Genomic DNA, 56,617 nt, shown 5'->3' on the forward strand with positions numbered 1-56,617 from the left:
GGAGAGGAGGACGCGGGTGAAGAGGAACCGCCTGAACAGCTCAGTCTTCTTCGCAGTGATGGCTGCGCTATTTCTGGCACTCTTCGTGGTAAACGCCATCCATGGCACGTGGCTGGGCTTGATCAGTACGGGGGCCTGGCCGTGTTGATGGGGTACCGGGCATGGTCGGACAAGCGCCGCACGAACCAGCAATAGACCCACAACGCAACACCGACCGGTGCTCAACCCAGTGGACTTCCCCCGCGCGGCGGCGCCTGTAGGTTCTCGCTTTTCGTGTCCTATCGCGCTCCCCTGAGCTGCGGCGATGCGATTAGTCTTGTCTCTACGGTTTATCTCAAATTCGCGTCATTTATAGGCGAGCAAGATCGCCCTAAGTTCAAATCTCGAACTGCAGGGGCAATGCCACCGTCGGCATTCACCGGCGTCGGTGGGTACCAGCGCAGTTCGTAGTGCCAATCGATGCCTTCGGCGCCAAGTCGGTTTCCGGTCACGTTGCCGCTCTCGTCTCGTTCGGCGACGCGGACTCGATGCCAATGGGCGATCCGGATATGAGGCGGGAGCCTCCATCCAGCAATGCCCACATCTCCTGTGCGCTCGCCCGCTTGCCGGCGGTACTGTCGCAGCGCTGCGCCGGTCCGCCATCCCAGATTGCCGATTTCGGCGCGGCGGATCTGCTGCGGTCGAGAAATCTGCTCAGCGGGAGGCCAGTCGATTTCGGGATCACCCGCCGCGGAGTACAACAACAGCGACAACGACAACGGGATGAGGACCGGCAACTCCTCGCCATTGGAGTTCCCAGCCTCGTGCGCACCTTGAATCTGCACCCTGACCAGATCGGCCAGCGTCGTCGCTGCTGCAAGGTCGCCGCGGAGCGGGAAAGTCACGCTCTGGACTTGCGGGGTCGGGTCGCCCTCCTCCTTATACACCCACATGCACCGAACACCCTGCGCTGCAGGTATATTCGTGTAACCCGTTAATACGCCGCGGCCGTCGGCGCCTCGAAGCTTCATGTTGCCCACCGCAGGCGTCGGTCCCGAACCTGTCAAGTTCCGGTACTGACTGACCGTGCCGGCCACGACCATTCCGAGGTAGTGACACATGCGGCGCCCGTCGTGCAGTGACAGCGGGGTGGCAAGGCTGTAAGCGACGGCATCGAACGGGAACCGTGTCAACCAGTCCGGGACGAGCTCCACATCGGTCTTCGCGTTGATCAACGCGCCAGCGAACTCGTCGTCGACGCGCAACACCACAGGACTGTCGGACCACTTCTCGAAGATCATCCCGGCCACGTCTTGAGCCCACTGCGTGGCGGGGTTGCGTGCTGGTGGTCGGTTCGCCCACCACTGGAACGCGGCGATCACCGCGGCCGCATCATCAACCTTGATGTGCCGCTTGGTCCGCAGATCGCGACCTTTCTTCTTCACCACACCCCCATCCTCCCGCACGCCGAGCCGGACAACGCGAGAACACGCACATGGTCAACGCCGCACGAGCGAACCCGGCGCCCTCAAAGGTGATCAGCAGGCGGGAGAGAGGTGTGTCGTTTCCCCGTCGACATCGCCAAAGGACTCCTCGCCCTGTTAACCCTCGGGGCCGACGCCATCGTCCTGACAACCGCGCTAGGAGGAATCGGATGCTTCCTACGCCGGCGCAAACCGGCGATCTAATGCACCATCAATAGAGCTCGGCCACACAGCGTTAGCGCTCCGGCGGAGGCAATCGGCCGTGTCGCGCCGATCAAGCGTTTGCGGCATCCCTCCCCTACGGGGGATCATTGTCGACGTCCAACCATGCGCGAGAGGGGTGGGGGTCGTTGCCCACTGCCTACGGCGTCCGGGCCGACGTCGTCTGGCCCAGCGACCTGGCCTTGCCACCCAGGCCGCCAGCTCTCGTGTACCTGGACACGTTCGCCTGCATCAACCTGGCGAAAGTCGCGGTCGGGACCGCACCACCCGGCTACCGCGACCTGTTCGCGGTCTGTCGGCAGGCTCTGGCCGACGGCCGCGCGATGTTCCCGTTGTCGTCGACGCACATCCTGGAGATCTACAACATCGCCAGCGCCGCCCAGCGCCGGGACGTTGTAGCAGTGATGGAGGAGTTGTCCGACTTCAACTTCTTCCTGGGACGCCCCCAGATCATGGAGCTCGAGTTCGAGGCCGCGCTCAACGATCTGCCGACCATGACGGTCACCTCTCAAGGGCACATCCCGCTTGTGGGAACGCACATGCTGCATGCCTTCGGGCAGAAGGGCGGCATCGTCTTCGAGGGAACCACCGCGGAGGAAGCATCGTGGTGGGCTGAGAAGCTCTGTCAGGACATGGGAATACAGACAGGCGCTGATCCGATGGCAAGTCTGAATCGATGGGCGATGCGCCAACTGGTCACCGGACCCGACGACCACGAGGATCCTGCCTTACTCCAAGCCGGGTACAGCTTGGACGGCTGGCGCGACATGCTCAAGAAGCGGGCCGAGCGGGAGAACGACCTCGTCGGCAAGCTGGATGCGGATCCAGCGCTTCGGCAGTCCAAGTTGCGCGACGTGGTCAACGCCAATGAGCTTTACGCCGAGCTCGGACACCTGGTCGACCGCGCACAGAGAGCCACCGGGCTGTCACTGTCCCAGATCCTCGGGATACAGGATCCCCCGACACCCGAATGCCTCGCCAAAGTACGGAATTTCATCGACGGGATGCCCTCAACCCGCGTGGCCGCTTCGGTGAAGGAGCGATACCACAGCGATAGTCGCCATGAATGGACGACGAACGACATGCAGGACATCGATGCGCTGGCGATCGCAGTGCCCTACTGCGACGCGGTATTCATCGACAAGGCCGCGCGCAACCAGGTGGTTACCAGCCGCGAGCTGAACGTCTTCCAGCCTTTCCTTCCTCGCCGCCCGGCAGATTTGGTCGACTGGCTTACCGATCTGCCAACGCCGTAGGCGGCCTGGCTTTGGCGGGCAATCGTGACGTCGGTTGTTGGCGAAATCTGGTGCCGCTCGGGTTGCCGCCACTCTGATTCTGTTGGTCAATATTGACGCCATTGTGAGATGGGCGTGTCGTGGTGGCCGAGGCGGTAAGAGTCGGTTCCGGTCATCGAAGATGTTGCGGCCGAATATGAATCGGCCGACGATGGCTGCGCAGAGTCGTGAGTCGGTAAAGCCGCGATCCTGCCAACGACGTATTACTTGCCGGGTGTGGCGAAGACAAACAACGCCATGAAGGCGAGGTTGATGAAGAAGACAGCTTCGACCAGGCCCACAGTGATGAGGAAGGGCGCGAACATTCGTTGTTGGGCCTCGGGTTGGCGGGCCACGCCGGCGACTAGTTGAGCGCCGGCCATGCCGTCACCGATGCCGGCGCCGATCGCGCCTCCGGCCATCATCAAGCCTCCACCGGCAAGGGCTCCTGCGGTGATGATTGCGTGGACGAGTTCGGGGTCCGCGGCCATCGGTTACTCCTCTACGTGAATTGTTGGATCAGGGAACTAACTGATGAAACAACTTGTGCAGCACCGTCTTCAGCGCTTATCAGCACGCTGATTTGGCGGGCGTTATCCCTCAGCAGCGGATCGTTGACGGCGATGCGCATTGCCTCGGCAAGGCGTTGCGAGGTGAGTTTGCGCTGGTTGATGGTGGCCGCGCAGATCCCGAGTTCGGTGATGCGCCTGGCCCAGAACGGGCCATCACCATAGGCGGGTAAGGCGATGGTGGGCACTCCGGTGCGAATACCTGCCGCGGTGGTTCCCGCCCCGCAGTGGTGCGCCACGGCGGCAACCCGAGGAAACAGCCAGTCGTGTGGGGTGTCGCCGATGGTCAACATATGGTCCTCGGCGACATGTAGATTGGTCCAGCCAGCTTGCACGATGACCCGGACGTCGGCCAGTTGGGCCGCTCGGCGGATCGTGTCCGATAGCTGCTCGGCTCGCGCCGAGGTGGTCATCATGCTGCCGAGCCCGACAAACACCGGCGGTGGACCGGCAGCGAGGAACTCGGCGAGGTCAGCAGGCGGTTCCCAGATGCCGGCGCTCGCCGGCCACCAGTAACCAGTGACTTCCAATCCCGGGCGCCAGTCCGTAGGCCGGGGCGCCACCCTCGGTGAATACCCGTGCAGGACAGGCCATTGCGCAGTGGTGCGTTGTTGACGCAGCCGACGGGCGGAGGTGCGCGACAGCCCGAGCTGGCGGCGGAATTGCGCGACCACGCCGCCGTATAGGGAGTCCAGTAACCAGGCGCCTGCGTTGGCGGCAACCCGATTTCCGCACGACCCGGCCGACCAGGAACCCACAATCGACGGCGGGTACTGCGCGGTCGCTGACAGTGGCTGCAACCGGAGCCCAAGAGAGGGAATAGCTTTCGCTTCGGCGAGCGGGTGTCCAACCATTTCGGCGAACGGTGATAGCAGCAGGATGTCTGCGGGTTCGTCGGCGACGGCCGAGAGGATGTCGTTGCCCAGGGCGCGCATGCCTCTAGGCGAGGCGAATGCTGCCAAACCTTTGACGGGTGATACCTCGGCGCCATCGGCGGCAGGCTGCAAATCGGCCGGCAGCTCGCGAAACCCCAAACCGCAGCCGGAAATCATGTCCGCGAAGGGGGTGTAGGCGGCTATGGCGACCTCGTGTCCGGCCTGCTGTAGCGCCACGCCCACCCCGGTGAGGGGAGCGACATCGCCGCGGCTACCCACGGCGATGATGACAATCCGGCTCATCGGTTCACCGCCACGGCACGACCGAAGATGGCGACCAGGTCTTCACCGTACGCACGGGCGTCGAAGGCGGGATCGCGCAAGATATTCTCCACCGCGGCATTGACCGCGCCCCGGAGGGCGACCGCCATCGACGTGATCGGGAAATCGCCGAATTGTCCATCCTGTTGCCCCGCCGTCAAGATCGTCGTCGGGTCCAAGACAGCCAGTTCCTGTTGTAGCTCAGCCGTCACTTCGAGTTCCTCGAAACGGCGCCCGTCTGCCGGCTGGTAGCTCGTACCGAGCTGCGTGAGGGCCGCCAGGTGCGAACGGTGGGTATCGAAGTACGCGACGCTGCTTGTGATGTAGGCGGCGAGCTTGTTCGCCGCGGTTGACTGCGCATCGACGGCCGGTCCGACGAACGACAGCGCCGTGCGATACATCTCCTCGACGATCGCGTCGACCAAGTTGTCCTTGGTGCCGAAGTGATACAGCACCGCGCTCATCGCCACCCCAACCCGATCAGCGATCTTGCGGATCGACGCCTGAGCCCACCCGATTTCGGCGATCACCTCGATCGCGGCGGCCACAATCTGCGCCCGTCGCGCCGACTGGGTGAAGGTCGCCGGCTTCTGCAGATCTGATCGCATACTCTGATATTAGATCAAGCGATCAGCGCGCGAAAGCGTGCGCCCACGTACGCGGTTCCTCGGCCTTTACGTGCATGCCGCAGAGCGGTGCGCCAACCGGCCGCCATCTCACGGAATTCGCGACGCCCACATTCGCAAATACTCGACCGGGAAAACGGGCGCCGACGTCAGGATTCACGAACAAACGACGCTGAGATCGGCACACAGGGCCAGCGGCCGGCAATCGCGCCAACGCGAGTAGATAACAACCGCTGTGCCTCTTACCTTATGTCCCATATGCCTTTTGGGGACATTTCAGATGAATTGGCACTGCCACGAGGAGAGGAGGAGGAGGAGGAGGAGGAGGAGGCGCCGCCGCCAATAGCGCAGTCCGACAGCGGCTTTCACGTCCATTCAGTCAGCCGCGGTAGAGCACGACTGAGCCGGTCATATAGATCTGGCCAGCCTTTTTGCAGCCAGGCGATGTGTCCGTTGGACAGCTTGGAGGCGTCGATGATCGAGTCGACGCGGATTTGCTGTTCGGGGACTCCGAGTTCGGCGAGCTTGCGGTAGAGCGGGTTGGGCTCGATGTCGCGGCCGGCCAGGTACTCGAAGACATGCGAGCGTTGCCAGTCCCAGATCGGGCCATAGGTAATGGTGCCGTCCGCTCGGCGCACCACTCCGCCGACTTGCGCGCGTACATCTGACTGCGAACTGTGCTGTCGAGCCCGCGTTTCGGCGCCCAGACCGCGCCGGTACAGCATCCGTCGGCCGTGGGACTCCTCAGCGCGCACTCCCCACAGCGATCCGCGGCCGTAGCGGCGGTGCGCCTCGGCCGCGGGCCCGGTGATCATGATGTCGGCGAGCTGTCCGCGCAACCGACGATCGACTGCGTGATGGTCGAAACCACCGCCGGCGATCAGCACCGTCAGCAAATCTGGGTCAGCGGTGATCACGTGGTAGTTCAGCTGCCATTCCTGCGCCAGGTCCTCCAGATAACGCAGCGTCTCAGGGAACTGCAGCCCGCTGTCGAAGAACACCACTGGGATGTGCGGGTCGACCTGCCGAGCGAGGTCGACTACGACGGTGGAATCCTTGCCGCCACTCCAAGATACGAACCCGTCGTTCTCGTCGAGGTGTTCGGCGATGCGGTCGAGCAGATGCTGGTGGCCCTGGGCCCCGCGCCGGCGGGCGGCGATGCCGCGTAACGTGTGCAGGTCTAGTCCGGCCGGCGTCGTGGTCATCGTGCGTCGCTGACGGTGACGGTGCACCTCGGGAACAGCCGAGCGAGGTATTCGCGGACGTAGTCGATGCCCTCTGGGCCTTCGAGAATCGATTCCACGCTGGTGGTGTCGTCCCACCACCACCACTGTCCGTTGCGCTTGAATCCAAACGGCGGCGGCACGTTTGAGTCGATGTGGGTGCGGACGAAGGTGCGGGCCGCGCCGACGACGAACCACCAGTCGTTGCCGCCGAAGGTAATGGTGCCATCAGCGTCGGCGACGTCGGATAGTCTGCGCGGCAGCCTTACTCGGGCCAGGCACGGTTCGATGGCCGGCTTCCGCGGGCGGGTGAGCGAGCGGTAATGACCGTTGCGGCCGGGCTCGTCGGATCCAATGTCGGATCGGTTGGGGTGCACGATCCATTCGGTGGGGGTCATCACCGCTCCCTCAGTTGCAAGACGACGCGTTCGTTGAAGCCTCCGGATCGGGTTGCATAGGCGACGTGTTCGGCGGACGCTACGTCGAACTGCATTCCTCTCGGGAGGATATGGGTGGTGTCTTCCACGCTGTCGGAGCGACCCAAATACATCCCACGGCTCGTCACAACCTCGAACACCACATGCCGGGAGCTGTCGTGGCCCGGCGTCTCATGCAAGTTGTGTCGAGTGAGGGTGAACTGGTCGAACGCGATGCTCGCACCGGGCCGCAGGTTAGCCGGCAGGTCGGAGGGCTTGGTGATGTCGCCACGGTTATCGGGCAGCTTCACCGCAACGTAGACGCGGTGGGTGCGGTCGTTGAGGCGTTCATACGCCTGGATCGCCCTGTCGAGGCGCTGCACCTTCGCCCGATCAGTGTCCGCCAGTTGTTGGACGTCACCCGCCGAGCGGTGCAGCTTCTCGTTGATGCGCCGCCACTCAGTGGGGTCTTCGCTGGTCAGCATGCTCGCGATCGCGGCGTGCTGCGACGCCGGCGCGGCGGCCATCACCTGGTTCTTGACCGCCGAGCGGATCTTGCGCTGGCGACCGCTCAGCCTTTCCCGGAACTCCTCGCGGGGCGGCAGTTCGCCGCGCAGGCGCCCGGACTCGATATGGCTCCTATCTCGAGGCGTGGCGCGATCACGGTCGCGAGCCGCCCGGGTCAGTGAGGTGTCCGCGTCGCGCAGTTCGTCGGTGATCTGGTTGGCCAGGCGCTGGAAGCCACGCTCTGTCATCGCATCCTCGGCCACCTCGCGGGCGGCCTTCACGTCGCGCGCGGAGATCGGGCCACCTTCGACATCGACGACGACGGGTTGTTCCCGGTTCGGTCTGGCGGTCTTGGCACCCACGCGGTCTCAAACTTCCCTAGCTCGACGATCAAGGGCAGTGTATGGGCCAACCTGGACACCAAGCGGGATTGCTGCGCGCGCCAGACCGAAAAGAGGGAGGCGGCCCCGGATGGACTGATAATCAGCCTTCCGGAGCCGCCTCAGGTGAAACCCTCACCCGACCCCTGTGTGCGTTTCGTGTCGCTCACGATACCAACCGATCCGGCCGTATCGTGGCGCCAGCATGCTTTCCGATCCCGCCGCCGCGGCATGGGTTGCCGCCGGTCGACCCGCCGTGGACGCGCCGTCGCCGGTAGATGGCCGCTGCGGGCGCTGCGGCGAAGAGGGGCCGACCGTGCTGAGCTCGCGCATCATTTCTGAGAAGTTCACCGGTTTCGACGCCTGGCCATTCGGATCCCGCCGGCTCTGTGTGCCATGCGCCTGGGCCTACAGCACCCCTCCCACCACACAACTGGCTTTACTGGTCACTGCGACGACCGTGACGGAGTACTCCACCGGTGCCGCATTGGCTGACGCGCTCGCTGGCGGCGCCTTGCCGACCTCTCAAGCCGCGATCCTTCCGACCGCTCGACGCCGCCACATCCTGCCGACCGCCCAATGGGGACATCTCGCCACCGATGGTCTCGTCGTGCCCTGGGATGCCGCTGCGGCGACCCGGCTGACCGACCTGATCTGGCTGCGCACCACCGTGGGCGCAACCTGGACCCAGCTGAGCCATCCGGCGCCTCCCTCGCGGTTACTGCGCGCTCAGCCGTCCAGCCATTGGGGGCGCATCCTGGCTGCCTGGACAGCACTGCAGATATGGCGCACCGTCCCGCCACTGTGGGCAGCAGCTCGCGCCCTCACCACCATGCCGACGCCTCAGCCCTAACCCGCGCGCCGAGCGATCACCACCCGGTGACTGCCGGGCCATTTACGCTTCACCCATGACGGCAGCTCCCACTCCCACCCAGGCGTGGCGTGCCCTGGTTCCCGAACTGCCCCCCTTCGACGAACCCGCCCCGGACGCCGAAACGAAAGAAGCCGCCCGGCCCAGTCCCGCCGACACCGCTGAACGGCTGCTGCTGCTACTGCACTACAGCATCGACTGGGAGAGAAGCTGGCTCGCCGACCCGCGATACCGCAAAACCTACTGGGACGAGCTGCTGCCCGGTCGAGTTCGCCGTGCCGCCTACCGCGCCGACACCCTGGATCGCTGGTGGTCTGATGTGTCCATACAGCTCGAGGTCTGCGCGCCCCGGCAGCGGGATCGACGCCTCGAGCTAGCCATGCTGCTACGCCAACCGTCGCTACCCGTCATCGCCGTGCTACGTGACAGTCTGCCGGCACTGCTGCTGCGAGTGCGCATCATCGCCGAAGCTGTTGCCGAACAACGGAAAGCGGCCCGCGGGTGAGCTTGATCAGCGTTCACTTCGACATCGACGTCTTGGCCCGATCCTCGATCGTGCACCGCGAGGACTACAGCGCCATCGGCACCGACAATTTCGCCTTGTTCCGCCGAGAAAAAATCATCACCCCTACCGGTGAAGTGATACTTGTCCCGATCGTGTCGGGCAGCGGCTTCCGCGGCATCTTGCGCCGCATCGGAGAGTCACTGACCGCCGCCGTGCTCAACTACGAAGACACCGCCCTGCCCATCCCGGCAGCACACCTACTCACCAACGGCGGCCGGCTGGCCAAATCCGCGCGGCCCCTTACTGACGAGCAAGAACGCCGCCTCAAGGCTCTACTGCCCCAGGTCGCGGTATTCGGCGGGGCGGCGTCGGGCCGCATCATGTCGGGGCTACTGGACGTCGGCAAGGTGCTGCCCGAGATCGCCGAACTCTCCCACATCCTGCCCCGCCCACCGCGATCCAAAGCCTTGTCTGCCGTGCTTGGCGTCGCAGAAGAATCGTTTAGCCACCTGTCCGATCACCGCACCACCACCGCCTGGCCTCCCAGCACGGACTCGGATGAAAACAGCAGTCCGCTCGGACGATTCGGGGTGGAGACGCTGCCGGCCGGAACCCGACTTCAGACCTGGGTTCGACTCACCAACGCCACCCCCATCCAAGCAGCATTTCTGCTTTCCGTCCTGGACGAATTCGCCACCCGAGGACACCTCGGCGGCCGCATCGCCGCCGGCCACGGACAGGTCACCGCCACCGTCACCGCGACCACGCTTCGCGGAAATCTGCCCAGCGACAACATCGACTGGGCAGCGGACCTAACCGCTCACCGCGACGAGGCGATCACCACGCTATCGCAACTGAGTTGACACACACACATGATTGCTCTGCAGATCACCGCCACCACACCACACGGTGTCGTGCTGTCCCGCCCCTGGGGCGTGGCCTTGGATGGATTACTCGCCTCAGTACTGTGGCACCGCCGTAAGTGGGCCGCCCGCACAGCGGGCGAAGAGTTCACCTATCAGCACACCAAAGACCCTGAGACACTGGACCTTCCCCTCGCCAAATGCGGCAATCCCACCTCTGACGCCGACTGGCACTGGATGGCCACCTTCGCCGACCTCCACCCCCATCACGTCACCGACCCCGACATGCGCTGGCGCACCTCACGCACGAATCGGGGCCGGCTTCAGCAGCTGACCCCCGTCATTGGAAGCCAAGCAGTTTCCGACGCCCAGGGCCGCTATCAAAAGCGCATCGTCCCTGTCATGGCGCATCCCGCCGCGACCTTGACCTGGCGCGCCGTCGGCGACGCCGACCTCATCCGTGAGCTGCTCACCGACCTCTTTTCGATCGGCAAGCACCGCGGGGTCGGAGAAGGCCTCGTCACACGATGGGAAGTCACCGAAACCCCCGATATCTCACGCTGGGCCGCCGGCCACGAACACGAGCCCGGCGTACTCGGCCGCACAACGCCGGTGCGCTGCCTCACCCACACCCCCGGTGTCCAGACAGGACAGCTGGGTACCGCCGCCGTCCGGCCCCCGTACCTGCACCCTGCGAGCCGCGCCAACGCCTACCAACCAGCCCGCTAGCAGGCTCGCATCACGGCCACGAATGGACATTCTGCGCTTCTACGGCCTGAGACCAATAACACGTTAGCGGCCCGCTTGAACCCGGCGCCGTGGGCAGTGGAAAGCCTTGCTCGACAAGGGCTAACGCCGCACGAAACGCCGCCTGCCACTCGAGATATTTCAGATCTATCCCTTCGTGCACAGCGTCATTTCGCCTGGCCACTAGATCAGTTTTGAAACCCTCCGAAGGGCCCTGCCCCAATTCCCTCAGCAGTACTGCCTTCCCTCCAAGTCCCTGATGGCTTCGGTCGCGGAGGAGCCTTGCTCGCTCCCCCGACTCGGTTCCCACTAGCAGATCGTCAACCAGCTTGGTCGCAGCCAGCTCTGCTGCAGTGGCTGCATCGATGACCGAGCGGCGGTACTGATCGGCGTTTTGCAGAGCGCGCGCGTCCCGCAACAGAGTCCATGCCAGTGGCGGCTCAATGTGTGCGAGCGCCAAGCAATCCTGCAGAATCGTTGCGGTCACACCGAGGACTCGCTCAGGGCCCTGAACAACAGTGCCGCCGGCCCTCAACGGCTTCCTTTCCCCGCTTTCGTCGACCGTCCATATCGACGTCCGCGTATTCGGGTTTAACCAATCGCTGGCCTCGTGGCCGACTTGTGCGAGGCGTTGGTTAGTTGCAATCTCGAGCCATGTCCTGACATTCTCCCACCAGGTATCAATCGTGTTGAGAATCTCCAACGCTAGAAGGTCCTGCCCCCACTCCGAACGTATGGCGGGCTCCACGACCTCCGGCCCAGCCTGAATGCTGAAGGCAAGACGTTTGATGACAACACCTTTGAAGCCCAGCGTATGGTCCTTGTAGTGGATTCCCCATTCTTCATCGGGCGTGGGTAGCGCTGCCGCCCAATCGCGCGGAGGCGCCAAATAATCCGCAAGCCCGGTTTCAGCGTCGGGCGTCCGTGGCAGACGTACAGTCGCGGCGAAGACGCCGTCCTCTGTAACGAACGACGTCGAGTAGCTTGACCTGGCGGCAAGCAAGTCCACTTCGGCTAGAAAAGGCCGGTCCAGGTCGTACCACCATTCCAGATGCACGCCGTGCTCCGATGCGGCCATTTCTTCGTCAGACACTCGACCACGGTACCTACGAAGCCATGCGCGCACTGAGCGTCGAGTTCGTCTTCGTACTGATGATTGGACCCACAGCGAGCGCTTCACGTGGAGATGTACGCGCCCGCGTTGGCAGCCGCGTACAAGACCCGATGGCTTTGGCGGGCAGTCGTGACGTCCGTTGTTCGCGAATTCTGGTGCCGCTCCGGTTGCCGCCGGTTTGACTCTGTTGGTCAATCTTGACAGCAGGCTCGTCAGCACCGCCACGAACGGATTCTGTTCCCTCACCAGCCCATGTCGCGCGACACTTCTGCTTGGGCCGCCGCGACCTCGTCAGCAGTCGCCGCGGTCACATCCGCATCGGCCGCCCATTCGAACCGGGTCAAAAGATCAGCCAGCGCCTGCTTTTGCGCCGGATGCGTGATCGGCACCGTGTTCAGATCAGTATGGGCCAACCAGTCGAACAAGACGATCGCGTCGGCACGCCACAAACGCACGCTGACGGTAGGCAGGTCTTCCTCCATGTCGGTCAATCGTGCCATCCTCACGTCAGGGCAGTGCCTGGCCGATGGCGATCAGAAGGCCATAATCCGTAGCACCCATCACCTTGCCATGATGGCAGGCAGAGAGTAACTCAGCCGAGTTTGGGCTGATCAGGGGCTCCCTTAATGCCTGACCAGTCTCCAGAGTCCTTGCAACCAGAGTTGAAGTCGTCTTGGTCGAGACCTGCCGCATCACTGCTCTCTAGGGCCAGCAGCAGCATCGTGACGCATCCGGCTGGGTAGCGTGAGTTCTTGTCCTGAAGTCCTGCGTTATGCCCCAAGTTGTATGAACGCATGTCCTTGAAACCATGGGTGGAAACACCCCACACCAGGACAACCACGGCGACGACAGCGGCGATGGCGATTACCAAAAGCTTTCTGTCCCTCGTCATCCTGACCTTCCTATCGTCTTCGCGAGGGCCTAACCCCACCCACGGCCCGTTACCAGTCGACTGCTGAAAGGTATTGCGGGCAATAGAACCTGATCGCTGTCTTGACGAACGCGAACGCGCCGGCGCTGCCCGGAGGGACCACCCACCAACTCCCACTGTTGGCCGATTGCCGGGGGGTCAATCCCTGCATCGATATCCCGTTACATACGTCATGCCCCAACCGGACGGTGGTCGTCGGGCTCGACGTGTGCCACTGAACCTCGGCTAGCGCGTTGATGAACTGCACATCATAGGCGGTGAGAGGATCCGCCTTCGCCAGCGGCGCCAGCGCCAGCAACGCGGCAACCGCGGTGACAAGCGGGGTCGACGTCCACCGCACGGCTATCATCGTTCCACCTTCTATCGGGCCACCGGTCGCCTGGCCAGAAAAAGGTACCCCTGGCGACAGGCCTGCGGAGCGAAATCGCCGATCGTTCTTTTGTCGAAGTGGCCAGTTTTCATCGAGCCGGACTGGCTTCCGGCGGTTTGAGGTGGACGCGAGGCCTCCCTCGGAGGACCGCCTGGCAACCAGACGTGTCCGCAGGCGGGAAAGCCACAGTGGAAGGCCCGCATCCCATCGGCCGAGTTTCGGCACGGAAATCGTTGAGAGAGTTCTCCTCCAGCACTTCCAGAAGTCTCAAGCGGTGCAGTGATAGCCGCTGTGAGAATCGGGTTGAGACCGGGGCCGGCCATCACGATGAATTTGCGAGGGAGCCGGGGTCAGGAACGGTGGCAGGTTGAGATGAGGGCTTGCTGTTCGTCGAGCAGCTCGCTGATCGTGCTCAGATATGCGGATTGGTCGCTGTGGATGGCATCGCTTGGGCGCCCGGCTATTTCGTCGTTGTTGATAGCTTGTCGCCGCGCCACTGCCTGCACGGATAGGTCGGCGATCCGGTGAAGGCGGCGAGCAATGTCGGGGGTGGATGCTTGTCGTGCGTAGGTTTGCAGCTGGTTGGACCAATCTCGGTAGCTGGCCAGATCCACGTCGGTCGCTGTCAGCCGCGCTGTGAGCACGCTATTGGTTTTGAAGTTGAAGTTGGCGACCGAGTCGACGGTCCGGCAGTCCGGGTTGGGGCGATCCGATAGGTATGCGATTGTCACAGTGGCGATTCCAGCCACGATAAACAGCGGGATCGACATCCTTAGTCGCCGCGGCGGCGCAGCATAGTCGACGTCCACCGCCGCGTCGTCAGCTTCTGCGCTTGCGCGCAACGACTCCACGTGCGTGGTCAGCTGATCCTTGCGGTACCCGAGCCATGCGTAGTAGGCCGCGAAGTACAGCGCGAACCCGACAAAGAACACTCCGCGCCGAATATCGTTGGCTAGGAAGGACAAAACTCCGGCGAGGATGAGGAAGGCCGGCGTCAGCCATATCAATGCCCTCGACCCGCGCAGGGCCCTACGCGTGTGCGCCAGCCGCAAAGTGCCCACCTTGACGGCAGCCACCAGCACGCGCGGTTCAGAAGGGATCTCTCCGCGGCGCAATGCCCTGTTGATTTGGGGCAGCTGCTGGCGGCTAAGTCCAGTGAGGGCTGCAGAATAAGCCCGGCGGAACGGGCGCTGGACGAAAGCCAGGCACGCGGATATCAGTAGAGCGAACCCCGCCACGGTGAGCGGTCCCCACAACCATCCGGTGACGGCGAAAAAGTTCGGGTACAGCAACGCCGCGACTGCGCCAAGCGTGATCGCGCCGAACGCGGCGTTCGCCAGCCAGCTCACCCACCAAGGCGCAACAACGATTCGAGCCCACACAGGTTCTAAGTGTCCCAGAAGGGAGGCGGCCCTTGGGAAGAACCAGGCCGATCCAGCATTTGCAACTTGCGCGACATGACATCACATCGGCCCGTTCACGCTGGCACACTGGACGATCATCTGTGCGAGCTGTGGGTCAATCCCGTTGCCTTCGAGACGCGAGATCTCCGCCATCGAGGAACTCCCGTTGTTGCGAATGTTCCGGGAGACTTCTTGTCCGATCGTGTTGTAGACAAGCTGCTTTGCCTGAGGTGGTTCCGGGTTCAAGTGCTGTCTACTCAACAGGATGCAGTTCATGTAGCTATTCATGTCCGCCGCCGCAGGGCTTGCGAGGACTCCCGACACGAGCCCACAGAGCATCATCACGAGAGGAAGCGTTTTCTTCATCTGTTCACCTCCTTTCGCGGTCCGTTCTCGAGACCATCTCAACTGACATCCGAACTCTCGACCACACTTTTCGTGAATATCGTGGTGAACATCGTTGGTTGCACCGCTACCGCCGTCGGTTTTCCATCTCGACGCAGCGCCGCTCACCGTAGGCTTTGGCCATGTCTTCACGTCGTTATCCCGGCGCGGTGATTGTCAGCGTTGTCGCCGCTGGCATAGCCGCGACGGGATGTACCAAGAGCGCCGGACCTGCTGCAGGGACCAGCAGCGGCGTGGACGGCACCACCTCATCGAGCCTTGCGGGCATAACGAAGGTTCTCCAGTTCGAGGAAAGTTCACATGAGGGTGCCGCGGCCGGATGATCACTGGGGGTCGCCGGAGGCTTCGCCGCTGCCGTGGTCTTCACCCGCCGGCCGGCGACCGAAGAGCGGCAAACAGGAGTGGATGCTCGTGGGGGCGGCGGCATTTGCGGTAGCTATCGCCGTCTCGGTCATGGTGACCATCGTCGTTGTCAGGCATTCCTCGCCGCCGCGTCCAGGCCTGGCTAGTGCTAGAGACTCCGCACCGATCAGCGTCATCACCGAAGAACCCACCTGCGGGGGGTGGAGTAGCGTTGCCCATCCCTTGGCGGCCAGCGAGAAAGCCTCTGGCTGGCACGACAGAGACAAATCCATCCCGGCATCTGCCTGGAGTGCGCAGTTGAGCGCCCAATATCGGGCCGCCGGCACGGCAATACGTGAGGCCGCCGATAAGACTGGGATGCTGGCCAGGCAAACCCCGCACCGGGTGGTTCGGGAACTCTACGAGCAGCTGATCGCCTACTGGCGCGCTTACGCAGACCGAATCCCGCAGTACACCTCACCTGATGATCTGCTGTTGCGTGTTACCTATTCGGCTGGCAACGCGATTTTTGCCATCTGCGATGCGATTCGCCACGGGGCGGCCGCACTGCGCGGACCGCTGGTCACCGCGGCGGCCCCACCGACGAACGCGTCACCGCACACGGACGATCCGGCCAACCCGCAGCGATTCCTTCGCGCCAGCAACTCGATATGCGCGGACTTCACCTCGGTGTTTGCTCACTTCAATGACGCCGCCGCGGCGTGGCATGACACGGATGAGGACATCCCCGCGAGCCAGTGGAGCCCGCAACAGAGGGCCCTCAATGACGGCATCCGGCCGGCGATGAGCGCCGTCGACGACGAATTAGACCGATTGGGTCGGCGTAGCGGCAATCCGGTGATGGAAGACTTCGCGGTGCTCACCGCGGTGTATGGCCGCGCCTATGTTGAAGCGCTTCCAACATATGTGGTGGCTGACCACTACCTGTACGACGTCACCGCCCAGGGCACCAGCCTCATCTCGACGGGCTGCAAAGCAGTCTAGGGTAACGCACAGTTACTCACATCGGGATGTAAAGGCAAGGCAGGCAAGGTGCTTGGCTTCGTGATCAGTGCAGTGTCGCGGCGTGTCACGCGCCGGCTCCCGGCACCGGTGAAACGGGTATGCGTGGCGGCCATGGCATGGCTGGCCTTGGTCGTGGCTGCGTGCACGCCTCCTGATCGCAGCGCCGAGGTGCGCCACCTTCAGGCCGAGATCGCCAAAATGCCGGGCGTTGATGACGTTAATCCACTATATACCAACGATTTTGAGAACGGCGCCCAGTTGAATCTGGTAGTCGCGATGCCGAAGGCAAGCGAGGAACAGATCGCGGCGGTGGCCTCACGTATCACCCGCATCAAAGGCGGGGATTTCAACGGCTACCGCCAGTCCACCACCTTCGTCATTGGCGACCGAGTCGAGGTAAAACGCGGCGCAGAGCTCAACCCCGCCCAGATCGCCGGTGACACACATCAGTTACGACAACTCAGGACCCGTGTGCCAGAGGCGTCGATCCTGTGGTCACGTGACAGTGCCACGGTGCGCCTTGAAGTATCAGATATCGACCACACCAACGACGTCTTGAGCGCAGTGTTGGCCACTGTGCAGCCCGAACCGATGACCGTCTATATCCGTTCGGCCGAGCCGACCAAATTCCCCACCTGGGAAGTCGGTATCCCAATCACCGCCGAGCAGCGCGCAAACATCGACGCCCTGATATCGCGGCTGGCACTGCCGATCTATTACGTGCGGGTCGACGACGCCAGAATCACCGCGCTCTCGGTTTACATCACAGACCCTGCTACGGCCTACCGCGACCTCAAATCAGTCATTTCCACCATAGCGCCCACCAAACAGCACCCGCTACAACTGCAATGGCACCTCATGGTAGAGCCCGATAATTTCCACCAGTTCACCGGAGATCTTCAAGTGCCTGACTGCCGCGACGACAGTGGATCGCCGAAACCCCAAGCCCCTCTGGGCAATCAGACGGCAGAGGCGGCTCAATTGCAGCGGCAACTAGCCAGCGACTTTCACGACTGTAGATAGGCACCAGCGTGTCGTCTCATGAGGTGGTCCACTCGCCGGAGGGTCGTCGTGTCCGATGCTGAAGTAGACGGGCCACACCCCGCGGCCCCCGGGGCCACCATAGGGGCGGTTTTCTGGCACGTCGTGGGCCGCCTCGCGGTCGGCGCCCTTGGCCTGATGTTCATCGCCCTATTTTTCGGGGCAGGCCTAGTCGCCTACCAAGATCTGACTGGGCCGCACTGCGATGGACACCGGATGGGCCCGGCCGACACCTGCTCGGTGCTGACCTCCCGCGGGTACCGGTCGATAAGAACGATCGAGAAGTTGAACCGGGCAGGCACCGATCCAGCGGTGCTGACCGCGCCGGTGAACTGGCATGCAACACAGGAAAATATCCACCAGGGCGTGTACTCGCCGGCGAGCATGCGGGATTTTCACCGCAACACCGGCTACACCATGTTGGGCGGCGCGTTACTGATCGCACTGATGTTGGGGTCATGGGCGTACAAGGCCGCCAAAGCACGGTCATCGGCACCACGACGGCTCTGACGGCGCTATCACGACCGAGCCCGCCTCGGGCTGAGGTCGGTCGCTGCGGCAATAACGAGCGAGTTGCAGAGCTCGTCGGAAGTATCCGGCAGTCCCCCTAAACCCGCGCCCCCGCGCGACCGACGCCGAACGAAGCCTCGCCGAGAAATACGCAAGCCAAGAGCGAGGCGTCATAGTGTGGCGCTCGGCAGTAATGCCGCTCCCGCTCGACCGGATTAGGCGTAAGTCATGCTTAAGGACATGCCGAAAAAATCACTAGAGGCACAGACCCAGCCAGAAACCGGCTCCGGTGAGCGCGTCCTCGGTACGTGGCAAGCCGCCGGACTGAGCGTTGCGGTGATTGTGTCTGCGGCGCAGTACGGACTGGGCGCGCTGCTCGGTGCAGCGGTCATGGTCCCGGTCATCTACGCCTTGGCGCGACTGCGCCGCTATGCACCCCATGCGCGCAACACCGCCGAATTGGTTGGTGCCACACTGGGCCCGAAGGCGGGGACTGCAGCCGGCACCGTTCAACTGCTCGCCTATGTGGTGCTGACAGCGAAGTTCGCCACCGCCCTCGGATCGCTGCTGCTGCTGCAGTTTTCATCCGGTGAAGACCCTGCCGAGAACTTTTCGTGGTTACCGGTCGCCGCGGCGGGGACCGCGGTCGTCGTTGGCGCCATTGTCTGTTGGGCGTCGACTCGGGTCATCGCGTCGCTGGTGGCGCCGCTCGTGATCGCCGGGTTGCTCATCTCCGTCTACCTTGCGGTGGCAGTCACTGCGCGCGTCGCCGCAGGCAGTGACCCCGTTGTCATCGGGACGGCCGCTACCCAGGGCCGGCTGTCTGGTCAGTTAGTCGGCTTCGGACTGGGGATGGTGGGCGTTGAACTCATCACGGTCCGAAGCGCGCGCGTAGCCAGGCCGGGGCGATCCATGTCGCTGGCGGTCGCGGTAGTGGCCGCGGCGGCGCTGGTGTTGTGGGTGGGTGATCACCAGGGGGTGGTGGGGCCGTGGCGATGGAGTGCCAAACTCCTGGGCGAAGCTGTGCCGGAGTTCTATGCCGAAGCGGGTCGGACGTGGATGACTATCACCGGCGTCGCTGTCGGGGTGGCCGCTGCGTTGGCCTCGGGGTGGGCAGTGGTGCGCGTCGCCGCGGACCTGGCGGTAACGCGCCAGGCGCGGCCGAACACCATCGCGCGAGTGGTGCTGATGGCGCTTGTCGCGGTGACGGCTGCCGTCTTGTCGGCGCACGGTGCGCGCTGGATCGGGTTGGTCATTCTCGGCGCGGCGCCCCTGCTGCTGATGGCGCTGTATGTGTTTGTCACAGAAGCTAATTCGCGAGTCCCCGGCGACAGCGTGGTGGCCTGGTGGGTGCGGCTGGTGATGCCCGCGGTGGCCGCGGTGGCGGTGGTCAAACCGCTGGTGGACTCCGAGTTCGCCGCGGTCGAGGTGGCGACGGTGGCCGCCGCGGCGATCGGGGTGGGCGCGGCGGGCGCGGCGGCGGCGCTGCTGGCGCGGCCCCGCGACCGCACCGCGAAATCTGAGTAGTCTTACGGATCCCGCGAACGGTCCGCTGCCGCAGGCTTATTGGCATGACCGTTCCCAACAGCATGTCGAAAACCACCGCCGCCTTCTTCGTCCAGGCCGCCGTTGCATTCGCGATCAGCTTCGTGGCCGCGCTCGGCGGAATCTATTTCCTGCCGCTTGACCCCTGGCCGCGATTGTTCCTCGGGGTCACCTTCCTCTTTCTGGTGTCGAGCGCGTTCACCCTGGCCAAGGTGATCCGCGACCAGCAGGAGGCCGCAACCGTTCGGGTGCGGCTCGATGAGGCCCGCATCGAAAGGCTGCTGGCCGACTACGACCCGCTCAACGCCGCGGGCTGAGTAGAACTACTCAGCCTTGTCGCGTAGAAGTGCGCAGGCCCGCGCCCGCGCCACCGGCGATGCTTTCCTCATCGCACGATTCCTGCTCCACCACAACGCTCCGCAGTCACAGCACAGAAGGGCAATTCCGCTCCCATGACCACTCTTGTCCGGTTTCCAGACGTCGCCGAGGTGGCCGCGAGTACGCCGGCCGATCGCGACCGCGTCCTGGACGTCATCCGCATCACGTCGCTGGTCGGCGTGGTGCTCGGCCATACCGTGATGGCGGCCAGCATCATCCGCAATAACGTTTTGATCTGGGACAACCTGCTCACCACCTCGGCGCTGTTTCAGGCGATGACGTGGCTGTTGCAGATCATGCCGCTGTTCTTCTTCGCCGGCGCGGCGGCGTGCGTGTCCTCCTGGGCTCCGGGCACCAATTGGGGTGACTGGCTGATGAGGCGCTGCACCAGGCTGTTCCGGCCGGTGTTTTACTACCTGGCGTTCTGGGCCGTGGTGCTGACGGTGCTGTATCGGGCGCTGCCGCGGCACATCTACGATCCGATCGCCGGCGTCAGCACGCAGCTGCTGTGGTTCCTGGGGGCTTACGTCCTGGTGCTGGCCGCCATGCCGCTGCTGCACCGCGTCAGCACGGCCGGGCGGCTGGCCGCCGGGGTGGCGGCGGTCTACGGGGCGATCGCGATGATCGACGTGATCCGGCTGCACTGGCCGGCGATGATGCCGTTGGGTTACCTCAACCTGGCCGTCTGGCTCATTCCCGCGATGTTCGGCGTGGCTTACCGTCGCGGGCTGCTCGGCGGCCGCGCCGCGCTGGCCGTCGCCGCCGTCTTCTTCGCCGTCGACGTCGCGCTGGTGCGCTGGGGGCCGTATCAGATCAGCATGGTCGGCACCGGTGACCATCATCTGTCCAACACCAGCCCGCCGTCGCTGCTGCTGGCCGGGCACGCAATCATCCTGAGCGCGTTGGCGATCGCGGCCGCACCGGCGATCGCGCGCTGGGCGCAGCGGCCGCGGGTGTGGTGGTGGACCGCCATCGGCAACTCGGGCGCGATGACGCTGTATCTGTGGCACATGCCGGTGCTGTTGGGTGTGCATCTGGTCTTCGATTTCTTTGGCTGCCCGCGCTTTCCGGGTGCGCAGGATTTCCTCGCCATCAGCTTCGCGCAGGTGTTCATCGTGATGGTCGCGGTGGCGGTGCTGTTCGTGGCGCTGCGGCCGCTGGAGAACAACCCGCTGTCCGGCTGGGACGGTGCGCCCGCGGTGACGTCGCGGTGGCGCGGCGCGGCCATCGGCGCCCTGCTGTGCACGTCCGGCGTGGCGCTGCTCGCGGCGATCAGGTGGGGGCTCAAGGACGACGGCCTGGCGTGCATGGCCGTGGTGGTGAGCGCGCTGGTGAGTGCGCGAATCCTGGCCACACTCCCGGTGCGACACCGCCTCGCAACGCGGTAGCCCAAGATCGTTGGCCCGCGGGGTAAGTGTGGTTATCCGGCCGCCCCGCGGGTCACGGCTCTTCGTCCAGGCCGTGCTCGATGGCGTAGCGTGCCAGCTCCACCCGATTGGCGACCTGGAGCTTGCGGAAGGTCGCCTGCACATGGTTTTCCACCGTGCGGTGGCTCAACGACAGCTTCTGGGCGATCTGCTTGGCGGACAGCCCTTTTGCCACGTAGCGCAACACCTCTGTTTCGCGTTCGGTGAGGCTGGGGCGGGCGGGCCCGTCGTCCGTGCTGTCCTTGCTCTGTGCGATGCGCCGGTATTCGCCCAGCACCAGCCCGGCCAGGCTCGGGGTGAACACGGCCCGCCCGGCTGCGGTGGCGGTAACCGCCTGTGCCAGTTCGGCTTTCGAGGCGCTCTTGACCAGGTATCCCGTCGCGCCGGCTTTGACCGCCTCCAGGACGTCGTCGCGTTCGTCGGAGGCTGACAGCACCAGCACCCGCGACGAGGGGGAGACCGCGAGCACCGCGGCGGTCGCCTGGGCACCGTCGCCGTCGGTCAGCTGCATGTCCATCACCACCACGTCGGGCTTGACCACGGCGGCCCGCCGTCCCGCGGCGGCCACGCCGTCGGCGGTGGCGACCACGGTGAAGCCACCTTCGGCCAGGTCGCGCGCGACGGCGTCACGCCAGATCGGATGGTCGTCGACCACCATCACCGTGGTCGGCGTCTCGTCATCCGCCATGGCGTCCCTGTCCGCGTGGCACGCACAACTCCCACTCGGTGCCTTCCCCCGGCTCGCTGTGCAATTCGGCGCTGCCACCCAGCGCCGTGAGGCGCCCCACGATCGATTGGGCGATGCCAAGGCGCCCCTGACGCGTCGCTTCCTCGAGCCGGCCGGCGGCAATACCCACGCCGTCGTCGCGGACGCTGACCACGACGGAATCGCCGAGGTCCTCCACGAGCACGAAGGCGTGCGCATCCGGACCGGCATGGCCGACCACGTTGTCCAGCGCGTTGCCCACCGCGGCATCCAGTTCGGTTGCCGCCCAACGTCCCAACGGCACCGCAGTGCCCGGCAGGCTGAACGACACCCGATCGGACTCCCGGCACCGCAGCAGCGCGCGCAGGTCGATCGTCGCGCTGTCGGCGTCGGGATCGACGTCCGCGCACGCCAGCCAGCGCCGCAACGCGCGCTCCTGCTCGCTGGCCAGGTCGGCGAGTTCGGCTGTCGGGCCGCCGATCTCGTGCCCCTTCTTGGCGACCAGCGCCAGCACCTGGATGGCGCCGTCGTGGACCTGGCGGGATAACCGGTCGCGTTCTTGCACCGCGGCCGTCAACTGCGCCGCGCGTTGCAGCTCGTCGTGCGCGCGGCGCGCGGTCTGCGCGGCCATCCCGATGGCCATGCCGATCGCCAGTTCGATGATGACGGTGGCGTTGTGCCCGAGGTTGAGCGCGAGGTAGTTCTTGACGGCGAAATTGGTGGCCATCACCGCCAGGCCCGTCAGCATGCCGCCCGCGGGGCCGAACTGTATGGCGGCCGAAATCGTGGGATTGCTGGCCCACAACGTCGTCGGCCAGGTCTGGTTGTCGGCCGCCCAGTGCGGGCTCGCGACGAGGTTGTTCGACCACATCAGCAAGACGACGACCGCCAGCTCGGCGAGCACCCACGCCGGTTTGCGGCCGAAGCCCCGCAGATAGGCGATCGCGCAGGCCGCGCTCCAGCCGATCAGCGCGGCGAACAGCACCCAACCCAGCACGGGCCGAACCAGATCCGGGTTGATCGCGATTTGAAAGCCGGTGGCGTAGATGCAGCTCAGCAGGCGGAACACTTGCGCCGCGCGCCACAGCGGCGTGGTGGGATCGGGGCCGTGATTCGCCATCGTGGTCAGCATAAAGGCGCTGGGTCCCGCGGCGGACCGGGCAAACATCAGTCGATTGTTGCGTCGGTGGCGGTCGATGCGAAGCTCTTGGTGGTGACGGTGCCGTCGCTGTGGTTGCTGGTAACGGTGCAGCGGGTGCTGGTCGCGTCGACTGCGCAGGTGCCGGACCAGACGCTGCTGGTGTAGGTCAGGCTGCTGCCTGCGGGCAGCGGGATGAATCCGGCGGCACCGGTGGGTTCGCGGGTGACGCCGTCGGGTCCTACGCGCTGGGTGCTGAGGAACTCTTCGCGCGTGGTCTTCGAAAAGCCACTTGGGGCCGTGGTCGTGATCCGCACGAGGTTGTTGCCTTCGGCGGAGCCGTGTAGCTCGCCTAGGCATTCGATGTAGGCGAACATGCCGCGGGAGATGACCACGATTCGGCACAGTTGGCCGCTGGGCGAGGTGAACTGTGCGCCGCCGCCGCCGTAGGTGTTGAAGGTCTGGAAGGGTTTCGGGTCGACGGGGTGGTAGCCGGTGTAGTTGGATGGATCTGCGGCAGCGGGAGGGGCTGTTAGGCCGGTAAGCGCAGTGGCCACGCCGGCGCAGAGTATGGCGCCCCGCAAGCCGATCAGGTTGCTGTTGTTGTTGCGCGGTTCGCGCTCGGTGATCTGTTTAGCCACAACATCATCCAATCAGTAGGTCTGGCTGACTTGGGGCAGGATCCGGAAGCCATGTGTGCCGTCGTGATAGAGGTTCTGGATTTCACAGGTGATCGAGTCGTCAGTGACGACGGCGCATATTGATGTGTTGAGGTCGTCGTCGCCGCGGTGTCCTCCGGGGACGACAATCTTCTGCCCAGGATTGAGTAGGTGGTAGCTGGCGGGGTCGACGGTTCTTTTCTCGGTCGGGCCGGCGTGGTAGGTCTCTTGCTCGTTGAGGTCGGTGTGGCTGAGCAAGGAGAAGACTTCGGTGTGCCCTGGGGGCGCGGGTCCCCGCGTGATCGGCGTCAAGGTGTCTTTGTCGTAGGGCCACTCGGATACCTTTGCGTAGTTCACCCCAGATGCCACGCCAGGGAGCGGCCCCCAGCAGTCGATTGCGGCGGCGTACTGGAACGAGTGTGGGCCGTCATAGATTCGGCAGCGGATTCCGGCGCGGGTGGCGAACTGAATTCCGTTCCAGCCGTAGGTCGAATAGGTGCGGTAGTCGTCGGTGTTGACGGACCGGTAGTCGTCGAAGTTGACCGGAGGGGGTAGCGGCGGGGCGGCGCAACATGCCGGCTTTTGGTGGCATGCCACGCTCGCGGCGCCGATGAGTATTGCTGAGACGGGGACGGCAAGCGCGCGCACTGCCGGCACCTCCTTCTTCTGTGTCATGTGCCCATCAAGTCGACGATGGACTGGCGAGCTCGCTGGGTCAGGCCTGGGAGATGGCGCCGGTGGTCTTGGCGACGATGTCGCTGGCTTGGCTGGTGGTGTCGAAGCCGCACCACAGGGTGTCGATGATGACGTTGTTGGCCAGCCCCAGGGCGCGTTGGCAGGTGAAACCTTCACCGCTGGCTTGGGTTTGGGTGCTGGTCAAGGTGGTGTCGGTGGCACGCAGCTCGCCGAAGTTCCATGTCACCGGGGCGTGGCTGTGCAGGACGACGGTGAGCGAGTGGTTTGCGCAGCCCGACCAGCGTGTTTTGGCTTGGCTGAAGAATTGTTGGGCTGAGTCGGCGTCGCGGAAGCTGATGAGGGCCTGGACCAGTGCGTGGCGGGCGCTCCCCGGTGTGGTTGCGTCGTCGAGGATTTGGCCTTGCATGGCGGTCCAGTTGGTGCCTTGGTAGGCGTTGGCTTCGGCTGGGAAGTAGGTGTCGAGGCAAGCCGGGGTGGAGATGGTGTCCTCGTCGTGCCACATGTGCGTGATCGGTGTGCGCACGGCCATGCCTGTGGTGTGCGCAGCGGTGTTGATGTCGTTTTCGCTGAGCAACAGGTCTGGCAGGTGTTGGGGCAGGATCGCCGGCGGTTGCCAGCGGCCGAGGTCTGCGGCGGCTGCGGGGTGGCCGGTGGTGGTGGCGGTGCAGCCGGTGAGCAGCAGGCATAGGGCGGTGGCGGCGAGGATTGCCCAGCGGCCGGTGGCGGTCAGCCGCGATGTACGGGTGCTGTGTTTTGGTGCGCTGTTTTCTGTGGTCTTCGCGGGTGGTCTTGAGGCGCTCATTCGGGCGGTTCTCCTTGCTGGGCCTGGTGGATACGGATGCAGACGCTACCAACAAAACCACAGTGGTGCAATGTTATGAACCATTGCGCTATGTTTTTTGCTGTGGTCTAATCCAAAGCATGCATGACAGCGCGGCAGCGTCCGAGGGCTTCACCCCTCGCCTTGGACAAACCCCGGCCGCCATACAGCGACCCACTGCGCACCCCGCAACCTCGCCTATCCCCGAAGGACAGCAGATGCCCCACCACGCGAACCCGCCGCTCAGCACCGCCCAGACCGCCCCGCCATCGGGCAATGCCGCGATGCGCAACGGCTACCAGCCTGCTGCGATGCCGCCCATGGGCCCCGGGCCCGGCGAGGAAGCCACCGTGGTGCTGCCGCGGCGGCCACTCGGATTCGCAGGCGGCCCTCCCCCGGTCCGGCCCCTGCCGCCGGCGCCGTCCTGGGGCGCCGGCCCGGGCTACCCTGCTGCGATCGCGGCGCCGCGCCACCAGCGGTTCCCCCTGTGGGCCCGGATCGGCGCCGCCGCCGCGGTCATAGTCGCCATAGTGGCCGCCGGAATCGTGATCAACGTCGCCAGCAGCCCCGATGACATGGGCAGCGTGGCAGTGACTCGCTCCCCCCGCCCGTCCTCGACGCAGGCCAGCCCGAGCCCAACGCGGCAAGCGGCGGCAACGGTGCCGTTGTCGGCGCTGCCCGGGCTGCTGCTGGATGTGGCGACCATCAGCAGCATCGAGGGCGCGACGAACATCGCGCCAACACCGGACGCCGGTAGCGACGACGTGGCCTACAGCGGCGTGAATACCGACCGGCCCGAATGCGGCGAGATCCAAATCCCCGCGCTCGAGTCCGAACTTGAGGGCACCGGTTGGGTAGGGATACGCACCCAGTCCCTGCAGGACCCGAAAGTCGTTGAGCACCTGGACAACAGCGCCGCGATCTACTTCACGACCGCCACGGCGGCCAGCGACTTCGTGGCCAAGCAGGCTGCGGCCTGGCCGAAATGCAACGGCGCCACCTTGCGCCTGCTCGAGCGGGGTCAACCAGACAGCATCTGGATGGCCAGCACGGTCGCCAACCGTGACGGCATGCTCAGCATCATCAACACCCAGGAAGGTGCGGGGGGCTGGCAGTGCCAACGGGCCATGACCGCCCGCAACAACATCGTCATCGATGTGCGCAGCTGCGGTAATAACCGCACCGATCAGGGCCTCAAGATCGCGACCCGGATGGCCGATCGTGTCAACCCCCGCTGACCAGACCCACCGTTGCTACTCGCGCGAGAAGAGAGGAGCGGCCATGGCTTGGATGCGCTTGGCGCCCAATGTCGTTCGGCTGATCCTGGTGCTGGTGTCCTCGGCGTTGATCACGCTGGTGGCCGGTTGCGCTGATGTCGTCAGCGGCACTGTGCGCGCGGCGCCGGACCTCAAACCGCGCCCGCTGGTCGGCGAAGTCATCAAGCAGGCGATGCTGACCGATGCTGAGTTGTCCCACGTGTTCGGTCAATCGTTCAAACTCGATGACAGTATGCCGCCGAAGTTCGGCGGCCCGGCGGAGATGTACTGGGACTGGCCGGACGCTTCACGCAGCGATTGCGCCTCGCTGGCGCACATCCTGATGGGCGAGGCCTACCGTAATGCGCAGGTGGTCAACGTTGCTCACGAACAGTGGTGGGCCGCCGATGTCGGCGAATTTCCCACGGTGATCGATCTCGTCGAGGGTGTGGTCGCGTTACCGAACACGGCGGCGGCCAATGCGTTGTTTGAGAAATTCGGTTCGCAGTGGTCGCGGTGCGCCGGTCAGCGCCTCGACAGCGGCCTGGGATTTCAGAATGAGATCACCGAGGTGCACGCCGGTGCTTCAGTCGTGGAAGCCACCGTGGAAGAGGTAGACCTGCACACGAAACTGCGGCGGGTGCGCGCGCTCGGTGTGCGGGGCAATTGCCTGGTGGAGGTCGAGGCGGTCTATTTCCGCGACGTGGCGCCCGCGCCAGGCAAGGACGCCAGCGATGTGGCCAGGGCGATGATGGGCAAAATCAGCGATCGAAGCTGACGCCCTGGTAGTAGCGACTACCATTCTCCCCATCGTTGCCGGCGCACACAGGCCGGCCGCGGGACCTGAGAAAAGGAGGGATCGGACGTGCGCGACGAATCGGCGGCTGAGCCGATGGCGACGCTGCTCAACAGCGCGCGCCCGCCAGCTGGATGCTGCGGCGCGGAACCGCCTGCACCGCGCCGCGCGCGAGGCCGCACTGCTGTATCCGGACAATCCCGACTTACAGCAGTGCGCGGTCGACGCGGCGATCGACTATCTCAACGACAATGCTGACCTGGACGCTGACGGTGCCGAATGGCATCGCATTCGCGACCAGGAGAAGCGACTCGGTGCCCGAGTCCGCCAACTCGCGGTGATGGCGGTGGCCGACAAGGCTGTCTCGGAACGGCGGGCGGCCAGCGCCATCTTCATCGACCGCATGGCGTTGCGGCGCTGGTCGGGCAAACGGCCCAACAGGCGCCGGAGCGGATCAGCGAAAGCCGCCCGGTGAAGATCCGACACACAAGCATCGCCGCCGCGCGCCGGGGCTTATCGCCGCTGCTGCTCAGCCTCGCCGTAGTGGTCGTCGTGGGCAGCGGCTGCTCGAACCAGGTGACGGGGGTAGCCGTCAAATCCGGCGGCCCGGCGCCCGCGGCGGCCAACGCGGCCCTGCTCGACCCCGGTAACTATCCGCGCCGGCCCCGGCCCCCCCTTGGGCAACGTCGCCGATGACGCCGCCGGGCGCCGCGTCGAGGCCCAGCGGATGGCCGACATGGTGGCCGGACCGTGGCAGATCGACGCCACGTTGATCAGCCCGACGAACGCCGAAATCGCGCCCACGACAGCGTTTCCCGAGCCCACACGGCTATCGGCGCTGGTGCGTGGGGATTCGATCGCCGCGATCGCCGCCGCGCATCATTTCGTGGCCGGTTTCGTCAGTGGGCGCGCCACCCCGCCACCTCCACAGGGACAGGCCGGCGCTGACAAGCCCAAGATCCTGGACAACGGGGTGTTTCGGTTCCCCAGCCCCCAAGACGCGACGGATGCGGCTGCGGCGATGGCCGCCGCTGATGTGGGCACCATCCGCCCGGGCAACATCCCAGCGACCCGGCTGGCGATCCCCAACTATCCCAACACGCGGGCCTACGTGGCCCCGCTGTCAGGAGGTTTTGAAGCCTCAGCGTTCAGCGCGCACGGCCTGTACGTGTTTTTCCAGTTCGCCGGATCCAAGGAAAGCTCCGCGGCGGTCGCCGACATGATCGCCAAAACCCTGGATTTGCAAGGCCCGGCCGCTGACCACTTTCAAGCCACCCCAGTCGATCGGCTGGCCAGCTTGCCGGCCGACCCGACCGGTCTGCTGGCCCGCACCGTGCCGGCCACCGACCCCAACGTCAACCAGGGTGGGGTCTACTCCGCGCACGGCTCACTACATTTCCGATCCGACCCGGTTGCCACCCAGGCGATGTACAACGACGCCGGCATTACCCACGTCGCCGTCGACCGCACCACCATCTACGAGGCCGTCGATACCACCGGCGCCCAGCGCGCCGCTGATGGGCTTGCCCGCATCGACGTGCCGTTCCTGGGCTATCACTCCGCCCCCGGCATCAACGGTCTACCCTCAGCGCGCTGCTTTGACCGCGGGCCCGACATCACCGACCTGGGGGCGGTGCGGTTTGTGTGCATCGCCACCGCAGCGCGCTACGCGTTCAAAGCCACTGCGGCCCAAGAGGTTGAGGCCCATCAGATCATGGCTGCCCAATACCTGATGCTGACCGCGCCATGACCGGGCGCATCCGTTCATGGTTGCGCGCCGCGGCCGTCGGAGTCGCGGCGCTGACGGTGGCCTGCAGTACCACGATCGCCGGCAGCGCGGTCAAAGCCCCCGGGGAGGCCAGCCCCGACGGTGTGAATCTGGCGTTGCTCGATGCTGGGAACTTCCCCACCACCCCCCGCGCCCCATTGGGGTTGGCCGGCGACGCGCTGCGCGGCGGCTGGGCCGAAGGGCGCCGCCTGGCCAGCGTGGTGGTGGGCCCGTGGGAGGTCGACGCCGACCTGATCGACTATGCGCAAATCGAATCCGGCGTGGTCAAAGACGTCGATGCGGTCAACGCGCTGCTCGGGGCCCCCCTGGGGGAGGCGCTTAACGGCCACAACTTGCTGGCCGGGTTTTCCAGCGCCCGTCACACCGACAAGGGCCCCTATAAGGACCTGCTGACCACGGTGTTGGAACTGGCCAGCCCGGCTGATGCGAGCGCCGCGATCACCGCGATGGCAGCCAAAGGCGCTGCCCTGACGATGCCCTTTGACACCAAACCCATCCCGACGCAACTGTTTTCGATTCCCCGATACCCAGCTACGACGGCACTGACCTACCAATGGACAGCGCAATACCCCGACCCCGGCCCGCGGTTCTCGGTGACCGCCTTGACCGCACACGGACAATACGTGCTGGCACAAACAGCGACGTCGGCTGACAAACCCGATACGGCTGCCGGGTTGATCGCCACCACACTGGATTTGCAGCAGCTCCTGGTCGACAAATTCAAGCCGACCCCGCCGGATCAGATGGCTCAACTGCCGCTGGACCCCGATGGGTTGATGGCCCACACGGTGGCCCCCCGCCAAGAAAACGAATCGATCAGCGACGGGATCTATGACGCCCATGGGGCGCTGCACCTGGCCACCGGCGACCCCGTCCACTTGGCGGCGATGTTCAAATCCGCTGGCGTGCAACAGGTCTCCTACGTCCTCGAAACCCGCGTCTACCAAACCCCCGACACGGCCTCCGCGGCGCGCCTCGTCGCCGATGAGACCGGGCCCAACCAGGTCGGCGGGATCAGCGGCATGCCCAAGGCGAAATGCTTCAACGAAACCCTGGGCTACTGGTGCGTGGCCCGCGCCGACCGCTACGCATTCGAGATGCAAAACGAACAAGAACACGCTGTGCACCAGATGATGGCCGCCCAATACCGCATGCTGACAGGGAAATGAGCCGCTGAATGCCCCTTGATGTAGGAACTATCATCGCCGGCTACCGCATCGAAGGCGTGCTGGGCCAGGGCGGGATGGGCACAGTGTATCTGGCCCGCCACCCGACGCTGCCCCGCAGCGAGGCGCTGAAAATCCTGTCCGGCGAACTGTGCGGAGACCGCCAATTCAGGGAGCGCTTCATCCGCGAAGCCAACCTGGCCGCGAGCCTGGACCACCCGAACATCGTGCGGGTCTACAACCGAGGCGAAACCGACGGGCACCTGTGGATCGCCATGGAATACGTCAAAGGAACCGCCGCCAACGATTTGGACCGCGCCAACCTCACCCCGGCCCGTATCGTGCGCATCATCACCGACGTCGCCGCCGCACTCGACTACGCCCACTCGCAGCACGTCTTACACCGCGATATCAAACCCGGCAACTTCCTCGTCGCAGCGCCCGGCAGTGAGCGTGAACGAGTGTTATTGGCGGACTTCGGCATTGCACGCGCTCTCGACGATGCCACCGCCCTGACCGCGACGGGCTCGATGGTCGGCACCGCGGCCTACGCCGCGCCGGAGACCATCGAAGGCCGACCCGCCGATCACCGCACCGACATCTACTCGCTGGGGTGTGCCCTGTTTCGGCTGCTTACCAGCCGCACCCCGTATGAGGACCCCTCCAACAAGTCCCTTGAGGCCATATTGGTCGGACACCTGATGCGGCCTGTCCCGCACCCCAGCGACATCAACCCCACCCTGCCACCGCAGATCGACGAGGTGATGGCTCGCGCGCTGGCCAAAAATCCAGCTGATCGTTTCCAGACCGCTGGCGAACTGGCTGCGGCGACTACTGCGGCGCTGACTAACAATCCGGCACCGCCAACCATCACCGGACCTCGTCCATCCCAGCCGACCAATCCCACCCTGACCTACCCACCCACCGGACCTTCCCTACCGGCGGGCTCCGCACCGGTGTGGCCGGCCTATGATCCCCGCGCAGCATCCGCGAATGGAGCGGCGCCGCAGCCGTTCACGGGCGCACCGCCCCCCTCAACCCCGACCGGTCGCCCAACCGAGTCCGGTCCTAAACCCAAGCGCCGCAACCGCACCCGGCTGATCGTGGGAGCAACCATCGTGGTTGCCGCGTTGGTCGCAGCGACAGTGGTGGGCATTCACCTGTTCGGCACCACCAGGACCGGATTGGGCCCATACCAACCGCAGACCCTGAACACCAAATTCGGCACCCTCAAACTCGAGCACCGCCCGATGGCCATCGCCGCGCTCGGAGCTGGCGACCCCGATGCCGTGCTCTCACTCGGCGCCCCTGTAGTGGTGATGAACGCGCCCGGCGCGACCACACCGAGCTGGCTGCAGCCGCTCATCCATTCCACCCCACCGGTCTTCGCCGCCGCCGACACCGCCGCCATCACCGCTGCCAAACCCGACCTCATCATCGACACCGACAACATCGACCAGACCACCTACAACTCGCTGGCCGCGATCGCCCCCACGCTGACCCAACCCGCCGACAACACCCAAGACTGGAACTGGCAGGCCCAACTGAACTGGATCGCCACCGCGCTGGGCCGCACCGACACCGCCAAAACCTTGGTCGACAAGGCGCAGTCCGAGCAGAACCAGATCCGCTCCGAGCATCGAAGTTTCGGCGGCAAATCCATCGTCGCGGTCAACTACACCGGGACCAACACCACCGCGGCGGCGGTCCCATCACCGCCGAGCAGCTACCTGGAAAGCATCGGCTTCCCCTACAACACCCACTACAAACGCGCCCCCGGCGGCCCACCAACCGTCCCGTTCAACATCGACGACGTCGACTACATCGCTCAACGCAGCGACGTCATGCTGCTGCTGCGCACCGACCCGGGCGCCGGCGGCGGCGGATACGGCGGCCTGCCCGCCAAATACAGCAGTTTCGGCGGCACGCTCGTCATCGTCGATGACCCCGCCACCATCGCCGCCCTCAACGCCGGCGGCCCAGCAGCCACCACCTACCTCAACACCGCGCTGGTCACCAAACTTGGCAACCAAATCCACTAAACCGCCAACGAGACACCGCGCGCCGCGTTCAGGCTGCAGCGCACGACGCGTTAAGAACCAGGCCATCGTTGAATCACGCTATCTGTGCAGTCAGGGGAATCCGTATGGCAATGCCAACCGAGGACAACGGAAACCGCGCCACCCTGGTCGACAATGTGGCGCTGCGACAAGCCGTCGCCGCCTTCGCCGCACAACCCAACCAGCGCGGGGCGCTCGAGGTACTCCGTTTGTGCATGGTCGGTGAGGTGCTTTTCGACATCACCGGATCCGATGCATTTACCGGCCAAACACCGTTCGCGGCCGGGTCTCGCCTCCAAATCCGCGGCGGCACAGGCCCCCACGGCAAAGGGTCGGCGCTGTTCGCTTATACCCGTCATGAGGAGATCGCCCGCCTGCACCCGCCGGGTACGCGCACGCAGTCATTGGTGCAGTCGGCTACCGGGGCCCTGGAGCTGGCCCAAAGCCAAGGCAACGACTGGCTCTATATCGACCCCGCCGGCCCCACCTGTGCATTGTCGGCCGCCGAAATCGATTTCGCCTTGCGCAATCCGAATAACGAGCCGCTCAAACGGGCGCTGGCCGATCACGCTGCCGGCAAGATCGACAGGCACACCGTCGTCGACGTGGTGCGCCAGAACGGACCGTTGGCAATCGCCGCCGACGATTCCCAAGGCAACGGGCACATCGCCGTTCGCAACACCACACATCCCGACGGCAGCTCCAGCATCTTCGGCTTCACCAGCGGCCCAGAAGTTCTAGCTTGGAGCCCCGCTGATGCGGCCGGGCCCCTCACGGTCGAACAAGTGGTGAACATGGCTCGCGCGCAAGGCCACAGCGGGATCGTCATCAACCCGGCAGGCCCATACCTGTGGGTCTCGCTGGCCGAAATCACCCAATAAAAAATGAAGAACGCCAACATCTTTCACGCGCCGAGAACCCGGCTCAAGGATGTTGCTGCGAAACGATCGCTCATATTGATCGCGCTGGCGCTTGCCTGGCCGGCGTTGGTCGGTCTGCCCCTGCATGCGACCGCAGCGCCCGATGACATTGATGCACTGATCGACGACAGCGGGCCACTGCCCAAACAGACCCGCGACCTCACGGCACTACCTGATCTGCTGTTCACCACCCCTAGTGGCCTGCTGTGCAAAAAGACCGTGGTCAAGGTGATGCATGACGTGACGTGCGCGGGTGATCTGCCCGGGGCGCCGGCGGGGACCCGGGTGGTGACACTGCCCACGGTCTACGCCCAGGCCAACGGGCCGGCGCGGTTTCTGCCCACCCCGCCCGAACGATTCTTCGGCGACACCACGGGCCAGGCGCCGGTCCTGCTGCCAGCGGGGCACAAAATCGTGTTCTGGGCGTTCTCGAACACCCAATCGCTGGTCTGCGGGGTGCCGCGATCGGCGGATCTGGTGTGCAGGCTCAACGCGCCGAAGGCCATCGGTGCCGACAACAGCGGTCCACAAACCCATGGCTTCGTGATCGCGGCTCCCCACAGTCACGTCTTCTGACGACAGCCAAGACGCGCGCGGCGCCCCGACAGCATCGTTCGCTCACATCGTGATCGGTTATTTGTCTAACAGGTCGGCGATCAGGAGCTCGATTGCGTCGGCGACATCGGGCGTTACGGGACGTTCGGCTTCGGCGTCTTCAAGGGCTGAGGCGGGCAGCCCGGAGCCTATGGCCGCCTCTTCCAGGCTCAGCTCCGCCCGGTGGCGGGCCCCGTAAAGCCGCTGCCCCAACGTCGCCGACGGCGAGGCGGCGGCGCGCATCATCACATCGTTGTAGGTGCGCCGCACACGGCTCAACGCCTTCATGGCCGCAGCGCCCCCAGTGGGCTGGCGCGCAGCAGTCAACGCCAGGCCCTCGAGCCTGCGCAGATCAGCCAGGATCGCAGTGGCTTTGGCGGTGAAGTCCGGGGCGTTCGGTTCAGGCAAGTCCGCGATGGTCACGCTGACGGCTTGCAGAGCGAGCTCGACCGTGCGCGAAATAGTCGGCGCGTGAATGGAGTCGGTCAACACCTCGGTCGCCTCGTCGCTACCAGCCTCAGGGACGGCCGCTGCTGCTAGCTCGCCCTCGCGTCGCTGCGCCTCGATGTACCCGGCGGGCAAGTCCAATTTCTTTTCCAGTTTTGCCAGCGTGCTGGGATGCGGCCAGCTGCGACCCAGCTCGAAATTGATGAGAGCGGACTGGTTATAGATCCCGTCGTTGTCCAGGCCCCGCTGGGAGATCCCCAACTGCTCACGACGCGCACGGACCGCTTGGCCAGCCCGCAGACGCCCCGCCGCGGCGATTTTCTCGGCTCGCGACGGATGCTCGGTCTGAGCTGACCCCAGTGCCTGGGTCGACTCATCCTGAGTCACGTCGGTGGTAAGGGTCACGGCCACCCCATCTGGGGTCCCGAGGTGCAGGGTCGTGGTAGCGGTAATGGGTACCGGGGTGCGGCGTTCTCCGTCGACGAACATTCCGTTGGTGCTGACATCGACGGCGTACCAACCATCGGGGTGGGGTTCGAGGACAACATGGCGCCGTGAAACCCGCTCATCATCGATGTCGACCGCCGCCTCAGGATCTCTGCCGATGAATACCGCGCCCGCGGCGGCGTGAAGAGTGTGCGTCGCGCGACCGACCCGCACAATTAGCGCGGGCGTCGTCACTGGGCTGGCAATCAATCGTCGCTCCCTTTCCCGGTTGAGGCACTGATGCTCTGCTGTTAAACAAAGCGCTCGGCTAAATGCTACCTCATCCGAACCGTAAAGGTGGGCTAGAAAGCACAGCGCCGCTGTCGAGGGCCTGCGGCGTTCTGCGATTCTCGCGTCGTGCGTACCGATGGGCGACTCACCACATTAATCCAGGTAGACACCCTAGAGTGAGCTGCTGACGCGGTTGCTTCACCGGGCCCATGACTCGCAAGCGGGACGGCCCCACAAGCGTGCTGTGGTTTCTAAACCATTGCGCTATGGGGACTGCTTGGGTTACTGTTCGGGCACGATGCCATTGCGGCCCTCGGCCACGCACAGAGAAAGGTCGCCGATGCAACACCCACAGCAGCCGCCCCTGGCGCCACCGCGCCACCCGTACGCGCCGGGGATGCCGCCGGTCGCTCCCCAGGGCTTCTACGAACCGCCTATCCAGCCACTGCCCCGCCCACAAGCCTTCCCGATGACGCCCCAGGCCGGCCCCTTCCCCTACCCGCATCCTCACCTACCACCAGGCGCGAACCCCTGGGCACCAACCGCCTTCACGGCCCGTAGTCCCCGAGTTGGCCTGCGCGGCAAACACCTTCCGCTCTACCTGGGCGGCGCGCTCACCGCGATCACCGCGGCGGTGCTCTTCGCGGGATTCGTAGCACCCGGTTTTCTCGTCACCAAACAACTCGACGTCCGCGCTGTCGCAGCCGGCGTCACGCACGTCTTGTCCGATCCGAACGGTTACGCCGCCAAGAACGTCAGCGACGTCACCTGCAACGACGGCCACAACCCCACCATTCTCAAGGGAGCCACCTTCACCTGCCAGGCCACCATTGACCACATCAAACACCAGTTCACGGTCACCTTCACCGACGACGCGGGTGGCTACGAGGTCAGCGCCCCGAAGGGAACAAAAATCTGACCATGCGCTTGGACGACATGGGCCAGCCGGCACGAATCCACTGCGGCCAGGCGCCAAAGCCGCCTAACCGCAACCTGTTAGGGGCGTGCCTAGCGCTGCTGGCGATGGTGGTGCTGGCGCTGGTGATCCTGCTGTTGTTCAACGAGTTGAGCAGCCCGGTGTTCGGGGTCAAACTCGAAGAGGGCTATTTCCCCGACAATTCCGCGACGATCGTGCATTCCGCACGAATCGGGGTCCTCACTTCGACCGGGTTGATCGTCGTCGCGACTGGCCTGGCCGCGAGCGCCGTGGCCGTACGCCCGCACCCATTTCTCCAGGTGGTCGCCGTGCTGACCCTGGTGTCCCTGATCCCGCTGCTACTGCTGCTCTTGTTCTGCTACGCCCTTGCCTTCTAAACCTCCTCGGGAGGACAGGAATTCTCCGTCCCGAAGCGCCGCGAGTTTCGTGCGATTGCAGATGGGATCAGATCGTCCCACCGGGATCCATTGCCCATCCTGGCGGGCTGCCATCCGCGCGGTGTCAGCGGGAGAGCTCGACGAGTTCTCCGCTGATTTCCCACCGCGAGCCGATGGGTTCAACGGCCAGCAGCTCACCGGCCACACACCAATCGTCTCCAGGGCTCCACTGGACACCCCCGGCACCGAAAGGCTTGACAAGCCGCGGCACAGCGCCGAGCACGCCGCGTCGTTGATCAAGCAGGTGCGCCTCGATTTCGGCGGCATCGGCCGCCAGCATTGTCGCAAGCCGCGCCACAACTTCAGCAAGCACGGTCGCGTCTGCATGGGTGGCGAACACCGAGATGACGCCATCGAAAATGCCTTTTACCAAACCAGCACCCCACACCGGTGGTCGACCCCCGCGCGGCGGCCGGACCCGGACTCTGACACCAAAAGGTGTATGGGGCGTGCATTCTGGCTCGAATACCTTCACCGGCCCGCGCGCGAGCGCTAGCCACACTTGTTCCAGCTTCTTCTCGCCAGAGAACGCGCCCAGGTCCGTCCAGTCGAACGACGCCAGCAGTCGGCCCTGCCGCCAGTCGGTGAAGGAGGCCGACCGCGGTGCCAGCGCATAGCGGTAGCAGAACGGATACTCGCCACCATCCGGAGGGGCTGGCACGACAGCACCGTGCTCGAAGCGAATCCCGTTACACCCAGCGATCGCAAACGAGCCAATGTTGTAGAGCAACAGGTTTTCCACGTCAGCACCGTCGGGCTTTGCTCCGAAAAACGTGGCGTGCAGCACCTGGCCATCCGAGGGTTTGAGCTGCCTGCAGCGAGCCTGAATCTCGCTGCTTAGGTTCTTCTGGCGGACACGCCGGTCCCCAGACTGGATGTAGGCATCTGCCCAGGCCTCGACGACCGCACGCCCCGGCAATGGCCCGTGGACCACGCTGCGACCCTCATACTCACGGCGTGGGCCTGTTCGCCGGCTCCGCCCTGTCGTGGTGGATTCCAGGTTTCGCGGGCCCGAGTGGCAGATCGCGCACACCGCAAGCGGCTCCCCCAGCTCTTTGATCGCCCACCGCTCGAGTTCGGCCGAATGCTGCGCACAGACCTTCACGTACGGTCCGGTCCAGCTGCCGGCGCGTGGGTTCGTCCCGTTGATCGTTCGGCACCTGGCACGGTGCACACGGGCGCCGGTGGCAGTGTGGCTGCGCGCAATGTTGATCACGAAGCCATCCGGGTGGTCAGTCAGCCAGGCTTGATAGCCCGCATCATCGTCGCGAAACTCCCGTGCACTCATCCCCAGACCTTCATCGTGCCCTGCGGGTCTGCACCCCGAGCCATCACCCGTGTCATCATTCCCACTGCCGCTGTGCTGCAGAGGGTTTCGTAGCATGCGCTGACTTCCCCGTGAAACTCCCGCCGCCGCAGGGGCGCAGTTCTGGCCGGTTATGAGTGGCGGGTGATGTTGTCATTGATCACGCGAGCAAGTGATGCGCCCGTGGTGATGGTGTTTTGCCCGCACGCGCGCACATCCACCACGACGTTGCGCCGCACACCCATCGCGCGCTCGCACTCACTGCCTTGGTGTTCGCTCGCCCCGGCGGGCAGCAACACCGTGCTGGCGATGCCGTCGGTCTCGCTGATGATCGTGATCGTGGCGTGGTCATCGGGTTGGCCGTTGGTGAAGGAAACGGTGACGCCGGTCAGTCGGCACCCTCGCCACGCCGAGAGCTGTTGGGTGTAAAACTGTTGCGCGGCAGCCTCATCGGAGAACGCCGCCACCGCCTGAATCACCTTGTGGCGTCCCGGACTGGCCTCCATCAGTCCTTGGACCGCGACGCCGGTATACCCCGACCCGGTGTAGGTGCTTGCCAACGCCGGGGCCACGGCGCTGGCGCACTTGGCCGGGTCTATCGACACGTCTGAGGCAAGCGACGTCGCCACCTCACGCGGTCGCATCTGCACGTCGTGGAGTACATTGCCGACCTGGTCGGCAGATGCCAGCAGGCTCGGCAGCGCTGCGATGTCTAGCGCCGGCGCCGCCGGCGAAGCGCTCGGTGACGGTGTCGGCGGCGCCGGCCTACTCGAGCTCGAGGCAGGTGCCCGCGTCGATGACGGCGCCGCCGAGTTCGACGTCGTCGTCGAATCGTTGCCGCCCACCACCACCAGCGTGATCACCACTACCGTGATCACGGCGGTGATCGCACCGGCAACCCACCAGGGCCAACGCCGGCGCCGCCGCGGCGGCGGGTATCCGATGGGCGGCATGCCCGGACCGCCCACTGGGTAGGGATACGGCGGCCCACTCGGTGGCCCCTGCCAGTGTGGTGGGGCTTGAGGCGGCTGCCAGGCCGGGCCGGGTTGCGGGAAGGATCCTCCCCCCGGCGTCGGTGGCGGCGCTGGTGGGCGCTGCGGGAGGTTCATCGTCGGCTCATCGCCCTGCCCGGGCCCCCAATCGGTGCTCATTGCTCTAACCCTGCCTCAATACGGTGAAATCCTCAGTGGGATTGCGGATCCAATGCCTCGTCGGCGAGCGGCTGTCGTCGCACCGTGTCGCTGCTCGCTCACCGGGCCCGCATTGATCCAGCACCTGCGTGCGGCTCTGTTCAGGCGTCGGTGAAACGTTGGTAGCACAGGTCGTCGTTGCTGTTGACGACCCCGGAGCGAAATGCGGTGATCCGGGTAAACCCCGCCGGCACGGTCTGCCCGTTGACGTCGCTGGCCACCAGGTGGTTGGTCAACAGCCCGGCAACAGCTTTGTCGAGGTCCCCGGCAGTCAGGGTCAGCGCATTGCCCGACGGCACCGACACCGTGCCAGCCATTTTGCGGTGCGCCAGGCCGGTAAGGCAGGCGGTCCGCAATGCGCTCACCGGTGAATCGAGCTTGAGGCCGCGTTCGTGTTGCACCGCAAGGACATACCGCGACATCACCACCGACATCGCGGTGTCATCACCCTGGATCAGCACATGACCGGACTGCTCATTACCGGGCGCACCCATCTTTTGGAGCTGGGCGAGATCGACAGCGATGGTGTTGGTGGCCGGGCAGTATGAGGCGGGCGGGCTGGCTTGGGCGTCAGCGCAGCCGGCGGCGGTATAGGACAGCTGCGGGGGGCTTTTCAGGGCGAAGATCGCCCCAAGGGTGTCCATCAGCGACGACAGGGTTTGCTCGGTGATCGGCACTTCCCCGGTCTCTAAGCGACCGGATTGGTCGTAGGTCAACGCGATCGGCAAATCCCCGCGACGCTGCTTGACCTCGTTGTCGTCGATCGCGGCACACGCCGAGGCGCCTGAGACAAAACCCATCTGGAAAGCACTGACACGGTCGAGCGCGGTGCCGTGGCCTTCTTCGATCAGCTCCCGATCGTCGGGGGTAAGGATCGGGTCACGCAGGGTGATCAGGCCGGCCAGTACATGGTCGAGCCCGTCACCGGTACTGAGGGTGAAGCGCGTCGACTTGCCTTCGGCAACCCAGCGCATGTAGACACCGCCAAAGCAGTCCGCCTGCTGTTCTAGCACGATCGTCGAGGTGCCGCGGGGGGCGATGTTGGCCATGTCCTGAATGGCGTGACCATACTCGTGAGCGAAGATGCCTGTGACCGGCATCGATCCGAAATATGTTTTGCCGGTGGGGATAAGCACCCCGCGGTCCCAGGCGATCAGGTTGCAGCGCGGCGAGAACAACGCGTTGATCAGTTTGTAGGTTCGGTGATGGCATACGGCAGGGCTGGCCGGATCCTCGGAGTCGTAGGAGACGAGTTCGTCGACGGGCTTGAATTCGCCTTTGAAAAATTTGCTGTAGTTGGAGCGCCAGAAACTTTGAATGTCGTTGACCGACAACAGCACCAAAGTGTCGTCCTCACCATGGTCGGTGTTTTCCACTGTGCCGGTGGGTTGGGGTGCGTCGCTGCGAGGTCCGCTTGGGCCGTCGACCGCCAGCAGGCCCCCGACGTGGAAAGGGTCGTAGAGCATCGAGGCACCGTGTCCTTTGATGATGGTGGTGCACCCCGCGGCGGCGACGGCGATCATCGCGACGACGCTGACCGCCGTCGCCGCAGCGACCGCACCGCGCAGTCGGCTAGTCACGAGGCAACCTTATCGTCGCAAGATCCGCGCGCGCCCCGTTCTGTGTGGCCCATGCGCGGGCCGCACAGAACAGCACATGCGTGCTAGTATGTGCGTATGAACGGTTCGGCGGCGCCCGCGTTGGGTGCCCTATTGGCCAAGCACCGGATTGACCTCTCGGTGGAGGAGGTTCTCAACGAGCTAGATTCCGCGTTTGCGGCGATCCCGGGAGCAACCACGCTGTCGAAGACGGAGGTGGACTTTCTTCGCACCCACGCCGAACCCAGCGCCGAGGCAGTCATCGAGACATGGTCGGCCGACGATGAGCGCCAGGCCCGCGCCCGTGTTGCGTTGCGGCAACTCACCGGCGCGCTTTCTGGATCGGTCAGCATCAAAGAAGCCGCCGCGATCTTGGGTGTCGATCGGTCGCGCGTGTCACGGCGGATCACCGGAAAAGCGCTATGGGCCTTCGATCTTCAGGGAAGCCGACGCATCCCCCGCTGGCAGTTCCTCGGGAAGGAGCTGCTTCCGGGCTTGGACGTAATCGTGCCTGCGATACCACGCGACGCTACCCCCGCGGTCCTGGATGCGTTCATGCACACCGCGCAGCCCGACTTTGACAACCGCACGCCGATCGAGCATCTGGCCGCCGGCGGTGACGCCGAGTTGGTCGCCGGCTTCCTCGAGGATCTCGGACGCTGGTGAGCCCCCAGCCCAAACCGAAAGCGCCTCGAACACCTCCCGCGCAGCTCGTCCAAGAACCGCAAGACAGCATCGACTACACCGGCACGCTATGGCGGGTCCACCGCACCGCCGGCGAGCACGTGCTGCCTTGGAACCAACTGCGCACCTACGGGCCGCTGCCATCGATGCGGTGGGACCCCCACCCGGGCCCTTCACCTGGCGCACGCAGCGAAGGTGTGCTGTATGCCGCAGCCGATCTCGCAACCAGCCTGGCCGAGGTCTACCAAACAACGCGCGTGATCGACACCCGCGCAGGCACTCCGACCCTGACCGCCTGGCACCCCCAGCGGCCACTGCACCTGCTCGACTTGTCCACAACTTGGCTGCTGCGCAACAGCGCCTCGACCGCACTACTGGCCGCGCCACGCTCGGTATGCCGGCGCTGGGCCCGTGCTATCTACACGACTTGGCCTGACCTGGACGGGCTCTACGTCCCGTCGACGATGACCGGGCGGCCCAACATTGTGCTGTGGACCGCGGCCGCCGACTCTATCCCGATGATGCCGGCGTTCTCACGCCCGCTCGCGCACCCGCTCGTCTGGTCGATCACGCAAGCAGCAGCTGGCGAGATTGGCTACACGATCTTATGACCATGGCCTCCGATGATGAGCCCGTCCAGCCGGGGCCAGTGACACCCGAGGGCGCTATCACCGTTCACACGATGGGCGTCCACTACCGGTGGCAAATTCCTGAGGTGGTCCGCCAGCAACTGCGGCTCGCACATAGCCTGCGCGAGGATCTGGTCACCTTGCAACTGGCCTATGACGAAGACATCAAGGCGATCTGGTCGTCGTATCCGACGGTAGCGGCCGCTGAAGCTCACGTCGCGGCGACCGAAGCGGAGGCCATCGCGGCCAACGAGGCACTGAAGGCTGCCCGCTCCGCAGCCAGAGGCAAACGCGTGAACACCGCGATCACCGAGCGACTACACGACGCCAGGACCGCACTCAAAGCCGCACGCCACGCCCGCCGGGAAGCGATCGCCGACGTGAGGCAAGACGCCGCGCAGCGCCGCCGCGACCGCGGCGCACAACTGGCGGCCGAGCAGAAAGCCCTCTACCGCACCTACTGCCAACACGGCGACCCGACGCTGTTCTGGGCGACGTTCAACAGCGTCATGGACGAACATAAGGCGGCGGTGCGCCGAATCCAGCAACAGCGCGCCCAAGGCCGCCCAGCTGCGCTGCGCCACCACCGCTTTGACGGCACCGGCACCCTCGCGGTCCAACTGCAGCGAACCGCCGGCGCGCCGCCACGGACTCCGATGCTGCTCGCCGATCCCGCCGGGCGCTACCATAACGTCCTGCACCTGCCGTGGGTTGACCCCGACCAGTGGGCATCCATGACCCGCGCCGAGCAGCGCCACGCAGGACGCATTACGGTGCGGATGCGATGCGGATCCCTTGGGGGCCAACCACAGTGGATTGACTTGCCGGTCCAAGCCCACCGCTGGCTGCCCCAAGACGCCGATATCACCCGCGCCAAACTCACCGTCACCCGACTCGGCGCCGATCTGCGGGCGCGGCTTTCGATCACCGCGCGGCTCCCCCATCCGACTGTCCCCCGCCGCGGCGATCTCCCCACCCTGGCCATACATTTGGGCTGGCATGCCATCGATGAGGGTGTCGTGGTCGCGCATTGGCGCTCAGACCGACCAGTGGCGATCCCATCCGAACTGGCCGACGTGATCGTGCCCATCGTCGAGGGAATCTCGGGCCGCATCATCGCGCCCGGCTCCGTCGGGACCCGGCTAGAGCGCTACGCCGAGATCGCCTCGGCTCGTGATGCGGCATTGAACGACATCCGGGACCGGCTGAGCACGTGGCTTGCCGACCAGGGGCCGCGGCCGCATCCGATCCGGCCCGACGAACAGATCACCGCCGCCGATGCTGCGCGGTGGCGCTCCCCCGCTCGATTCGCCGCCCTCGCGCTCGCCTGGCGCGGCTCCGACCTCGAGATCGCCCAACCGCTTGAAGCGTGGCGGCGGGCCGACAAACTGTTATGGCAACAGCAAGCGCACGGCCGTGCACGAGCCCTCGGCCACCGCACGGACTTGTGGCGGCGGGTTGCAAGCGCGCTGGTCAGCCAGTGCGGGCGCCTAGTCGTCGATGACACCAATATCTCCGCCGTGATACGAAACACCATGGAGCACACTAGGATTCCTGCCGACCTACAGCGCCAAATCGATCGCCGCCGCGATCATGCAGCGCCTGGCGCTCTGCGGTCGAGCATGGTCGCCGCAGCGACCCGCGACGGCGTCCCGGTGATAGTGGTGCCCGCTGCGGGGTTGAGCCGAATCCACGCCGGCTGTGGATATGAGAACCGGGTAGAGAGCCGACGGCGGCGCCGCAAGATCATTTGCGCCGGGTGCGGTCGCACCTATGACCCCGATCTTTCAGCGACGGCGCTGATGCTCGCTCGAGCGGCGCAACCACCGGTGCAGCCTTGACCCGCCGGCCTAGCGTGCCACTGGCTACAATGACTCACGAGGACTTCGCCCAGCGATCCGGGCCCAAAGGATCGACGGGTCATTCCACGGTTGCCCACGGACTGACAAACAGAGCCCAGCGATCCGGGCCCAAAGGATCGACTCCTTCTCCGGTTGGCAGGCACCCTGCAACGGATATCGCCCAGCGACGCGCTGCCGCGCATTTCAGAGGCGCGGAAGATTCCTGGTGTCCCGCAGTCAGATTCGTGCCGGATAGCGACGGCTCTCATTGCTGCTGTCGGTACCGCTGATCGTCGCGGCGCTCGGCTACGAGAGGTAGCGCCACATCGCGCACGTTTCCAGCAGCGGCTTAACCAAGTCCACAACCTCGCCGTAGCTCATGGAGACGTTTCGCATCGTGCGGTTGCCGCCCAACTGGGGCAGGTAGGGCCGCGGCTCTGCGCCGTTGAGCCGGTCAAGCAGCGCACCGGCCATCTTTTCGACGACTGGCCAGGCTTGTTCTAGTTGGCCCGACCAGTACGGCTCGTTGTCGGGAATGCTTGGGACGACCTGGATTAGACCCGCATAGCAGGCGCCGTCACTGTCAGCCCCGAAGTCGAATTTCTCAGCGACGGTCTGGCGAAATGACTTACCGTCTTCGTCCGTGTCGTCCACTGCGTGCGCTGGCTTACCCCACTGCAAGCGGGCCTCTGCCCACGGGCCCGCGTAATAGATGAACGCGGCCTGCACCGGGTGATCGCTTGATATCAGTACCTTGCTGTTGCCCCCGGACGGACCTCCGTCGATCGTGCCCATGGTGACGGCCATCCGGTCATCAAGTAGCCCGTTGTTCGCAGTCATCAGCGCAGCGACGGTGTGGGCCGCCTCGTGGTGCGCGACCGCAGTCTTATCGGCCATGCCGCGCAGACTACAGACACATACGGTCGGCCCCGGGGAGCCGACCGGTTAGTCGGGTCGGCCCACTTCGTAGTTGCCGTTGTTGTCCAAGAACGTCACGGTGACCTGCCGAGGGGTGCCGTCGACGCTAACCCGGCAGGTGAAACTGGCGCCCTGCCTCACAGGAACATTCGCGCCGTCATTGCATTTGACGTCGGAAACGTTCTTGTCGCCGTAGCCGGTGACCTCGTCGGTCAGTACGCCTTGGACCTCCGCTTCGGCAGCCCCGATGTCGAGTTTCTTGGTGGTTAGGAAGCTGGGCTTGGACAAACCGATAGCCACACCCGTCGCCAGGAGCGCGCCAGCCAGTCCCAGGCCACCCCACAACAGGGCCTTAGACCGCTGAGGGCGCCTGGGGCGTGCGGGTGCAACCGGGCCGTAGGGCGCGGCGGCGTAAGGCCCGGGCGGCGGGAAGCTGTACTGGCTGGCCGGCCCATAGTGCAGTGGTTGGGGAACGAAACCCGGCTGGGGAACCGCCGGTGCTGATGCGTTCTGGGGCGCAGCAGGCGGATAGCCCGGTGTAGGGGCAGGCCTCGGATGCTGCGGCGGCGCCGCCGTTGGCGGAGGCCCAGATGGCGGACTGGCTTCCTGGTTCGGGGTCGGCTGCCAGTTCCCGAGTTGTCCGTACTGTCCGTCGGAAGCGGCCTGGACAGGCCTACCTCGTCGGCTGTCATCTGCGACGTCGGCGTCTTCACTGCGTCGCGGCTCGAGCGACGGGGGCGCCACCATTGTGCGCTCAGGGTCGTCAACCAACTGCTGAGGGTTGGGCACCACGACGGTGCATTCTTCGTCGTCGTGCGAGTGCCCGCGGGGCACGACCACCGTGCGCTCCGGATCATCATGCGGTGCGACCAGGCGGGATTCTTCGCCGCCTTCTCGCGCCAATGACCCCGAGGCGCTGGTGGTCTCCCCGTCCTCCGGACTGTTCATCATCACTCCCTCGCCTGGCTCATGATGTTACGCAAAGGTGCGTCGCGCAGCTCCTTGCCGGGCAAGGTCGAGTAGAAGCGGGAGGTGCCGGGATCCGCAGCTGCCGTCCTCTCACCGGTCGTCGCCGCATGCGGCGACCGCGCTCGCGACCCGCGTCGGGCCGAGGCTGGTGGCCACCCCGCCCAATGGCCGCCCCTGGTGTGCTCAAATACGGGTATGTGGGGACGATTCCGCTGAGCAAGGGCGACTCCATGGATCCCTACGAGCAAGCGCTACTTTGGACGCGGGCCCAGCTGGGCATCGTCGTCACTGCTGAGGAACGGATGCACCTGGTCGCGATCAGCGATCACGTCGTAACCGATTGCATCGGCAAGCAAGTCGAAACGCTCACCGCTCGTGGCGGCGCGGTGTTTTGGTTCGGCCATACCGGCCGAAATGCGCCGGTTAATCGCATGGCGACACTCAATCTCTTTGCCGCTGCGACGATGTCGGCATTCACCCTGCCCTTGCTGCGTGGCCCGGTCTTGATCACGGGGGCCGATCCGCGCGGCAACCCGAGCGGGCTTTCAGGCTCTCAATTCCAGCTCCTGAAATCTGGGCCGGGCGCGAACTGGCGGCAAAGACTCATCTTCCGGCTTCGTGAGCGCCGGATGGATTGACCTATCCGCTCGGGTAAGGTCAGGGCGGACTTTCGGCTTTTGCCGATCGGGGCCCACGCACCGGCCGATTCCCAGATGAAGTTGCACTAGTACGGCTGCAGCAGTTACGGCTTGACGTTTCCCAGCATTGCGGTGGCCACCCGTTTGGCATCGGGGACAGCCCATGCAGGATCCCGCGGCCATCCCTGATCGGGGTCGTAGTTTGAAGCGATCTTCGGGACCTGGCAGCTGCGCGTTTCGACGATGACGTTCCCGTGGGCTCCCATTGCCTGCTGGCATGCATCTGGCCCGTTCTCCCCACTATTTGTGGCCATGGAAACGGTGATGAGGTCTCCTTGCCGCTGCACTGGGCCCAAGACATAACCGGCGCCGTTCTCGAAGCCCAGGGAGGCATCGACTTCACTTTTCGCACAGGTATTCCATTGAGCCTGCGCCGAATTCAAGAAGTCCTGGGCGTCTTTCGCGGAGGGATACACCGCTGCGGTTTGTTCGATGAGGTGCGGGCCCGGCGAACCGAGGTACACGTGGCCAATGGTTTGAGTTTTGATTTCGGTGGGCTGGGAGGGGGCATAGACGTCATGCTCACCGGTGAACACCACGCCAACACATGATCGTGGCGTGACTTGGCTTGAATGATCCGACATCCCGTACGACGACGATTCAATGGCAAGGCCGCCGCCCCCATCACCGGCGGGAGTGCTGGCGACGGTCACTCCGAGCACCTTGCTCAGCTGGTCAGCAGTCAGCAACACTTGATCGATCGCCTTTGGCGAGAATAACGGCTGCGTTGGTGACGTCGGCGATCCACTGACTGATCCGACGCGATCAGATCCATCGAGGAGCATCACGCCGTTCACCAACACCACTTTGAGCCAACGGGTTTCGGTACTTGATGTTCCGTCTGGTCGGACGTACTTGAGTTCGGCAACCACGCTGCTGGCGTCGCGGGGGCTGACCGAAAGAACGGTCACCGACTGTATTGTCGCCCAGAAATCAACGAATTCACGTTGCCCTGTTTGGTTTTGGTACTTGCTATCGAGTTTTGTCCACGCGTCTGTGGGATGAGCTGGGAGCTCCCCGTAATAGCTGGTGACGAAATCCCGCATGTTCTCGAACGTGACCGGTGACGCAGCCGGCGCCGCGGTAGTTGCGGTGCTCCGCGCGGATTGGTCGTGCGAGGACTGCCGCATCAGCAACGCGGCCGCGCTGATTGAAGCGCCCACAAGAACAGCGACGGTGACGGCTACGGCTACCCGCCGTCGCCGCGATGGCCCGGCCTCGGCATCGACCGAAGGGGTAGCCCGCGGCGCTGACACGGTAGGAGCCGACGGTGTTGAGGCACTGGCAGAATCGAGTTGTTCGGCCAGGGCGTGCACGAAATCGGAGCAACGTTCGAAGCGGTCTTCGGGACGTTTGGCGAGACCGACGGCCAGCACGGGGTCGAATTTGGCAAGTGCCGGTCGCAGGTCAGCCAGAGCTGGTGGAGGCACATTGAGGTGACGGCTGATGACAACCGCGGGGTTTGAATTGTGGAAGAGCTGCGAGCCGCAGAACAGATGGTAAGCCGTGGCAGCCAGTGCGTATTGGTCCGCACGACCATCGAGGTCTTCGCCGAGTAACTGCTCCGGTGCACAGTAGGCCACCGTGCCCACCGTCATGTTGGTCTTCGTCAGCCCGCTGATGTCGTCGACGTTACGAGCTATCCCGAAGTCGGTCAGCAGGATTCGTTGCTCACCCTTGTCGTCGAGATGGGTGAGCATGATGTTGGCTGGCTTGACGTCTCGGTGGAGCAAAGCTTGCTTGTGGGCGTGGTCTAGCGCGCTGGCGACGCCGCTTACGATGCGGACGACGTCTTCGGGGGGCATTCCAGCGGGGTATCGATCGGCCAGGAGCCGGGCAGCGTCCAGTCCGTCGACGAAGTCCATCGAGATCCAGAGTTGACCATCTTCTTCCCCGCGGTCGTGGACACCGACGATGTGGGGGTGCCACAGCGTCGACGCGAGATCGGCTTCGCGGTTGAAGCGGGCCCGGAATTCGTCGTCGGCCGACCACTCGCGAGGTAGCAGCTTGAGGGCATCTCGGCGCGGTAACCGTGGGTGTTGGGCGAGATACACCTCGCCCATTCCGCCCGACCCAAGCAAGCGAATGATGGTGTACCCGGCGAACGTCTGGCCGGTCGTCAATGGCATAGCGTTGACGTCCTCCCCGCAGTCATTGCGGGCCGGCCAGCTGTGGTTTCACGGCTCCTGAGAGTAATGAGCCGCCGTCGGTCCCGACGGGAGAATCCAAGAACTGAGTAATCGGGGACCCCGGGGCTCAGCTCGCGGCTGTCGGCGGCCGAGGTCCGACCGCTGCGAAAAACGGTTCACGCCGGCGCTCAGATGTCAGGGGCGGTCGTGCGGCTGTTGAGGTAAGTCGCGGTGGCCACCAGCACGGTGTAGCTGGCGATGTTCACCGAAACCAGCAACGCAATAGGGGCTCCGTGGAACGCCGCCGTCAGCGCGAGAGTAAGGCCGTAGCTGGTGCCGCCGGATAGTGCCAGGCCGATCAGCCAGCCCAGTGCCTGATTTGAGGGGGATCCGACTGCCACCACTAGCAGTTCCGACAGGTGGGGGTGGCGGTCTAGGAAGGCTTGGGCCGCACCAGTTCTGCGCCCGTTTTGGACTGCGGTTCGTCGTTGCCGTTCCCAGGAGGCGGCCAGGTGTATGCCGGCTGCGAAAAACAGCAGGGCCCCGGCGCCGGCTGCGATGACCGCTGCTGTCGGTAGAGGGCCGTGCTGGCGATGGGGGCCGAAGAGGGCATCGAGGGCCGTGAACGCGAGCACGTAGAGCGGCATCAACCAGATCAGTACGCGGGTCATGCCCAGGTAGCCGTGGCTTGGGTTCTGGTCTGCATTCGTCCACATCTAACACAGTTGTGTGCCATTTCAGCGCGCCTTGAGCCTTGCGCCAATGACACCGAGGCGTGTCAGAATCCGGGCTGTGCCGGATTGGACTTATGTGCCGCTTCGTCGGCCTGCGGCGTTGTTGCTCGGTGAGCGCCTCAGCCAGGTTTGGGCACTGCGGTTGCTCGCTGCATTGATTCGCTACACCGGCGGGCGACGCTGGATTCCTCTGGTGTTCGATCACCCGGCTGTGCCGGCGCAGTGGGCCGGCCGGTTCGGCGCCTCGGTCCCACCCCGGATCGCGTGGGAGGCCATCGCGGTTCTTCCTGTGCAAGGCGCCTCGGTAATCGAGATTAACCCGGTCGGTGTCGATGATGTCGCGACCGTGCGTCGCGCGGCGGCCGGCCGCCGGTGCCGGGTCACCGTGGTGGCCGACAACGCGCAAACATGTGCAGCGATCGCCGGCGACGTCGACGCCGTCAGCGTCGGCGATCCGGACGGCCCCGTTGTGCGGTTGAGCGGCGCGGATTTGGCGCCGGCGGTGTCTGCGCTCACCGATGCGTCGACGACGGTGCTGGCCCGGCCCTCAGTGCTACTCGAGGCGGGGCCGGGCTGGTTCAACCGGGTAATTGAAGCGGCTACCCCCACCTCGCCGGTGCCGTCGTCGCGCTGCAGCCTCGCCGCGGGTCCGCGCCGCTGGCCCGATTGGTTCTGGGCCTCGCTGACCGGGCTGGGGTTGATCGTGGCCGGCTTGGGTGCGGGCGTGGTCGCGTTGGGCCCGGTGCTACTGGGCTATGACCGCGCCTATCTGGGTGCAACGGTGGCCGATCTGCATCGGCTCAACCCACATCTGGTCGGCTTTTTGCAGCATGATCGAATCACCATGGCCGCCAACATGATCGGCATCGGGATCCTCTATCTCGGCGTGGCTGCGGCGATGCGCCAAGGCTACCGGTGGGCGCGTCGTGTTCTGCTGATTTCGGGTGTGGTTGTCTTCGGCAGCTACTTCTATTTCCTTGGCACCGGCGGGTTCGTGGAACCGTTGCACACGGTGGTCGTCGTCGTGTTATTCCCGACGCTGGTGATGGCGGTGTGCCGGCGGGCGACCGGGGCGCATTGGGCGCCGGTGGTCGAAGGGCCTGAGGCGCAGCGCCGCCGGGCGCTATTCGGGCAGCTGTTGATGGTCGGCGTCGGCGCAGGCCTAACGGTGGCCGGCGTGGTCATCTCCGTCGTCGGATTCACCTCGGTGTTTGTGCCCACCGACCTCGGCTTCATGGGCACCTGCGCCCATCATCTGCAGGCGGCTGACGCGCATCTGCTGCCGTTCATCGCCCATGATCGGGCGGGCTTCGGCGGCGCCCTGATCGGGGCGGGGCTGGCGGTCCTGTTGATCAGCACGTGGGGTTGGCGTCGGGGCCAGCGCGCGGTGTGGTGGACTCTGCTGTTGGGATGTGCGTGCGCGACCGCGCCGGTCCTTATCGTCCACTTCGCCATCGGCTACACCGATTTCATGCACCTGCTGCCGGTCTACGTTCTCGTCGCCGCGGCTAGCGTGGCGCTCGCCTTGTCGAAGAGCTACCTGACCGCGCGGCAGGATCTCGAATCGACCAATCCGGTTGAGGGCACCGCGCGCAGCCGAAAAGGCGTTGCCGGCTAACCGGTGCTGGACCATCATGGTTGGGCAAACTGTGAAGGAGTAGCTGTGAAATTGGCAGAGGCGTTGTCGCTGCGGGCGGATGCGGTCCGCAAGATCGAACAGTTGCGCACCCGCATCGTGAGCAACGCCCGCTACCAGGAGGGCGAAGAACCAGCCGAGGATGCTGCCGCCTTGCTCGCCGAAGTCGACGGCGTCATCGACGAGTATCAAATCCTCATCCAGCGGATCAACCGTACGAACGCCGCCACGACGATCGGCTCGGACGGCACGCTGACCGACGCGTTGGGCCGCCGCGACGCGCTGCGGTGGCGCCACCATGTTCTGACCAGCGCAGCGGACGCGGCCGCCGGGAAGAATCAGCAGGGCTACACGCGGCAATTGCGCTCAGAGCTCAAGATGCTGTCTGCGGTGGCGGTCGCTGATCTGCGGGCCCGGGCCGATCAGGTTGCCCGCGACCTCCGTGAGCTCGACGTGCGGATCCAACGATCGAACTGGGAGGTCGACCTACAGGAGTGACAGGACCCCGAGGTGTAGCAGGTAGTCGTCGCGGAGGCGTGCACAAGCCTTGACCGGCGGGCCAAGCCCGGTCTCTGCTGGCGCACGAAGGGCAGTGCGGGGGATTCGATTTCCCCTTTCACATCGCAGCCCAGCATCGCGCACAGGTGACAGGGCACGGCACACAGCACATCACCACGTGCAGATCCGGGACGATGAGGGCGGGCATGGGGCATACACCTCGCGGTAGGCCGCCACCAGGGTCTCGCAGAACACTCTCGTCGAGGCGCAGAACACGCCAGCCGCTCGTGGCATGTCGTGCCCGCGAACAGGATTGGGCCTGCCGTGGCCTCAGTTCTTAGTGAGGGTTGCTGGGACCACGGCGACACCCGGAGGCTGCGCGCACGGTAAGGAGTTGGTGGCGGTCCCCGTCAATGTTTGGGCGTCAAGCGAGTAGCTGATGTTGGAGGGCTCCGCGGCGCAGTCGGCGGGCAGTTTCCGCGTTGCCTGCCATGTGTGTTCGACAAGGTGTAACTCAGCCGTCCAGCCCAGTGAGGACTGCACATGAGCGCAACCAGGCCCGCATGCATTGATCTCCCAGACCGTCTTGGACACGACGCCTCCCGCGCGTGGCTGACCGTCAACGGGTGAGTCGCGCGCCGTCAGTGGTGAACGTGTAGCTTCCGTTCAGCGCTGGTATGGGCTCCTTGGTGGATGGCGCCAGGGTCGGCGCCGACGACGAAGGATGGGACGAACATGCGGTCAAGCAGACCGCGGCGAATGCGGCCCACCCCCACCGTGGCCCGCTGGCAATGCGCATCGAAAGCTCTTTCCGGGCAGGGGGTTTGACCGACGAGTCGAGCCTATCGCACAGCTGTTGGGTCGGAAGGGTCATGCACCATCCAGATCGGGTCAAACCCTGAGACGCTTGCCCGCTCAGGGAGCCAACCATGCGGATCACGACCACGAGCCCAGGTGGCTTTTCGAAGACCACACGCGAAAAAACTCCTCAGCGCGCAGCGCGTGGGATCCGACGGCGTCACCCGCGAATCCACCGGTGCGGCCGGATGCATCCCGCTGCCCACGGGCGACAGTCTGACCTACGCCAACAACGTGGTCCAGCACCTGCGCAGTCGATACCGCCAGCACGCGCTGCACCGTCACCAGCAACCACAGCGTCGGCACCAGCACCACCAAGAGCTTCGTGTCGTCATGAAACTCGGCTACTTTGATTGCTGCAAGATTCACGCGTCTTGAGAGATCGAGGTCGAAGGGTGTCGCAGCCGAACCCGCAGCCACTACCGGGCGGTTATCCTCCTAGCGCCGGGGGCGCGAGACCCGGTTATCTGCCGCCAGCGTCGCCGGGTTATCCAGCGCCCTCAAGCTCGGCTCCGGCGGCATATCCACCGCCGCCAGTGGAGCCGACGTTTCAGGTGCGCACGTTCAAACACACTGGCGCTGTGATGTTGTGGCTGAATCAGCCGTGCATCACCACCGGTAGCTATGCGCAGTGCGAGGCCGCGATCGATGCTGCTCAACAGCACTGCATGCTGGCCGGTTGGTGGAGCATGGGCTCGCTGGTGTGGAATCCGATCTCGTTGGCGCGAAACGCGCGCGCCCGCACGGTGCTGCGCCGCCAAGCCGGTCAAGTTCACGACTACGCGCTATGGTGGGCGACTTACCAAGCAGGCGGCCGCCACATCCATGTATGGGCGCCTCCACCCACCCGTCCGGCGTACACCAAATGGTGGATGTGGCTGCCGCTCATTATGATTCCACTGATTGTCGCACTGATTGTGGCCATAGCAACCAGCAAGGAAAGCCACCGCAGCCCCACCAGGCCCACTCAGAATCCTTTGACAACAATCACGTTGCCCACGTTGGCGCCCAAAGCTACGCAGTCCGCTTCGCGCTGACCTTCCGGCGAGCAAGACACTGGTTCAGGCCGCGCCCACTCGTCGTCGACGGCGTCGTTGTCGCCTGTACGCACGGCGGGTCAAACGCCAGTTCGGGCAGTCAGGAAGCCACTGCGCATAGGCGTCAGGTCGGTAGGGATCTGCCAGCCCGTATGCCTCGAGCGTGACGACAGCACCGGCGTGATGCTGGCGTTCACTGACTGGCTCAGCGGCCACCGCCACCGCCATTGAGCGCGGCGCGGGGGCCCCGGCCTGGGTCGCTGCGACGGGGGGCGCCGTCCCTGATGGCAAGTCGATCGCCGATGAGTCGATCGAGCTCTGACGCCGCATGCCAAAGAGCGGCTGACTCAAGGCTTCGGCGGAGGCGCGTTTGATTCGAGTCCGCGCGGCGAAGCGCCTGAACAGGACCACTTGCTAAGCCTAACCGGCGCTCTGGTCGGAGGCCGGGTGCACTATTCCCAGGTCAGCGGCCAGCGTGGCGAGGTCGACCGGGGGCGCGTCTGCCATCCAGGCTTGTGTACGGCCGGCAGCAAGATAGCGCGGTGCGGGGTGGACTCGCCATGCTTGTTGACGGACCATCACGGCGTGGGCCAGGACTTGGGCGTGGAATCGTGTCGGCACCGTCCGGCTGGCCACTAGCGTTCCCCGGCGTCGCAGTTCCCCTAATGCCCGTGTGCTGGCGTTGGTGACGGCGACTTGCAGCCAGGGCTTGGCGTGAATGGCGATGATGGCCACGGTGTGCGGGTCGAGCCAGCCTTGTTCGCGCCAGGGCGGCAGGATTGCGCTCTCGTCCTCGATCGATGCGAGCGCATTGAGCGCGTATCGATACTGCTGGTCGTTGCGCCGCTCGACATCGGCGGGACCGCGTTGCAGTTGGGCGATCCGATGTTTCGGGATGGCCATGCGCCGAGATGGCGGGTGTCGCTTGGAGATCCAGCGGCGAACGGTGGAGGGTGTGACACCGGCATACGCGGCGACCGCCGCCGCGTCGACGGTGTTCCGGTTGGTGGCGCCGTAACAGTCGAGCAGCATGTCGATGAGTCTTTTGCGGCTCCACCGGGGGCCAGCGTTGGGTCGTATTGCTTTGGCTTGCAGGCTCATTCGGGGGTACCGATACCGAAATCGTCTATAGTGACGAAGTCCCAGCCAGCGACGTACTTGTCGTCGAAGAACTCTTTCATCCACTTTCGAAGGCCCTCATCGCCGCCGTCCTCATAAGCCCGCAACAGGGCCTCGATCTCCTCGGGACTGATGTCGTTGGCCACGCGGCGATCGCGCGCATACCCCTGGTCGTAGCCGCCCACGCCTTGCTCACCGCTGACCCAGATTTTGCTGCCAGTGCGAAGCGCCTGCCTGCCTTGTGAGCTGCTGCGGAAGTCCGCCGTGGCCCCCCGTCGACCCCGTTTGGTCGTCGTGACGCGCCGCGCCGCTGCCCGGATCGACGCCAGTCGGCCCTTCGACGGTTGTTGGGTGCCAGCGGCCCAGCGCCGTACGGTGCCCTGGGAAACTCCGAGTGATTGCGCGGCGGCTCTGGCGTTGACTGTCCCACCACGCGGGCCCCGGCCGAACACTGCCTGCAACATGCCTCGCATGCTGCTGCCCTCTGCGGAGTCGGCCTCACGCCGGCCTGAGATCCGCCGCAAGAACGTGTTGCTTTGCGCTGCTTGTGCTTGCCGGATCGCTTGGCGGACATCGCGTTTGGATGCACCCAAGCCCCGTGCGGCGCGGTCGACGTCGACCGTTCCGTTAGCGACCGAGCCGTACCCCGCCAGGTCGCTGGCACTGATTCGGCTGCGTCTGCCTCGGCGCGCCATCAGCAGCCCTCAGCGTCAGTGCACAGATTGGCGCGCCACTCACGGGCGGGGATCAAGTCTCGTTTGCCGCGGTAGTCACGTCCGTTGAGGTGCTCGAGGTGCTCGTCGAGCAGCCCAGAGCCTTCCGGCTTGTACTGCCCGAAGCCGCGGCCAAACGACTCTGGCCCGCCAGGCCAGGCTGTCACCGGATCCGGGTCATCGGAGGCGTAGAGGACCGTGTCGGTGGCCACCGCCAAGGGCCATTGCCCCGTCTTCTCACCGATTTGGTGTAGCCGGTAGACGATGTTGGCCTTGGCTTTGGCGAGTACGTGCAGCCGCCGTTCGGGGCTGTAGGCGGGTTTGCCTTTGAGGTGCTCATCGGAGCCGATGATGCCGATCCCGTGGGTGCGGATGATTTTGGCTTGATCACGCGCGGCTTGAGCGTCGGGATCGTCGAGGTCCAGCATCGCACTGGCGTCGCGGAACCGTTCGTACCAGCCCAGTAGCACTCGGCCGTGGCGCGACCACAGCCATGCTTGCAGGATTTGTGGTTGGTAGCCGAGCTCGATAGCGCGCTCCAACGTCGGGGTGCATACCCACTTGGGGCCGGTGAACTGCAGTCCTCTCGGGTTGAGGACATAGGGCAGCCGCCAGTCGGGGGTTTCGGGGATGTCGACTAGCCAGTAGCCCGGTGTCTTGGCGTTAAATGGTGCCCCATCGGGGTGGTGGATTGGGTCGCCGATGGGCAACTCCAGACCGGCGATGCCGGCCACGTAGGAGCCGCCACGGTCATAGGCGTGGATGTAGCGGCGTTGGCGTTCGTCGCTGGTGGGTCGGCGTGACCAATCGAAGTCCGATTCCACATCTCCGATACCGAACGGCGGCGCGGTTGTCGACGGCGCGAAGACGACGTCGCGCCACTCCTGTGGGGACCACGTCTTGGTTCTGGTCTGCAACATCAAGTCCACCGCGGTGACACCGGCGTTGATTTTCCACGGGAACCGCAACGCGTCAGCCAGTAGCTGCAGCCGCTTGGCGATCTGAGCTGGCGCCGGTTCATCGGACAAGATCGGCATCTCATCCGCGCCGGTGCCCATGCCGGGGATGAGCGCGATCATCACACCGCGCTTGTCGTCTCGATAGACGCGGGTCCAGGTGCCCAGCCGGTGAGCGTTAGGGTCCTCCCCCGCCCCGCCTAGGCTCCATCCTTCGTTGACCGCGCCGGTGACGAAGTCGATGTTTTCGGTGAGTTGGCGCAGCGACTTGGCGCGATCGCGGCGACTGATGGCAGCGACGTCGATACCGAATTCCTGGCACGCCGCTTCGGTGATCCAAATTTGTCCTGGCTCATTGTATTTCGCGGTGAGGCGGTACCCGAGATGGTGCGTATAGGCAAGCTCGGCGACCTGACCCACGTGCACGATCGGTGGGCCCAGTTCGACTCGGGTGCCATCGGCCAGCCAGAGCCCGTCGGTGTGTAACACCGCGGCCGGTGCGCCGCCAGATACGGCCCTGTTCGAGGCGCGGCCAGATTGGGTCCCGGCCGTCGTCGGCGACGGTGTCACATCGTCCTTGGCTGCCGATCCTTTAGCCGTTACCGACGCCCC

59 protein-coding genes and 2 pseudogenes (1 of these 61 cut by a window edge) are annotated in these 56,617 nt (G+C 65.0%); 30 read left to right on the forward strand and 31 right to left on the reverse strand.

Annotated elements, in window-relative coordinates; translation table 11 throughout:
- Positions 1-58 precede the first annotated feature (58 nt).
- A pseudogene (locus BST14_RS30550) lies at positions 59-195 on the forward strand (hypothetical protein).
- Positions 196-329: 134 nt separating this feature from the next.
- Here BST14_RS30550 and BST14_RS07110 read toward each other — a convergent pair.
- Positions 330-1,427, reverse strand: coding sequence for an AcrVA2 family anti-CRISPR protein (locus BST14_RS07110; RefSeq protein WP_036473615.1), 1,098 nt, complete (start codon positions 1,425-1,427; stop codon positions 330-332).
- A 386-nt stretch (positions 1,428-1,813) separates the two neighbouring features.
- Here BST14_RS07110 and BST14_RS07115 point away from each other — a divergent pair, with 386 nt between their 5' ends.
- Positions 1,814-2,941 carry a hypothetical protein gene (locus BST14_RS07115; RefSeq protein ID WP_064942985.1) on the forward strand — a complete coding sequence of 376 codons (1,128 nt, stop codon included), beginning with the start codon at positions 1,814-1,816 and terminating at the stop codon, positions 2,939-2,941.
- Positions 2,942-3,183: 242 nt separating this feature from the next.
- Here BST14_RS07115 and BST14_RS07120 read toward each other — a convergent pair whose 3' ends face one another.
- The 6 genes from BST14_RS07120 to BST14_RS07145 form a co-directional block, all read right to left on the reverse strand.
- Positions 3,184-3,450 carry a F0F1 ATP synthase subunit C gene (locus BST14_RS07120; protein WP_036473610.1) on the reverse strand — a complete coding sequence of 89 codons (267 nt, stop codon included), beginning with the start codon at positions 3,448-3,450 and terminating at the stop codon, positions 3,184-3,186.
- 11 nt (positions 3,451-3,461) lie between these two features.
- The gene (locus BST14_RS07125; RefSeq protein ID WP_036473608.1) at positions 3,462-4,706 is read right to left on the reverse strand and encodes a glycosyltransferase; all 1,245 of its coding nucleotides are present in this window, start codon (positions 4,704-4,706) and stop codon (positions 3,462-3,464) included.
- Entirely contained in the window at positions 4,703-5,332 is a 630-nt protein-coding gene (locus tag BST14_RS07130) for a TetR/AcrR family transcriptional regulator (protein ID WP_036473607.1), read from the reverse strand. The genes BST14_RS07125 and BST14_RS07130 overlap by 4 nt, the downstream gene beginning before the upstream one ends.
- Before the next feature lie 383 nt (positions 5,333-5,715).
- Positions 5,716-6,555, reverse strand: a complete 840-nt coding sequence (locus tag BST14_RS07135) for a phosphoadenosine phosphosulfate reductase domain-containing protein (RefSeq protein WP_036473605.1) — start codon at positions 6,553-6,555, stop codon at positions 5,716-5,718.
- Positions 6,552-6,971, reverse strand: coding sequence for a hypothetical protein (locus tag BST14_RS07140; protein WP_036473603.1), 420 nt, complete (start codon positions 6,969-6,971; stop codon positions 6,552-6,554). Before BST14_RS07140 ends, BST14_RS07135 begins: the two co-directional genes overlap by 4 nt.
- Positions 6,971-7,858, reverse strand: a complete 888-nt coding sequence (locus BST14_RS07145; RefSeq protein WP_036473601.1) for a hypothetical protein — start codon at positions 7,856-7,858, stop codon at positions 6,971-6,973. Before BST14_RS07145 ends, BST14_RS07140 begins: the two co-directional genes overlap by 1 nt.
- Positions 7,859-8,081: 223 nt before the next feature.
- On the opposite strand from BST14_RS07145, the gene BST14_RS07150 reads away from it, so the two are divergent.
- From BST14_RS07150 to BST14_RS07165, 4 genes are read left to right on the forward strand one after another with little or no spacing between them, the layout of a single operon-like run.
- Entirely contained in the window at positions 8,082-8,729 is a 648-nt protein-coding gene (locus BST14_RS07150; RefSeq protein ID WP_036473599.1) for a hypothetical protein, read from the forward strand.
- A gap of 55 nt (positions 8,730-8,784) precedes the next feature.
- Positions 8,785-9,252 carry a hypothetical protein gene (locus BST14_RS07155; protein WP_036473597.1) on the forward strand — a complete coding sequence of 156 codons (468 nt, stop codon included), beginning with the start codon at positions 8,785-8,787 and terminating at the stop codon, positions 9,250-9,252.
- Positions 9,249-10,115 carry an RAMP superfamily CRISPR-associated protein gene (locus BST14_RS07160; RefSeq protein WP_036473596.1) on the forward strand — a complete coding sequence of 289 codons (867 nt, stop codon included), beginning with the start codon at positions 9,249-9,251 and terminating at the stop codon, positions 10,113-10,115. The genes BST14_RS07155 and BST14_RS07160 overlap by 4 nt, the downstream gene beginning before the upstream one ends.
- Before the next feature lie 9 nt (positions 10,116-10,124).
- Positions 10,125-10,844, forward strand: a complete 720-nt coding sequence (locus tag BST14_RS07165; RefSeq protein WP_036473593.1) for a Csf3-related protein — start codon at positions 10,125-10,127, stop codon at positions 10,842-10,844.
- Between the two features lie 10 nt (positions 10,845-10,854).
- On the opposite strand, the gene BST14_RS07170 is transcribed toward BST14_RS07165, so the two are convergent.
- From BST14_RS07170 to BST14_RS07195, 6 genes are all read right to left on the reverse strand, one after another.
- The gene (locus tag BST14_RS07170; protein WP_139813804.1) at positions 10,855-11,955 is read right to left on the reverse strand and encodes a hypothetical protein; all 1,101 of its coding nucleotides are present in this window, start codon (positions 11,953-11,955) and stop codon (positions 10,855-10,857) included.
- Between the two features lie 263 nt (positions 11,956-12,218).
- Positions 12,219-12,467 carry a hypothetical protein gene (locus BST14_RS07175; RefSeq protein WP_196771085.1) on the reverse strand — a complete coding sequence of 83 codons (249 nt, stop codon included), beginning with the start codon at positions 12,465-12,467 and terminating at the stop codon, positions 12,219-12,221.
- A 101-nt stretch (positions 12,468-12,568) separates the two neighbouring features.
- A complete protein-coding gene (locus tag BST14_RS07180; RefSeq protein WP_139813803.1) occupies positions 12,569-12,868 on the reverse strand; it encodes a hypothetical protein in 300 nt (99 codons plus the stop codon).
- Between the two features lie 49 nt (positions 12,869-12,917).
- Positions 12,918-13,256, reverse strand: coding sequence for a DUF732 domain-containing protein (locus BST14_RS07185; RefSeq protein ID WP_064942984.1), 339 nt, complete (start codon positions 13,254-13,256; stop codon positions 12,918-12,920).
- A 371-nt stretch (positions 13,257-13,627) separates the two neighbouring features.
- Complete coding sequence (locus tag BST14_RS07190) at positions 13,628-14,626, reverse strand: hypothetical protein (RefSeq protein WP_036473585.1); 999 nt, start codon at positions 14,624-14,626, stop codon at positions 13,628-13,630.
- Positions 14,627-14,740: 114 nt separating this feature from the next.
- Positions 14,741-15,046, reverse strand: a complete 306-nt coding sequence (locus BST14_RS07195) for a hypothetical protein (protein WP_036473583.1) — start codon at positions 15,044-15,046, stop codon at positions 14,741-14,743.
- Between the two features lie 492 nt (positions 15,047-15,538).
- On the opposite strand from BST14_RS07195, the gene BST14_RS07205 reads away from it, so the two are divergent.
- The 6 genes from BST14_RS07205 (at position 15,539) to BST14_RS07230 (ending at position 21,315) form a co-directional block, all read left to right on the forward strand.
- Complete coding sequence (locus BST14_RS07205) at positions 15,539-16,432, forward strand: ESX-1 system-associated protein (protein ID WP_497795580.1); 894 nt, start codon at positions 15,539-15,541, stop codon at positions 16,430-16,432.
- A 60-nt stretch (positions 16,433-16,492) separates the two neighbouring features.
- On the forward strand, positions 16,493-17,476 hold the full coding sequence (locus BST14_RS07210) for a hypothetical protein (protein WP_139813800.1): 984 nt from the start codon (positions 16,493-16,495) through the stop codon (positions 17,474-17,476).
- A gap of 234 nt (positions 17,477-17,710) precedes the next feature.
- Positions 17,711-18,004 carry a hypothetical protein gene (locus BST14_RS07215; RefSeq protein ID WP_036473578.1) on the forward strand — a complete coding sequence of 98 codons (294 nt, stop codon included), beginning with the start codon at positions 17,711-17,713 and terminating at the stop codon, positions 18,002-18,004.
- Positions 18,005-18,244: 240 nt separating this feature from the next.
- Positions 18,245-19,531, forward strand: a complete 1,287-nt coding sequence (locus BST14_RS07220; protein WP_036473576.1) for a hypothetical protein — start codon at positions 18,245-18,247, stop codon at positions 19,529-19,531.
- 44 nt (positions 19,532-19,575) lie between these two features.
- Entirely contained in the window at positions 19,576-19,866 is a 291-nt protein-coding gene (locus BST14_RS07225) for a YiaA/YiaB family inner membrane protein (RefSeq protein ID WP_036473574.1), read from the forward strand.
- A 135-nt stretch (positions 19,867-20,001) separates the two neighbouring features.
- Entirely contained in the window at positions 20,002-21,315 is a 1,314-nt protein-coding gene (locus tag BST14_RS07230) for an acyltransferase family protein (protein WP_051641691.1), read from the forward strand.
- A 52-nt stretch (positions 21,316-21,367) separates the two neighbouring features.
- Here the strand turns inward: BST14_RS07230 and BST14_RS07235 are convergent, their stop codons facing one another.
- The 5 genes from BST14_RS07235 to BST14_RS07255 are packed head-to-tail and all read right to left on the reverse strand — an operon-like array spanning position 21,368 to position 25,355.
- The gene (locus BST14_RS07235) at positions 21,368-22,042 is read right to left on the reverse strand and encodes a response regulator (protein ID WP_036473572.1); all 675 of its coding nucleotides are present in this window, start codon (positions 22,040-22,042) and stop codon (positions 21,368-21,370) included.
- A complete protein-coding gene (gene macS / locus BST14_RS07240; protein WP_036474078.1) occupies positions 22,032-23,192 on the reverse strand; it encodes a MacS family sensor histidine kinase in 1,161 nt (386 codons plus the stop codon). Before macS ends, BST14_RS07235 begins: the two co-directional genes overlap by 11 nt.
- Before the next feature lie 35 nt (positions 23,193-23,227).
- Positions 23,228-23,839 carry a hypothetical protein gene (locus BST14_RS07245; RefSeq protein ID WP_036473570.1) on the reverse strand — a complete coding sequence of 204 codons (612 nt, stop codon included), beginning with the start codon at positions 23,837-23,839 and terminating at the stop codon, positions 23,228-23,230.
- Positions 23,840-23,851: 12 nt separating this feature from the next.
- The gene (locus BST14_RS07250; RefSeq protein WP_036473568.1) at positions 23,852-24,532 is read right to left on the reverse strand and encodes a hypothetical protein; all 681 of its coding nucleotides are present in this window, start codon (positions 24,530-24,532) and stop codon (positions 23,852-23,854) included.
- 40 nt (positions 24,533-24,572) lie between these two features.
- Positions 24,573-25,355: a sensor domain-containing protein gene (locus tag BST14_RS07255; RefSeq protein WP_036473566.1), complete on the reverse strand. Its 783-nt coding sequence runs from the start codon at positions 25,353-25,355 to the stop codon at positions 24,573-24,575.
- Between the two features lie 236 nt (positions 25,356-25,591).
- On the opposite strand from BST14_RS07255, the gene BST14_RS07260 reads away from it, so the two are divergent.
- From BST14_RS07260 to BST14_RS07290, 8 genes are all read left to right on the forward strand, one after another.
- A complete protein-coding gene (locus BST14_RS07260; protein WP_051641690.1) occupies positions 25,592-26,611 on the forward strand; it encodes a sensor domain-containing protein in 1,020 nt (339 codons plus the stop codon).
- A 43-nt stretch (positions 26,612-26,654) separates the two neighbouring features.
- Positions 26,655-27,407, forward strand: a complete 753-nt coding sequence (locus BST14_RS07265; RefSeq protein WP_051641689.1) for a sensor domain-containing protein — start codon at positions 26,655-26,657, stop codon at positions 27,405-27,407.
- 489 nt (positions 27,408-27,896) lie between these two features.
- Positions 27,897-28,121: a hypothetical protein gene (locus tag BST14_RS29410; RefSeq protein ID WP_142279298.1), complete on the forward strand. Its 225-nt coding sequence runs from the start codon at positions 27,897-27,899 to the stop codon at positions 28,119-28,121.
- Positions 28,102-29,175, forward strand: a complete 1,074-nt coding sequence (locus tag BST14_RS07270) for a DUF7373 family lipoprotein (protein WP_083063901.1) — start codon at positions 28,102-28,104, stop codon at positions 29,173-29,175. The genes BST14_RS29410 and BST14_RS07270 overlap by 20 nt, the downstream gene beginning before the upstream one ends.
- Positions 29,172-30,383, forward strand: coding sequence for a DUF7373 family lipoprotein (locus tag BST14_RS07275; RefSeq protein ID WP_036473554.1), 1,212 nt, complete (start codon positions 29,172-29,174; stop codon positions 30,381-30,383). Before BST14_RS07270 ends, BST14_RS07275 begins: the two co-directional genes overlap by 4 nt.
- Positions 30,384-30,391: 8 nt before the next feature.
- Positions 30,392-32,422, forward strand: coding sequence for a serine/threonine-protein kinase (locus BST14_RS07280; protein ID WP_036473551.1), 2,031 nt, complete (start codon positions 30,392-30,394; stop codon positions 32,420-32,422).
- Between the two features lie 104 nt (positions 32,423-32,526).
- Positions 32,527-33,321: an SseB family protein gene (locus BST14_RS07285; protein ID WP_232232243.1), complete on the forward strand. Its 795-nt coding sequence runs from the start codon at positions 32,527-32,529 to the stop codon at positions 33,319-33,321.
- A 3-nt stretch (positions 33,322-33,324) separates the two neighbouring features.
- Complete coding sequence (locus tag BST14_RS07290; protein WP_231122301.1) at positions 33,325-33,936, forward strand: hypothetical protein; 612 nt, start codon at positions 33,325-33,327, stop codon at positions 33,934-33,936.
- Positions 33,937-33,993: 57 nt separating this feature from the next.
- Here the strand turns inward: BST14_RS07290 and BST14_RS07295 are convergent, their stop codons facing one another.
- On the reverse strand, positions 33,994-34,806 hold the full coding sequence (locus BST14_RS07295; RefSeq protein ID WP_245845330.1) for a helix-turn-helix domain-containing protein: 813 nt from the start codon (positions 34,804-34,806) through the stop codon (positions 33,994-33,996).
- A 27-nt stretch (positions 34,807-34,833) separates the two neighbouring features.
- Positions 34,834-35,082, reverse strand: a pseudogene (locus BST14_RS31660) (FHA domain-containing protein); the annotation flags it as partial.
- A 376-nt stretch (positions 35,083-35,458) separates the two neighbouring features.
- Between BST14_RS31660 and BST14_RS07300 the strand changes: the two are divergent.
- Both BST14_RS07300 and BST14_RS07305 read left to right on the forward strand, forming a co-directional pair.
- Positions 35,459-36,037: a DUF4333 domain-containing protein gene (locus BST14_RS07300; protein WP_231122300.1), complete on the forward strand. Its 579-nt coding sequence runs from the start codon at positions 35,459-35,461 to the stop codon at positions 36,035-36,037.
- 2 nt (positions 36,038-36,039) lie between these two features.
- On the forward strand, positions 36,040-36,432 hold the full coding sequence (locus tag BST14_RS07305) for a hypothetical protein (RefSeq protein ID WP_036473545.1): 393 nt from the start codon (positions 36,040-36,042) through the stop codon (positions 36,430-36,432).
- Positions 36,433-36,556: 124 nt separating this feature from the next.
- Here BST14_RS07305 and BST14_RS07310 read toward each other — a convergent pair whose 3' ends face one another.
- Positions 36,557-37,780 carry a hypothetical protein gene (locus BST14_RS07310; protein WP_051641686.1) on the reverse strand — a complete coding sequence of 408 codons (1,224 nt, stop codon included), beginning with the start codon at positions 37,778-37,780 and terminating at the stop codon, positions 36,557-36,559.
- 149 nt (positions 37,781-37,929) lie between these two features.
- The gene (locus tag BST14_RS30785; RefSeq protein ID WP_255359027.1) at positions 37,930-38,508 is read right to left on the reverse strand and encodes a sensor domain-containing protein; all 579 of its coding nucleotides are present in this window, start codon (positions 38,506-38,508) and stop codon (positions 37,930-37,932) included.
- Between BST14_RS30785 and BST14_RS30790 the strand changes: the two genes are divergently transcribed.
- Positions 38,507-38,773 carry a hypothetical protein gene (locus BST14_RS30790; protein ID WP_036473540.1) on the forward strand — a complete coding sequence of 89 codons (267 nt, stop codon included), beginning with the start codon at positions 38,507-38,509 and terminating at the stop codon, positions 38,771-38,773. The genes BST14_RS30785 and BST14_RS30790 overlap by 2 nt on opposite strands.
- Positions 38,774-39,089: 316 nt before the next feature.
- Here the strand turns inward: BST14_RS30790 and BST14_RS07320 are convergent, their stop codons facing one another.
- Complete coding sequence (locus tag BST14_RS07320) at positions 39,090-40,511, reverse strand: neutral zinc metallopeptidase (RefSeq protein WP_051641723.1); 1,422 nt, start codon at positions 40,509-40,511, stop codon at positions 39,090-39,092.
- A gap of 153 nt (positions 40,512-40,664) precedes the next feature.
- Between BST14_RS07320 and BST14_RS07325 the strand changes: the two genes are divergently transcribed.
- Genes BST14_RS07325 through BST14_RS07335 form a run of 3 tightly spaced genes read left to right on the forward strand, consistent with a single transcriptional unit; the run spans position 40,665 to position 43,740 of the window.
- Positions 40,665-41,252 carry a helix-turn-helix domain-containing protein gene (locus BST14_RS07325; RefSeq protein ID WP_036473535.1) on the forward strand — a complete coding sequence of 196 codons (588 nt, stop codon included), beginning with the start codon at positions 40,665-40,667 and terminating at the stop codon, positions 41,250-41,252.
- Positions 41,249-41,881, forward strand: a complete 633-nt coding sequence (locus BST14_RS07330; RefSeq protein ID WP_036473533.1) for an RES family NAD+ phosphorylase — start codon at positions 41,249-41,251, stop codon at positions 41,879-41,881. Before BST14_RS07325 ends, BST14_RS07330 begins: the two co-directional genes overlap by 4 nt.
- 2 nt (positions 41,882-41,883) lie before the next feature.
- Positions 41,884-43,740 carry a hypothetical protein gene (locus tag BST14_RS07335; protein ID WP_036473531.1) on the forward strand — a complete coding sequence of 619 codons (1,857 nt, stop codon included), beginning with the start codon at positions 41,884-41,886 and terminating at the stop codon, positions 43,738-43,740.
- Between the two features lie 306 nt (positions 43,741-44,046).
- Here the strand turns inward: BST14_RS07335 and BST14_RS07340 are convergent, their stop codons facing one another.
- Complete coding sequence (locus tag BST14_RS07340; RefSeq protein WP_036473529.1) at positions 44,047-44,637, reverse strand: hypothetical protein; 591 nt, start codon at positions 44,635-44,637, stop codon at positions 44,047-44,049.
- A 48-nt stretch (positions 44,638-44,685) separates the two neighbouring features.
- Complete coding sequence (locus BST14_RS30795; protein WP_232232242.1) at positions 44,686-45,606, reverse strand: DUF4333 domain-containing protein; 921 nt, start codon at positions 45,604-45,606, stop codon at positions 44,686-44,688.
- 251 nt (positions 45,607-45,857) lie between these two features.
- Between BST14_RS30795 and BST14_RS07350 the strand changes: the two genes are divergently transcribed.
- The gene (locus BST14_RS07350; protein ID WP_139813798.1) at positions 45,858-46,265 is read left to right on the forward strand and encodes a hypothetical protein; all 408 of its coding nucleotides are present in this window, start codon (positions 45,858-45,860) and stop codon (positions 46,263-46,265) included.
- A 104-nt stretch (positions 46,266-46,369) separates the two neighbouring features.
- On the opposite strand, the gene BST14_RS30800 is transcribed toward BST14_RS07350, so the two are convergent.
- Both BST14_RS30800 and BST14_RS07365 read right to left on the reverse strand, forming a co-directional pair.
- Positions 46,370-48,454, reverse strand: coding sequence for a serine/threonine-protein kinase PknH/PknJ (locus tag BST14_RS30800; protein ID WP_231122297.1), 2,085 nt, complete (start codon positions 48,452-48,454; stop codon positions 46,370-46,372).
- A gap of 188 nt (positions 48,455-48,642) precedes the next feature.
- A complete protein-coding gene (locus BST14_RS07365) occupies positions 48,643-49,170 on the reverse strand; it encodes a hypothetical protein (RefSeq protein WP_083063902.1) in 528 nt (175 codons plus the stop codon).
- 76 nt (positions 49,171-49,246) lie between these two features.
- Here BST14_RS07365 and BST14_RS07370 point away from each other — a divergent pair, with 76 nt between their 5' ends.
- Positions 49,247-50,806 carry a hypothetical protein gene (locus tag BST14_RS07370; protein ID WP_036473515.1) on the forward strand — a complete coding sequence of 520 codons (1,560 nt, stop codon included), beginning with the start codon at positions 49,247-49,249 and terminating at the stop codon, positions 50,804-50,806.
- Positions 50,807-50,851: 45 nt separating this feature from the next.
- Positions 50,852-51,322: a DIP1984 family protein gene (locus BST14_RS07375; protein WP_036473513.1), complete on the forward strand. Its 471-nt coding sequence runs from the start codon at positions 50,852-50,854 to the stop codon at positions 51,320-51,322.
- 936 nt (positions 51,323-52,258) lie between these two features.
- Here the strand turns inward: BST14_RS07375 and BST14_RS07380 are convergent.
- On the reverse strand, positions 52,259-52,600 hold the full coding sequence (locus tag BST14_RS07380) for a hypothetical protein (protein ID WP_139813797.1): 342 nt from the start codon (positions 52,598-52,600) through the stop codon (positions 52,259-52,261).
- A 161-nt stretch (positions 52,601-52,761) separates the two neighbouring features.
- Here BST14_RS07380 and BST14_RS07385 point away from each other — a divergent pair, with 161 nt between their 5' ends.
- The gene (locus tag BST14_RS07385) at positions 52,762-53,217 is read left to right on the forward strand and encodes a hypothetical protein (RefSeq protein WP_139813796.1); all 456 of its coding nucleotides are present in this window, start codon (positions 52,762-52,764) and stop codon (positions 53,215-53,217) included.
- Between the two features lie 420 nt (positions 53,218-53,637).
- On the opposite strand, the gene BST14_RS07390 is transcribed toward BST14_RS07385, so the two are convergent.
- The 3 genes from BST14_RS07390 to BST14_RS07400 all read right to left on the reverse strand — a co-directional run.
- A complete protein-coding gene (locus tag BST14_RS07390; protein ID WP_232232241.1) occupies positions 53,638-54,249 on the reverse strand; it encodes a hypothetical protein in 612 nt (203 codons plus the stop codon).
- A 65-nt stretch (positions 54,250-54,314) separates the two neighbouring features.
- Positions 54,315-54,800, reverse strand: coding sequence for a terminal protein (locus BST14_RS07395; RefSeq protein WP_231122296.1), 486 nt, complete (start codon positions 54,798-54,800; stop codon positions 54,315-54,317).
- Positions 54,801-55,030: 230 nt separating this feature from the next.
- Positions 55,031-56,617 carry the 3' portion of a hypothetical protein gene (locus BST14_RS07400; protein WP_231122295.1) on the reverse strand. Its footprint extends 1,575 nt past the window's final position, so the window shows 1,587 of its 3,162 coding nt (coding positions 1,576-3,162); its start codon lies beyond the right edge, outside the window — the gene reads right to left on this strand; the stop codon is at positions 55,031-55,033.

This window comes from Mycobacterium arosiense ATCC BAA-1401 = DSM 45069 (assembly GCF_002086125.1).
Classification (GTDB): domain Bacteria; phylum Actinomycetota; class Actinomycetes; order Mycobacteriales; family Mycobacteriaceae; genus Mycobacterium; species Mycobacterium arosiense.

Coding starts and splice junctions, on each gene's coding strand:
- BST14_RS07350 (WP_139813798.1), top strand. CDS start 45,858: ATGGATCCCTACGAGCAAGCGCTACTTTGGACGCGGGCCCAGCTGGGC.
- macS (WP_036474078.1), bottom strand. CDS start 23,192: ATGCTGACCACGATGGCGAATCACGGCCCCGATCCCACCACGCCGCTG.
- BST14_RS07135 (WP_036473605.1), bottom strand. CDS start 6,555: ATGACCACGACGCCGGCCGGACTAGACCTGCACACGTTACGCGGCATC.
- BST14_RS07275 (WP_036473554.1), top strand. CDS start 29,172: ATGACCGGGCGCATCCGTTCATGGTTGCGCGCCGCGGCCGTCGGAGTC.
- BST14_RS07340 (WP_036473529.1), bottom strand. CDS start 44,637: ATGGCCGATAAGACTGCGGTCGCGCACCACGAGGCGGCCCACACCGTC.
- BST14_RS07390 (WP_232232241.1), bottom strand. CDS start 54,249: ATGCTGCTCGACTGTTACGGCGCCACCAACCGGAACACCGTCGACGCG.
- BST14_RS07365 (WP_083063902.1), bottom strand. CDS start 49,170: ATGTGGACGAATGCAGACCAGAACCCAAGCCACGGCTACCTGGGCATG.
- BST14_RS07310 (WP_051641686.1), bottom strand. CDS start 37,780: ATGAGTGCACGGGAGTTTCGCGACGATGATGCGGGCTATCAAGCCTGG.
- BST14_RS07260 (WP_051641690.1), top strand. CDS start 25,592: ATGCCCCACCACGCGAACCCGCCGCTCAGCACCGCCCAGACCGCCCCG.
- BST14_RS07150 (WP_036473599.1), top strand. CDS start 8,082: ATGCTTTCCGATCCCGCCGCCGCGGCATGGGTTGCCGCCGGTCGACCC.
- BST14_RS07215 (WP_036473578.1), top strand. CDS start 17,711: ATGGGCCCGGCCGACACCTGCTCGGTGCTGACCTCCCGCGGGTACCGG.
- BST14_RS07120 (WP_036473610.1), bottom strand. CDS start 3,450: ATGGCCGCGGACCCCGAACTCGTCCACGCAATCATCACCGCAGGAGCC.
- BST14_RS07300 (WP_231122300.1), top strand. CDS start 35,459: ATGCAACACCCACAGCAGCCGCCCCTGGCGCCACCGCGCCACCCGTAC.
- BST14_RS07320 (WP_051641723.1), bottom strand. CDS start 40,511: ATGATCGCCGTCGCCGCCGCGGGGTGCACCACCATCATCAAAGGACAC.
- BST14_RS07255 (WP_036473566.1), bottom strand. CDS start 25,355: ATGAGCGCCTCAAGACCACCCGCGAAGACCACAGAAAACAGCGCACCA.
- BST14_RS07280 (WP_036473551.1), top strand. CDS start 30,392: ATGCCCCTTGATGTAGGAACTATCATCGCCGGCTACCGCATCGAAGGC.
- BST14_RS07230 (WP_051641691.1), top strand. CDS start 20,002: ATGACCACTCTTGTCCGGTTTCCAGACGTCGCCGAGGTGGCCGCGAGT.
- BST14_RS07395 (WP_231122296.1), bottom strand. CDS start 54,800: ATGTTGCAGGCAGTGTTCGGCCGGGGCCCGCGTGGTGGGACAGTCAAC.
- BST14_RS07180 (WP_139813803.1), bottom strand. CDS start 12,868: ATGACGAGGGACAGAAAGCTTTTGGTAATCGCCATCGCCGCTGTCGTC.
- BST14_RS30795 (WP_232232242.1), bottom strand. CDS start 45,606: ATGAACAGTCCGGAGGACGGGGAGACCACCAGCGCCTCGGGGTCATTG.
- BST14_RS07140 (WP_036473603.1), bottom strand. CDS start 6,971: ATGACCCCCACCGAATGGATCGTGCACCCCAACCGATCCGACATTGGA.
- BST14_RS07335 (WP_036473531.1), top strand. CDS start 41,884: ATGGCCTCCGATGATGAGCCCGTCCAGCCGGGGCCAGTGACACCCGAG.
- BST14_RS07165 (WP_036473593.1), top strand. CDS start 10,125: ATGATTGCTCTGCAGATCACCGCCACCACACCACACGGTGTCGTGCTG.
- BST14_RS07250 (WP_036473568.1), bottom strand. CDS start 24,532: ATGACACAGAAGAAGGAGGTGCCGGCAGTGCGCGCGCTTGCCGTCCCC.
- BST14_RS07325 (WP_036473535.1), top strand. CDS start 40,665: ATGAACGGTTCGGCGGCGCCCGCGTTGGGTGCCCTATTGGCCAAGCAC.
- BST14_RS07265 (WP_051641689.1), top strand. CDS start 26,655: ATGGCTTGGATGCGCTTGGCGCCCAATGTCGTTCGGCTGATCCTGGTG.
- BST14_RS07130 (WP_036473607.1), bottom strand. CDS start 5,332: ATGCGATCAGATCTGCAGAAGCCGGCGACCTTCACCCAGTCGGCGCGA.
- BST14_RS07235 (WP_036473572.1), bottom strand. CDS start 22,042: ATGGCGGATGACGAGACGCCGACCACGGTGATGGTGGTCGACGACCAT.
- BST14_RS30790 (WP_036473540.1), top strand. CDS start 38,507: ATGTCTAGCGCCGGCGCCGCCGGCGAAGCGCTCGGTGACGGTGTCGGC.
- BST14_RS07205 (WP_497795580.1), top strand. CDS start 15,539: ATGGTGACCATCGTCGTTGTCAGGCATTCCTCGCCGCCGCGTCCAGGC.
- BST14_RS07220 (WP_036473576.1), top strand. CDS start 18,245: ATGCCGAAAAAATCACTAGAGGCACAGACCCAGCCAGAAACCGGCTCC.
- BST14_RS07185 (WP_064942984.1), bottom strand. CDS start 13,256: ATGATAGCCGTGCGGTGGACGTCGACCCCGCTTGTCACCGCGGTTGCC.
- BST14_RS07155 (WP_036473597.1), top strand. CDS start 8,785: ATGACGGCAGCTCCCACTCCCACCCAGGCGTGGCGTGCCCTGGTTCCC.
- BST14_RS07125 (WP_036473608.1), bottom strand. CDS start 4,706: ATGAGCCGGATTGTCATCATCGCCGTGGGTAGCCGCGGCGATGTCGCT.
- BST14_RS07305 (WP_036473545.1), top strand. CDS start 36,040: ATGCGCTTGGACGACATGGGCCAGCCGGCACGAATCCACTGCGGCCAG.
- BST14_RS07195 (WP_036473583.1), bottom strand. CDS start 15,046: ATGAAGAAAACGCTTCCTCTCGTGATGATGCTCTGTGGGCTCGTGTCG.
- BST14_RS07285 (WP_232232243.1), top strand. CDS start 32,527: ATGGCAATGCCAACCGAGGACAACGGAAACCGCGCCACCCTGGTCGAC.
- BST14_RS07290 (WP_231122301.1), top strand. CDS start 33,325: ATGAAGAACGCCAACATCTTTCACGCGCCGAGAACCCGGCTCAAGGAT.
- BST14_RS30800 (WP_231122297.1), bottom strand. CDS start 48,454: ATGCCATTGACGACCGGCCAGACGTTCGCCGGGTACACCATCATTCGC.
- BST14_RS07225 (WP_036473574.1), top strand. CDS start 19,576: ATGACCGTTCCCAACAGCATGTCGAAAACCACCGCCGCCTTCTTCGTC.